This is a genomic window from Xanthomonas sp. 3793 (assembly GCF_024806835.1).
In the GTDB taxonomy this organism is placed as follows: domain Bacteria; phylum Pseudomonadota; class Gammaproteobacteria; order Xanthomonadales; family Xanthomonadaceae; genus Xanthomonas; species Xanthomonas arboricola_F.
Genome location: NZ_JANTYU010000004.1, coordinates 517,216 through 573,434, shown reverse-complemented (window position 1 = coordinate 573,434; position 56,219 = coordinate 517,216). Strand labels below are relative to the sequence as shown.

The 56,219-nt window shown below is 65.9% G+C and carries 51 protein-coding genes and 1 pseudogene (2 of these 52 only partly in view); 25 read left to right on the top strand and 27 right to left on the bottom strand.

Features of this window, described 5'->3' with window-relative positions; all coding sequences use genetic code 11:
• The 5 genes from FHY18_RS15990 to FHY18_RS15970 all read right to left on the bottom strand — a co-directional run.
• Positions 1 to 305, bottom strand: the start of a protein-coding gene (locus FHY18_RS15990; RefSeq protein ID WP_259156798.1) for a DNA/RNA non-specific endonuclease. Its footprint begins 433 nt before the window's first position; only the first 305 of its 738 coding nucleotides appear in the window; the start codon lies at positions 303 to 305; the stop codon falls past the left edge of the window.
• A gap of 569 nt (positions 306 to 874) precedes the next feature.
• Positions 875 to 3,007 carry a methyl-accepting chemotaxis protein gene (locus tag FHY18_RS15985; protein ID WP_259156797.1) on the bottom strand — a complete coding sequence of 711 codons (2,133 nt, stop codon included), beginning with the start codon at positions 3,005 to 3,007 and terminating at the stop codon, positions 875 to 877.
• Complete coding sequence (locus tag FHY18_RS15980) at positions 3,004 to 3,432, bottom strand: phosphate ABC transporter substrate-binding protein (protein ID WP_259156795.1); 429 nt, start codon at positions 3,430 to 3,432, stop codon at positions 3,004 to 3,006. The genes FHY18_RS15985 and FHY18_RS15980 overlap by 4 nt, the downstream gene beginning before the upstream one ends.
• 10 nt (positions 3,433 to 3,442) lie before the next feature.
• The gene (locus tag FHY18_RS15975) at positions 3,443 to 4,612 is read right to left on the bottom strand and encodes a hypothetical protein (RefSeq protein ID WP_259156794.1); all 1,170 of its coding nucleotides are present in this window, start codon (positions 4,610 to 4,612) and stop codon (positions 3,443 to 3,445) included.
• Between the two features lie 512 nt (positions 4,613 to 5,124).
• Positions 5,125 to 5,526 (bottom strand): Rid family hydrolase, encoded by a 402-nt coding sequence (locus FHY18_RS15970; RefSeq protein WP_259156793.1) that lies wholly within the window; start codon positions 5,524 to 5,526, stop codon positions 5,125 to 5,127.
• 124 nt (positions 5,527 to 5,650) lie between these two features.
• Between FHY18_RS15970 and FHY18_RS15965 the strand changes: the two genes are divergently transcribed.
• Positions 5,651 to 6,577, top strand: a complete 927-nt coding sequence (locus FHY18_RS15965) for a LysR family transcriptional regulator (protein ID WP_259156792.1) — start codon at positions 5,651 to 5,653, stop codon at positions 6,575 to 6,577.
• 64 nt (positions 6,578 to 6,641) lie between these two features.
• Here FHY18_RS15965 and FHY18_RS15960 read toward each other — a convergent pair whose 3' ends face one another.
• Positions 6,642 to 8,498: a M14 family metallopeptidase gene (locus tag FHY18_RS15960; RefSeq protein WP_259156791.1), complete on the bottom strand. Its 1,857-nt coding sequence runs from the start codon at positions 8,496 to 8,498 to the stop codon at positions 6,642 to 6,644.
• A 306-nt stretch (positions 8,499 to 8,804) separates the two neighbouring features.
• Here FHY18_RS15960 and FHY18_RS15955 point away from each other — a divergent pair, with 306 nt between their 5' ends.
• From FHY18_RS15955 to FHY18_RS15940, 4 genes are all read left to right on the top strand, one after another.
• A complete protein-coding gene (locus tag FHY18_RS15955) occupies positions 8,805 to 9,281 on the top strand; it encodes a hotdog fold domain-containing protein (RefSeq protein ID WP_259156996.1) in 477 nt (158 codons plus the stop codon).
• A 113-nt stretch (positions 9,282 to 9,394) separates the two neighbouring features.
• Positions 9,395 to 10,135 carry an ATP-binding cassette domain-containing protein gene (locus FHY18_RS15950; protein WP_259156790.1) on the top strand — a complete coding sequence of 247 codons (741 nt, stop codon included), beginning with the start codon at positions 9,395 to 9,397 and terminating at the stop codon, positions 10,133 to 10,135.
• A gap of 10 nt (positions 10,136 to 10,145) precedes the next feature.
• On the top strand, positions 10,146 to 11,582 hold the full coding sequence (locus FHY18_RS15945) for a DUF3526 domain-containing protein (protein ID WP_259156787.1): 1,437 nt from the start codon (positions 10,146 to 10,148) through the stop codon (positions 11,580 to 11,582).
• Complete coding sequence (locus FHY18_RS15940) at positions 11,582 to 12,859, top strand: DUF3526 domain-containing protein (protein WP_259156785.1); 1,278 nt, start codon at positions 11,582 to 11,584, stop codon at positions 12,857 to 12,859. The genes FHY18_RS15945 and FHY18_RS15940 overlap by 1 nt, the downstream gene beginning before the upstream one ends.
• A gap of 345 nt (positions 12,860 to 13,204) precedes the next feature.
• On the opposite strand, the gene FHY18_RS15935 is transcribed toward FHY18_RS15940, so the two are convergent.
• Genes FHY18_RS15935 through FHY18_RS15920 form a run of 4 tightly spaced genes read right to left on the bottom strand, consistent with a single transcriptional unit; the run spans position 13,205 to position 17,925 of the window.
• Positions 13,205 to 13,861 carry a DUF2894 domain-containing protein gene (locus FHY18_RS15935; RefSeq protein WP_259156784.1) on the bottom strand — a complete coding sequence of 219 codons (657 nt, stop codon included), beginning with the start codon at positions 13,859 to 13,861 and terminating at the stop codon, positions 13,205 to 13,207.
• Positions 13,858 to 14,523 (bottom strand): OmpA family protein, encoded by a 666-nt coding sequence (locus tag FHY18_RS15930; RefSeq protein ID WP_259156783.1) that lies wholly within the window; start codon positions 14,521 to 14,523, stop codon positions 13,858 to 13,860. Before FHY18_RS15930 ends, FHY18_RS15935 begins: the two co-directional genes overlap by 4 nt.
• Positions 14,520 to 17,177 (bottom strand): DUF802 domain-containing protein, encoded by a 2,658-nt coding sequence (locus FHY18_RS15925; protein WP_259156782.1) that lies wholly within the window; start codon positions 17,175 to 17,177, stop codon positions 14,520 to 14,522. The genes FHY18_RS15930 and FHY18_RS15925 overlap by 4 nt, the downstream gene beginning before the upstream one ends.
• A gap of 10 nt (positions 17,178 to 17,187) precedes the next feature.
• A complete protein-coding gene (locus tag FHY18_RS15920) occupies positions 17,188 to 17,925 on the bottom strand; it encodes a DUF3348 domain-containing protein (RefSeq protein WP_259156781.1) in 738 nt (245 codons plus the stop codon).
• 419 nt (positions 17,926 to 18,344) lie between these two features.
• On the opposite strand from FHY18_RS15920, the gene paoC reads away from it, so the two are divergent.
• From paoC to FHY18_RS15905, 3 genes are all read left to right on the top strand, one after another.
• Entirely contained in the window at positions 18,345 to 20,558 is a 2,214-nt protein-coding gene (gene paoC / locus FHY18_RS15915; RefSeq protein ID WP_259156780.1) for an aldehyde oxidoreductase molybdenum-binding subunit PaoC, read from the top strand.
• A gap of 478 nt (positions 20,559 to 21,036) precedes the next feature.
• Positions 21,037 to 21,249: a hypothetical protein gene (locus FHY18_RS15910; RefSeq protein WP_259156779.1), complete on the top strand. Its 213-nt coding sequence runs from the start codon at positions 21,037 to 21,039 to the stop codon at positions 21,247 to 21,249.
• 314 nt (positions 21,250 to 21,563) lie between these two features.
• The gene (locus tag FHY18_RS15905) at positions 21,564 to 21,881 is read left to right on the top strand and encodes a hypothetical protein (RefSeq protein WP_259156778.1); all 318 of its coding nucleotides are present in this window, start codon (positions 21,564 to 21,566) and stop codon (positions 21,879 to 21,881) included.
• Between the two features lie 242 nt (positions 21,882 to 22,123).
• On the opposite strand, the gene FHY18_RS15900 is transcribed toward FHY18_RS15905, so the two are convergent.
• Positions 22,124 to 22,339, bottom strand: coding sequence for a hypothetical protein (locus FHY18_RS15900; protein ID WP_259156777.1), 216 nt, complete (start codon positions 22,337 to 22,339; stop codon positions 22,124 to 22,126).
• Positions 22,340 to 22,348: 9 nt separating this feature from the next.
• Positions 22,349 to 22,600: a YkgJ family cysteine cluster protein gene (locus FHY18_RS15895; RefSeq protein WP_046965021.1), complete on the bottom strand. Its 252-nt coding sequence runs from the start codon at positions 22,598 to 22,600 to the stop codon at positions 22,349 to 22,351.
• A gap of 472 nt (positions 22,601 to 23,072) precedes the next feature.
• Between FHY18_RS15895 and FHY18_RS15890 the strand changes: the two genes are divergently transcribed.
• Entirely contained in the window at positions 23,073 to 23,231 is a 159-nt protein-coding gene (locus tag FHY18_RS15890; RefSeq protein ID WP_259156776.1) for a hypothetical protein, read from the top strand.
• A gap of 87 nt (positions 23,232 to 23,318) precedes the next feature.
• Here FHY18_RS15890 and FHY18_RS15885 read toward each other — a convergent pair whose 3' ends face one another.
• Positions 23,319 to 24,482 (bottom strand): zinc-dependent alcohol dehydrogenase, encoded by a 1,164-nt coding sequence (locus FHY18_RS15885; RefSeq protein ID WP_259156775.1) that lies wholly within the window; start codon positions 24,480 to 24,482, stop codon positions 23,319 to 23,321.
• 262 nt (positions 24,483 to 24,744) lie between these two features.
• Here FHY18_RS15885 and FHY18_RS15880 point away from each other — a divergent pair, with 262 nt between their 5' ends.
• Entirely contained in the window at positions 24,745 to 25,377 is a 633-nt protein-coding gene (locus FHY18_RS15880) for a DUF4142 domain-containing protein (protein ID WP_259156774.1), read from the top strand.
• Between the two features lie 524 nt (positions 25,378 to 25,901).
• On the opposite strand, the gene FHY18_RS15875 is transcribed toward FHY18_RS15880, so the two are convergent.
• Positions 25,902 to 26,768, bottom strand: a complete 867-nt coding sequence (locus FHY18_RS15875; RefSeq protein ID WP_259156773.1) for an SDR family oxidoreductase — start codon at positions 26,766 to 26,768, stop codon at positions 25,902 to 25,904.
• Positions 26,769 to 27,306: 538 nt separating this feature from the next.
• Between FHY18_RS15875 and FHY18_RS15870 the strand changes: the two genes are divergently transcribed.
• Positions 27,307 to 27,492, top strand: a complete 186-nt coding sequence (locus FHY18_RS15870; RefSeq protein WP_259156772.1) for a hypothetical protein — start codon at positions 27,307 to 27,309, stop codon at positions 27,490 to 27,492.
• A 112-nt stretch (positions 27,493 to 27,604) separates the two neighbouring features.
• Here FHY18_RS15870 and cydB read toward each other — a convergent pair whose 3' ends face one another.
• From cydB to FHY18_RS15855, 3 genes are all read right to left on the bottom strand, one after another.
• Complete coding sequence (gene cydB, locus FHY18_RS15865; protein ID WP_259156771.1) at positions 27,605 to 28,627, bottom strand: cytochrome d ubiquinol oxidase subunit II; 1,023 nt, start codon at positions 28,625 to 28,627, stop codon at positions 27,605 to 27,607.
• A complete protein-coding gene (locus tag FHY18_RS15860) occupies positions 28,618 to 30,027 on the bottom strand; it encodes a cytochrome ubiquinol oxidase subunit I (protein ID WP_259156770.1) in 1,410 nt (469 codons plus the stop codon). Before FHY18_RS15860 ends, cydB begins: the two co-directional genes overlap by 10 nt.
• Positions 30,028 to 30,313: 286 nt before the next feature.
• A complete protein-coding gene (locus tag FHY18_RS15855) occupies positions 30,314 to 30,595 on the bottom strand; it encodes a hypothetical protein (RefSeq protein ID WP_259156769.1) in 282 nt (93 codons plus the stop codon).
• 535 nt (positions 30,596 to 31,130) lie between these two features.
• On the opposite strand from FHY18_RS15855, the gene FHY18_RS15850 reads away from it, so the two are divergent.
• Together FHY18_RS15850 and FHY18_RS15845 are read left to right on the top strand one after the other, a co-directional pair.
• Positions 31,131 to 32,411: a sigma-54 dependent transcriptional regulator gene (locus tag FHY18_RS15850; RefSeq protein ID WP_259156768.1), complete on the top strand. Its 1,281-nt coding sequence runs from the start codon at positions 31,131 to 31,133 to the stop codon at positions 32,409 to 32,411.
• Positions 32,411 to 32,656 carry a hypothetical protein gene (locus tag FHY18_RS15845; RefSeq protein WP_259156766.1) on the top strand — a complete coding sequence of 82 codons (246 nt, stop codon included), beginning with the start codon at positions 32,411 to 32,413 and terminating at the stop codon, positions 32,654 to 32,656. The genes FHY18_RS15850 and FHY18_RS15845 overlap by 1 nt, the downstream gene beginning before the upstream one ends.
• 100 nt (positions 32,657 to 32,756) lie before the next feature.
• Here FHY18_RS15845 and FHY18_RS15840 read toward each other — a convergent pair whose 3' ends face one another.
• Entirely contained in the window at positions 32,757 to 33,656 is a 900-nt protein-coding gene (locus tag FHY18_RS15840; protein ID WP_259156763.1) for a manganese catalase family protein, read from the bottom strand.
• Between the two features lie 129 nt (positions 33,657 to 33,785).
• Positions 33,786 to 34,292, bottom strand: coding sequence for a ferritin-like domain-containing protein (locus FHY18_RS15835; RefSeq protein WP_259156760.1), 507 nt, complete (start codon positions 34,290 to 34,292; stop codon positions 33,786 to 33,788).
• Positions 34,293 to 34,796: 504 nt separating this feature from the next.
• On the opposite strand from FHY18_RS15835, the pseudogene FHY18_RS15830 reads away from it, so the two are divergent.
• A pseudogene (locus tag FHY18_RS15830) lies at positions 34,797 to 34,992 on the top strand (hypothetical protein).
• 45 nt (positions 34,993 to 35,037) lie between these two features.
• Here the strand turns inward: FHY18_RS15830 and FHY18_RS15825 are convergent.
• Entirely contained in the window at positions 35,038 to 36,246 is a 1,209-nt protein-coding gene (locus FHY18_RS15825) for an FAD-dependent oxidoreductase (protein ID WP_259156758.1), read from the bottom strand.
• Positions 36,247 to 36,585: 339 nt separating this feature from the next.
• Here FHY18_RS15825 and FHY18_RS15820 point away from each other — a divergent pair, with 339 nt between their 5' ends.
• The 5 genes from FHY18_RS15820 (at position 36,586) to FHY18_RS15800 (ending at position 41,166) form a co-directional block, all read left to right on the top strand.
• A complete protein-coding gene (locus FHY18_RS15820; protein WP_259156757.1) occupies positions 36,586 to 37,878 on the top strand; it encodes a histidine kinase in 1,293 nt (430 codons plus the stop codon).
• Positions 37,875 to 38,651: a LytTR family DNA-binding domain-containing protein gene (locus FHY18_RS15815; protein WP_259156754.1), complete on the top strand. Its 777-nt coding sequence runs from the start codon at positions 37,875 to 37,877 to the stop codon at positions 38,649 to 38,651. The genes FHY18_RS15820 and FHY18_RS15815 overlap by 4 nt, the downstream gene beginning before the upstream one ends.
• Positions 38,652 to 38,698: 47 nt before the next feature.
• On the top strand, positions 38,699 to 39,070 hold the full coding sequence (locus FHY18_RS15810; RefSeq protein ID WP_259156753.1) for a hypothetical protein: 372 nt from the start codon (positions 38,699 to 38,701) through the stop codon (positions 39,068 to 39,070).
• 180 nt (positions 39,071 to 39,250) lie between these two features.
• Entirely contained in the window at positions 39,251 to 40,846 is a 1,596-nt protein-coding gene (locus FHY18_RS15805; protein WP_259156752.1) for an APC family permease, read from the top strand.
• Between the two features lie 29 nt (positions 40,847 to 40,875).
• Positions 40,876 to 41,166 (top strand): hypothetical protein, encoded by a 291-nt coding sequence (locus FHY18_RS15800; RefSeq protein ID WP_259156751.1) that lies wholly within the window; start codon positions 40,876 to 40,878, stop codon positions 41,164 to 41,166.
• A 204-nt stretch (positions 41,167 to 41,370) separates the two neighbouring features.
• On the opposite strand, the gene FHY18_RS15795 is transcribed toward FHY18_RS15800, so the two are convergent.
• A complete protein-coding gene (locus tag FHY18_RS15795) occupies positions 41,371 to 41,970 on the bottom strand; it encodes a hypothetical protein (protein WP_259156750.1) in 600 nt (199 codons plus the stop codon).
• Between the two features lie 582 nt (positions 41,971 to 42,552).
• On the opposite strand from FHY18_RS15795, the gene FHY18_RS15790 reads away from it, so the two are divergent.
• Positions 42,553 to 43,479 (top strand): oxygenase MpaB family protein, encoded by a 927-nt coding sequence (locus FHY18_RS15790; protein WP_259156748.1) that lies wholly within the window; start codon positions 42,553 to 42,555, stop codon positions 43,477 to 43,479.
• A gap of 256 nt (positions 43,480 to 43,735) precedes the next feature.
• Here FHY18_RS15790 and FHY18_RS15785 read toward each other — a convergent pair whose 3' ends face one another.
• The 5 genes from FHY18_RS15785 to FHY18_RS15765 form a co-directional block, all read right to left on the bottom strand.
• Positions 43,736 to 45,805 carry a M13 family metallopeptidase gene (locus FHY18_RS15785; protein ID WP_259156995.1) on the bottom strand — a complete coding sequence of 690 codons (2,070 nt, stop codon included), beginning with the start codon at positions 45,803 to 45,805 and terminating at the stop codon, positions 43,736 to 43,738.
• 150 nt (positions 45,806 to 45,955) lie between these two features.
• Entirely contained in the window at positions 45,956 to 46,651 is a 696-nt protein-coding gene (locus tag FHY18_RS15780) for a glycosyltransferase (RefSeq protein ID WP_259156746.1), read from the bottom strand.
• A 234-nt stretch (positions 46,652 to 46,885) separates the two neighbouring features.
• Positions 46,886 to 47,881: an aldo/keto reductase gene (locus tag FHY18_RS15775; protein WP_259156744.1), complete on the bottom strand. Its 996-nt coding sequence runs from the start codon at positions 47,879 to 47,881 to the stop codon at positions 46,886 to 46,888.
• A 140-nt stretch (positions 47,882 to 48,021) separates the two neighbouring features.
• Entirely contained in the window at positions 48,022 to 48,591 is a 570-nt protein-coding gene (locus tag FHY18_RS15770; protein WP_259156742.1) for a flavodoxin family protein, read from the bottom strand.
• 233 nt (positions 48,592 to 48,824) lie between these two features.
• Positions 48,825 to 49,721, bottom strand: a complete 897-nt coding sequence (locus FHY18_RS15765) for a LysR family transcriptional regulator (RefSeq protein WP_259156740.1) — start codon at positions 49,719 to 49,721, stop codon at positions 48,825 to 48,827.
• A gap of 105 nt (positions 49,722 to 49,826) precedes the next feature.
• Between FHY18_RS15765 and FHY18_RS15760 the strand changes: the two genes are divergently transcribed.
• The 4 genes from FHY18_RS15760 to FHY18_RS15745 all read left to right on the top strand — a co-directional run bounded on the left by FHY18_RS15760 (position 49,827) and on the right by FHY18_RS15745 (position 54,349).
• A complete protein-coding gene (locus FHY18_RS15760; protein WP_259156739.1) occupies positions 49,827 to 50,237 on the top strand; it encodes a DoxX family protein in 411 nt (136 codons plus the stop codon).
• A 25-nt stretch (positions 50,238 to 50,262) separates the two neighbouring features.
• Entirely contained in the window at positions 50,263 to 51,069 is an 807-nt protein-coding gene (locus tag FHY18_RS15755) for a class III extradiol ring-cleavage dioxygenase (protein WP_259156738.1), read from the top strand.
• A 167-nt stretch (positions 51,070 to 51,236) separates the two neighbouring features.
• On the top strand, positions 51,237 to 52,481 hold the full coding sequence (locus FHY18_RS15750) for a putative DNA modification/repair radical SAM protein (RefSeq protein ID WP_259156736.1): 1,245 nt from the start codon (positions 51,237 to 51,239) through the stop codon (positions 52,479 to 52,481).
• 428 nt (positions 52,482 to 52,909) lie between these two features.
• Entirely contained in the window at positions 52,910 to 54,349 is a 1,440-nt protein-coding gene (locus tag FHY18_RS15745; protein ID WP_259156994.1) for a UdgX family uracil-DNA binding protein, read from the top strand.
• A gap of 299 nt (positions 54,350 to 54,648) precedes the next feature.
• On the opposite strand, the gene FHY18_RS15740 is transcribed toward FHY18_RS15745, so the two are convergent.
• Positions 54,649 to 55,206 (bottom strand): fasciclin domain-containing protein, encoded by a 558-nt coding sequence (locus tag FHY18_RS15740; protein ID WP_259156734.1) that lies wholly within the window; start codon positions 55,204 to 55,206, stop codon positions 54,649 to 54,651.
• A gap of 383 nt (positions 55,207 to 55,589) precedes the next feature.
• Here FHY18_RS15740 and FHY18_RS15735 point away from each other — a divergent pair, with 383 nt between their 5' ends.
• Positions 55,590 to 56,219, top strand: partial view of a hypothetical protein gene (locus tag FHY18_RS15735; protein ID WP_259156731.1) — the 5' portion only. Its footprint extends 12 nt past the window's final position; 630 of the gene's 642 nt are visible here — the first part of the coding sequence; it begins with the start codon at positions 55,590 to 55,592; its stop codon lies beyond the right edge, outside the window.

The window sequence follows — 56,219 nt, the reverse complement described above, 5'->3', positions numbered from 1 at the left end:
TTGTAATCCATGTGGTTGGAGGTCACCAGGTGGCCGCGGTCGTAGCCGCTGCGCACGCTGGCATACGAGGCGGTGGAGGTCTGGCCGCCGCAGCCGCTGGGCAGCTCGGTGTCCAGGTTGAAGCTGGAGGGGCGCGCAGCCGATCCGGTGTCGGCCTGCAGTACGTACTCGTAGCGCAGCGCGGTGTGGTTGGTGCAGTCGTAGCGCAGCGTGTAGCCGCCCTTGTTGAGGGTGACGACCTGGGCATTGGCAGTGGCACTGACAGCGGCAAGAAGCAGAACGACGAACAAGGTCCGGAAGCGCATGGGAGTGAATCTCCTGGAAATCAATCGGACGCACGACGCCACCGCCGGCTGCGGATAAGCAGACCGACGCTCAGCGGAACGCGCGCTGGAAGGGGGACAGTTGGCTCGGTGTGTAGCGAGCGCAACAGCTATCGCACGCAAATGTTGCGTGTTGGTGACGTATGCGTGAGTAATGTGAGGTCGCACCATTTTTTTCGATAAAAATGTGCTGCGTTCCGCAGATTCACTGTGTGCGGCCACTGCGCGATAAGCGCGAGGTTATGCCTGGCGCGCGCGAATGCGGCTGCAGCTCACGCCTGTTGCGAGCGTGCGCGGCGGTATCGGCAGCGTGGGAGTCGCTGCTGCCGGAAATCACCATCGTTGGTGGCCGGGGACGCCAGCATCCGCCTGCAGGGTGGGCCTGCGACCGGGAGCGGCTTGGGAATGTCCGTCGATGCCAGTCTCGCGCGTCACGCCCGCACATCGCTGCTCGATGTCCGCTGCGCTCGCCGACAGCGGATACAAAAAACCCCCCATCCGCAGTCCGTGCGGAAGGGGGGCAAGTGGTTGGCGATGAGCCGATCGCTCGACTATGCGACGTCTCTGTCCAGCTGCGGCACGCTTGCAGGCTCCAGCTGGAACAGCGACACCAGCTGGGTCAGGGTGCTGGACTGCTTTTCCATCGCACGCGCTGCGGCCATGGCTTCTTCCACCAACGCGGCGTTTTGCTGGGTGGTTTCGTCCATCTGGATGACCGTCTGGTTGACCTGCTCGATGCCGGCCGACTGCTCGGTGGAGGCGGCGGTGATCTGGCCCATGATGTCGGTGACCCGGTTCACGCTGGCCACGATCTCGGTCATGGTGGTGCCGGCCTTGTGCACCAGCACCGAGCCTTCGGCAACCTTGCCTACCGAGGCATCGATCAATTCCTTGATCTCCTTGGCCGCACCGGACGAGCGCTGCGCCAGCGTGCGCACCTCCGAGGCCACCACGGCGAAGCCGCGGCCCTGCTCGCCGGCACGCGCTGCTTCCACCGCCGCATTCAATGCAAGGATATTGGTCTGGAACGCAATGCCGTCGATGACGCTGATGATCTCGGCGATCTTCCTGGAGGAGGCTTCGATGCCGCTCATGGTGCCGACCACCTGGCTGACCACCTCGCCGCCCTTGGACGCCACATCGGCGGCGCTGCGCGCCAGGGCGTTGGCCTGCAGGGCGTGTTCGGCATTCTGCTTGACGGTGGAGGTGAGTTCTTCCATCGATGCAGCGGTTTCTTCCAGATTGGCTGCCTGCTGCTCGGTACGCCGCGACAGATCCTGATTGCCGGCGGCGATTTCGCCGGCAGCGGTATCGATCTCCGCCGACGAGTACTGGATGCGCCCGACGATGTCGGTCAGACGGTCCACCGTGGTGTTGGCATCCTCGCGCATGCGGGCGAACACGCCTGCCGCGTGTCCGTGCATGCGTGTGGTCAGGTCGCCGCCGGCAATGGCGCGCAGCAACTGCGACAACTCGCCCAGGTTCTTGTCGGCGGTGCTCATCAGCTGATTGAGGTCGACCACGATCTGGCGGAAGTCGTGCTCGTACCCGGTTTCGTCGCCACGCGCGCTGAAGTCGCCCGCCGCTGCGGCTGCGGCCAGGCGCTTGATCTCGCCATTGACCGACAACAGGCTGGCGCGCACATCGTTGATCGACTGGCTGATCACCACTTTTTCGCCCGGCAAGGGCGCCAGCTGCTGCGACAGATCGCCGGCGGCGTAGCGCTCGGTCAAGGCCACGATCTGCATGGTCACCGCGATATGGCTGGACACCAGCGTGTTGCTGGCACGCACCATGGTGCCGAACTCGCCCGGGAACTCCTGCTCGGCGATGCGGTGGCTGACGATGCCGGCCTCGTGCTTGTCGCCCATCTCGGTCTGCGCCTGGATCACCCGACGCAGCTGACGCTGCATGCTGTCCATTGCCTGCAGCAACTGGCCGACCTCGTCGTTGCGGTCGATCGAGATGGCATTGTCCAGTTTGCCCGACGACACCGCATGTGCGATGCCCACGGCGCGATTGAGCGGCTGGGTGATGGCGCGTGCCACGATCCAGCCGAACCCGATGCACACCACCGCACCGACCAGGCCCAACACCAGGCCACCGATGCTGGCGGCGACCGAGCTGTCCACCGCTTCCTGCACGGTGCCGCGGAAACGCGCGTCGGCGCGCTTCTGCATCGCGGTCAGCGTGGTGCGATAGGTCTCCAGCGCCGGTGCCATGGCGCTCATCTGTTGCGCATCGGGTTCGCGCTGCTCCACGAAGGCTGCCGCCACGCCATGGGCCAGGCGGTAGTAATCGTCGAACTGCTTGCCCAGCTGCGCCAGCTCCTTCGCATTGGCCGGGTCGGCCTTCTGCAATTTCACGTAGGAGGTGTGGATGTCGTCGGCCACCGGTTTGGTGGCCGCCAACATGTCGGCATCGCCTGCGGCGGCCGCGCCGTTGAGCCCATTGATGAGCTTGTCCAGCGCGGCCACATTACGGGTCATCGCGTCGAGCATCGGAAAATGCACGTCGCGCACCGCTTCCAGGCGATCGTTGTTGCGATGAAACACCAGCGTGCTGAAAGCCACATAGCCCGATAGGCAAATGATTGCCACCGCTGCCGGCATCAGGATTTTCCAGAACAACGGTAACGACAGAATGCGGCGCATGATGTGGCTCTCGAGCAGGGGGCGGATCACGGCTTCAGGACGACCTTGACGCTGGCATCCACGGCGGCGGCACTGATGTAACCGATCGCGCCCGGCGTGGCGGTCACGGCTTTCTTGACTGCATCGTCGCCGCTCACACGCTTCGGACGCTGCGCCTTGCCGGTGAACATCAACTGCGACCAGTACGACTTCAGCTGCGCCGAGTCGCGCGAGGCGACCTTCTTGTAGAACTCATCGCGCACTGCAACGCCTTCTTCCTGATCGATCGGCACGGCTGCACCGCCGCCGGGCAGGCTGTTGGACTTGGCCAGAAAGATCTGCGACACCTGCGCCGCGCTCAGGCTGTCGGGGCCGCCCTTGGCAGACATCACCACCACCACATCGGCATTGGCCGAGAACGCAAGCGACGACAGCAGCGCAAGCAGGCAAGCTGCGGAACATTTGGAAAGTTTCATGGGGGCTCTCTTAGAACACGAAGTCGACGGACGCCGACAGCAGGTTGTAGCTGCCGCCCGGACGGAAGCCCGGCTGGATGTTGTTCAACGACCCGAACGAACCGGCGTTGTTGTCGATATGGCTGGCCTGCAACTTGACCGCCACGCTCTCGCGCGCGTCCCAACGCAGCGATGCGGTGAAGCTGTGACGGCCGCTTTCGGCCTGCGCCAGCGCACGCGTCATGATGCCGACCGGGTCCTGGCCGCGCGCAATGGTCGGGCCCTTGCGATCGACGCTGCCGTAGGTGACCGACGGGGTCAGGGTGCCGAACCGGCCGCCGACGCTGAGGTAACCGGAGGTGGTCTTGCCGTTGAGCGAGGGCGAGTAATCGGCCTGGATCACTTCGGTGCGCAGGAACCAGTTGCCCGGATCGTAGGCGTAGCCGACGCTGGCGAAGCTGCCGTCCACGTCATAGGTGGTCAGGCGATTGGCCAGTGCCGGATTGATGCGCTGGTAGGCGGTGAACAGGCGGTCCAGCGACGGGGTATCGAAGGTGCTGGTGCCGACGATGTAGGCCGCGCGGAATGTCGATGCGCCCGATTCCAGACCCAATGCCAGGCCGCGCATCGCATTGACGTCGGCTTTCTTGGAGTCGATGCGGCCGTAGAAACCCTGCACGCTGACCACGCTTTCGCCGGCATTGATGGTGTACACGCCTTCGATGCCGTCCATCGGCAACAGGTAGTTGTAGACCTCGTACGGCGGGCGCACCCACGGGGTGGCATAACCCACGCGCTGGTACTCGGAGAGCATGTACAGCGGTGCGGTGATGCGGCCCAGGCGGGCAGAGAACTGCGGGCCGAACTGGTACTTCACATGCGCCAGGGTCACCTTGGGCGCGTAGTCGGCGCGCTCGGCGTATTCGCTGGTCACCTGCAACACGCCGGTAAAGGCGTCGGTGAACTTGGCATTGACCTGGCCGGCGATGCGCGAATCCGGACGCGCCGAGGTGGAGTGGCTTGCGCCTGCACCTTCCACGGTCTGGATGTCGGGGGTGAAATCGGCTTGGTCTTCGGTCGAGTGGACCACGCCCAGCGTGCCGAAGCCGCTGAAGGTGAACATCGAATCCTCCTGCGCGTAGGCGCAGGTCGACGAGGCCAGGGCGATGGCGCCGCTGAGCAGTTTGACGGTCAATTTCATTGCGGTCTCGACTAAAAAGAGGATGGACGCAGCGCCAAGGGCGCAGCGGGCAGAACGGTGATGCGCGTCTCGTTGCGCTGATCCCCGGTAGCGGCCGCCTGTGTCCCCGCTTTAGCGAGATTTTTACAAACCGGTGAAACGGTTAAGTTGCCAGGAAAATATGTAAATGAACGATAGATGGGCGCTATCGTGCCGGTTCACGGACTCGTGCCGGCATCACTTCCGGATTGCATCGGACAGTCGTGTCCGATGGTTTGGCCGATGGCCGTACGCTGCAATAAGCGCATGCAAAACAACCAGATTGCGCTTGCGATGCAGTACAAGAGCGCTGCCTCCGCGTCACGGGGCTGGAGGCAGCCAGCAACATCGCCACGTCCAGGCAAGCCGGACGTGGCGATTCGGTCCGGCGAAGCGACCAACGGTACTAAGACGTTTTCGCTAGCGTTACCGGGGCCGGCGATCGAGCGCGATGGCTGCGGACCCTGCGCGCACGGGGCCCCCCGATGGCGAGCTCACCGATCGGCGCAGGGCAGTTTGACCACCACCTTGATCTCGAAGCGGAAGCCGGCCAGCCAGGTCACGCCGACGGCGGTGACGGCGGGGTAGGGCGCCGGGCCCCAGTAGCCGGCCCACCGCTCCCACGCAGCCTCGAACACGACTTCGGGGTTGACCATGAACAAGGTGACATCGACCACGTCCTGCGAGGTGCAGCCAGCGGCGCTGAGGACGGCATCGAGGTTGGCGAAGGCACGGGCGATCTCCGCGTCCAGTTCCGGCTCGGGCGAGCCGTCGTCGCGGCTGCCGACCTGGCCGGCGACAAACATCAAGCCATCGGCACGCACGGCCGGTGAATAACGATGGCGTTCGTACAGCGCATGGCGGGCCGGCGGGAAAACGACATCACGTGTGGCCATGGGACTCTCCTTCGAAGTGCGACAGAACGGACGTCCACCCTAAGCGCCCGGCCGTGCGCGATAAATCCGCAGGCGCGACCAACACTATTTGTAGAATCCAAACAATCTTGGTGCAGGAGGGGCGATGGACCGGTTCGATGCGATGCAGGCATTTGCGCGTGTGGTTGAGACCGGCAGCTTCACCAGGGCGGCCGACACGCTGCAGATGAGCCGCGCCAGCGTGACGCAACTGGTGCAGCAACTCGAAGCCCGGCTACGGGTGAGGCTGCTCAACCGCACCACCCGCCGGGTGCACGTGACCGCCGACGGCGCTGCCTATTACGAACGCGTGGTGCGCCTGCTGGCGGACATGGACGATGCCGAAACCAGCCTGTCGGCTGCAGCGTCGTTGCCGCGCGGACGCTTGCGTGTGGATGTGCCCAGCCCGTTTGCGCGCTTGATCCTGATGCCGGCGGTGCCGGCGTTTCATGCGCGGTATCCGGATATCCAGCTGGATATGGGCGTCAGCGACCGGCGCGTGGATCTGATCGGCGAAAACGTGGATTGCGTGGTGCGCGGCGGCACCATCGCCGACCAAGCGTTGATCGCGCGCCGGGTGGGCGACCTGAAGACCGGTGTGTATGCGGCGCCGAGCTACCTGCAACGGCTCGGCACGCCTTCGCACCCGTCGGAGCTGGAAAATACCCGGCACCGCTGCGTCGGTTTCATGCGTTGGGGCACCACCACCACGGTGCCCTACGCGATGCGGCGTGGCGCCGACGCGGTGACCGTGCACGGCCGACATGTGGTCGCCGCCGACGACGGCAATGCCTATCTTGCCGCGGGGCTGGCCGGCATGGGCGTGTTGTGGCTGCCGGTGTACATGGCTGCCGCGCACGTGGCCAGCGGCGAGCTGGTACCGGTGTTCGAAGACTGGCAGCTGGAGCCGATACCCTTGTCGATCGTGTTTGCGCCCAATCGCCATGTCAGCGCCAAACTGCGCGTCTTCATCGATTGGGTGATCGAGCTGATGGCCGCGCATGTGCATGTGGTGCGCCCGACGCCGCGTTGACCGGCGCGCGCTGGGTTCGACGCGCGCGCCGCGACGCGTTCAGTGCACGGCCGATCCCATCGCCTCACTCTGCCGGTTCGCGCCGGACCGGATAGCGCCAGCCGCTGATCGCCGCGAACGGCGAGCGCGCGTAGATCCATTGCAGGCGGGCGTCGCCGTCGGCGCGGAAGGCGTCATCGCTGGCGAGCTTGCGTCCGAACTCGGCACGCAGTGCGGCATCGTGTTGCAGCAGGCCTTCGGTGAAGGTCACCAGCTCGGTGCCGTATAAGCCGCTGTCGGGACTGCCGGCAGTGCGGAAGCGTCCGCTGGCGAGCAGCGAGTCGCTGCTGCGCGGTTCGAGCAATGCGGCCGCCAGCATGCGCATCGGTTGATCTGCCGGCACGCGGATGCTCCCGGCCGGGAAGGTTTCTTCCACGCGGTAGGCATGCGGCTGCTGCGTGCCGGCGTCGGTGACGATGCGGATCTGCTGCACCAGACGCGTGCGCGGCTGCGACAGACGTTCGTAAGCGATGCCATGCGCCTTGAGCAGGTCCACCACGTCGTCGTTGCCCGGTGGAATCCACCATGCCAGCGGATACTGCACCGCCTGCGTTTGCCGGTATCCGATCACCGGCATCGTCCAGGTTTCGTCGCGGCCTTCCCAGCGCAGCTCCTGGCGACCGGACACCGGCGACAGCGCACGGGTGTAGGTCACGCCCTTGAACGGCACCTGCGCGATCGGCTGCGGCAGGCGTTCCCACGCCACCATCAGCGAATGCGGCCGTGCCGCGCGATCTGCCCGCTTGGCTGCGTCGATGGTGTGCGCATCGCGGCCGACCAACTGCAGCGCTGCTTCCAGCAGCACGTAATCGCCGAGCACACGCTGCCGGTACGACTTCAGATGGTGATTTTCCACCAGCACGGTGGGGATACCGGCAAAGTCGCCGTAGCCGGTGGAGTAGCGCGGGCCTTCCGGCGCGTAGCGTAGCCCGGAGCGCGGGTCGTCCTTGTCGATCAGGCTGGGATAGATCGCAGGGGAGTGGCCCTGCTTGCGCAGTGCGTCGCTGACGACCGGCGTAAAACGCTGCTGCAACCAGTCGGCGGTGGCGCGCGAGCGCGCATAGGTGCCCCAACCGGCGTAGGTAAAGGTGATGTCGTATTGATGATCCAGCCCGTCGCTGACATGCAGATCCAGATACAGCGCCGGATCGAGCGCGTGCAGCAGCGCCACCATCGCGCGGGTTTCCGGCGCTTCCAGAGCGAGGTAATCGCGATTGAGGTTGATGCCGCGCGTCGTGCTGTTCCAGCCCATCTGCTGCGGGCCGCGCAATGCCGCGCCGATCAGTGGGCCGCGTTGTTCGTGCCCGTCGATGTTGAGGATCGGCACGAAGACAAAATCCACCTCGTCGAGCAGATGGTCCTTGCCATGCTGTGCGATATCCCGCAACAGCATCAGCCCGGCATCCTTGCCGTCGATCTCGCCGCCGTGGATGCCTGCCTGCGCCAACACCACCGGCTTGCCGGGCCTGCCCTTGTGCGCACGGACCAGCAGCAATTCGCGTCCTTCGCCGGTCGTGCCGAACACTTCCAGCGACAACACCGGCGAGGCGGCGACCAGGCGCTCCAGCCATGCGCGTGTCTGCGCATAGCTGGGCGTGCTGGCAAAATCGCTGCGTTCCACCGGCGTGCGCCACGGGTCGCCCGGCGCGGCGATCGCTGCCTCGCTCGCGCCGTGCCATGCGCGTACCGGCGGCAGCAGCGCGGCGGTGTCGATGGGCTGCGCGCCGAGCGGTGTGGCGCTCAACAGCGTTGCGGCCAGCAAGGTGGTGGCAGCGCGTCGGGCGCTGCGCGATGTGCTGCAGGCGTTGGCGTTGTCGGGAGCGTATCGGTGGAACGCATGCAGCGTGTCGTGCGGGAGAACGTGGCGCGTAACGGAAGTCATGTGGGGCGTGAGGATCTCGAATGGGGGCAGTGGTCTGGGCCGATACCGGAGTACAGCGCCAGCGCACCGGGCGCGGATGGGTCACGGATGCGACGGAGGCGCTGAGCACCGGTGCGCAGGGGCGGCGTGAGCGGAACATCGGCCCGCAGGGTCGCCACAAGTGCGGAAGTGGATGCGTAATAGAATAACATTTGCACGAGGGTGCTTCGGTCGGCACGGCGTAGCACCTTGCCGGGAGACAGTCGTTGGGTGCCGTCCATACCTGGTGGTATGGTCATGCTTCCAGAACTCAGCGGACAACAGCGCATGGCCGGCAAGCGGCGGACGATCGACATCTGGGACCGTCTCCAGGACAAGCCCGGTGGCAAGTGGCTGTTTTCGCGGCTGCTGTGCCTGAAGGCACCGTACTTCGGAACGATCGCGCCGCAGTTCGTTGCCCTGCGGCCGGGATTTTGCGAAGTCGCCTTGCGCAAGCGCAGGCGCGTTCTGAACCACATCGGCACCGTGCATGCGATCGCCATGTGCAACCTGGCCGAGCTGGCCGGCGGCACGATGACGGAAGTGACGGTTCCGGCCACCCATCGCTGGATTCCGCGCGGCATGCAGGTCGAGTATCTGAAAAAGGCCGAGCGCTCGGTGGTCGCGGTTGCGCAGCCACTGGTGGCAAACCCCAGCTTCGACCAGGCCGGTGAGTACCAGGTGGACGTGCTGGTCAGCGACGTCGCGGGCACGCTGGTGCTACGCGCACGCATCTCGATGTGGGTGTCGCCGAAAAAGGCCTGACGCAAGCCAGTACGCGCATTGCCACTGCGCCTTGTGCGCCGCTGTCTGGCTCACCGGATCCAGGCTGTTTGAGCAATGTGATAACGTATCAATTGGTCATCATCTGCGCCTTCATGTCCAGCAGCGTTCCCACGCCTTGCGCGATCGCAATTTCCGACCTGCATGTGGCCTACCACGGCCGCGCCGTGTTGAAGGGGTTGAGCCTGCACATCGCGCCCGGCAGCGTGTACGCGCTGCTCGGTGGCAACGGCGCGGGCAAATCCTCCACGCTGTCGGCGCTGCTGGGCTTCGTCAAACCCACTTCAGGCAGCGTGCGGGTCGACGGCATCGACCCGGTCGCCGCGCCCGGCAGGGCACGCGCACGATTGGCATATTTGCCGGAAAACGTCGCGCTCTACGAGCATCTGAGCGCGCTGGAAAATGCCGACTACCTGCTTACGCTGGCCGGGCAGCGCTGCAGCCAGGCCGATATCGGCCACGCCTTCGCAGCCGCAGGGTTGCAGCGCGAGGCATGGAGCCAGCGCCTTGCCGGCTTTTCCAAGGGGATGCGCCAGAAGGTGGCCATTGCCGTGGCGACGCTGCGCCAGGTGCCGGTGCTGCTGCTGGATGAGCCCACCTCCGGACTCGACCCGCGCGCCATTGCCGACTTCAACCAGTTGGTCAACGGCGTGCGCGAGCGCGGCGGCGCGGTGCTGATGGTCACCCACGATCTGCTGGGCGCCGTGGACGTGGCCGACCGGATCGGATTTCTCGAAGACGGGCGCATCGTCGAAGACATCGGCGCCGGCGACGGCGGCTTCGATGTGCGCAGCCTGCACGCGCGCTTTGCCCGACCGCCCGAGCGCGCTGCATGAGCGTGCATGCATGAGTGCTGTGTGGCTGGTCGCGCGCGAGGAACTGCGCTTCATGGCACGCAATCGCTCCGCCGCCATCGGCGTGGTGTTGCTGATGCTGCTGACCCTGGCGGCGGCGTTGACCGCCGCGCATCACCAGCGTGAGGTCACCGCGTTCCGTGCGCGCCAGCAACAGGCTGCGCAGCAGGCGTTCGATGCGCAGCCGGACCGTCATCCGCATCGGGTGGTGCATTACGGGCATTTCATCTATCGCCCGTTGCCGGCCCTGGCTGCATTCGATTCGGGTGTGGATGCCTTCACCGGCAACAGCATGTTTCTGGAAGGCCATCGTCAGAACACCGCCAATTTTGGCGATGTCCGTCAGAGCTCGCTGCTGGTGCGTTTCGGTCAACTGACACCGGCCTTCGTGCTGCAGGTGCTGGCACCGCTGATGCTGGTGTTTCTGGGCTATGGCGCCGTTGCCCGCGAACAGGAGACCGGCACGCTGCGCGTATTGCTGCTGCAGGGCGCCACGCGCCGGCAACTGCTCGGCGGCAAATATCTCGCGCTGGCCGCCGTGGCCGGCGCGTGTCTGTTACCGGCCTTGGTCGGCCTGATACCGATCGCGCTGTTGCCGGGCCAGGCAGTGCGGGTGGCGTCGCTGGTGCTGGCGTATGGCATCTATCTGCTGGTGTGGTGTGGCCTGGTGCTGGTGGTGTCGATGCTGTGCCGGCGCGGCCGCGATGCGTTGCTGGTGTCGCTGGCGTTATGGGTGTGGCTGGCCCTGCTGGTGCCGCGCGTGGCGCCGGATGTGGCCAGTGCGGCGTACCGGCTGCCCACGCGGCTGGAGACCGACGTGGCCATCCAGCGCGATCTGCGCACGCTAGGCGACAGCCACAATCCGGACGACCCGCACTTTGCGCAGTTCAAGCAACAGGTGCTGGCGCGTTACCGCGTGCAACGCGTGGAAGACCTGCCGGTCAATTACAAGGGGCTGCTGGCGCTGGAAGGCGAGCGGCTCACTGCCAGCCTGTTCGAGCGCTATGCGGCGCGCGATGCACGCATCCAGCAGCGCCAGAATCTGCTGGTGCGCATGTTTGCCGCGCTGAGCCCGACCGTGGCATTGCGCGAGGTGTCGATGAGCTTGGCAGAAACCGACCTGCGCGCGCACGAACGCTTCCTGGCGCAGGCAGAGCGGTACCGGTACATGCTGGTGCAACGGCTCAACCAGTTGCAGGCCGATGCGGTAAGCATGGCCGACGACACCGCGCAGGATGCCGGTGCCGACCAGCGCAAGCGCATCTCTGCGGCGCATTGGCAGCGCATCCCGGCGTTTACCTTTACTCCGGCGTCCAATGCCGAGGTCGTACGCGCGGCAGCTGTGCCGCTGGGTCTGATTGCGGCGTGGATGTTGGCCGCCTGGTGCATGTTGCTGGCCGCCGGGCGGCGCGTGGGAGTGGCACGCTGATGGTGCTGTGGAAATACGAACTGCTGTTGTTGCTACGCGCACGCGCGGCCGTGGCGGGGTTGCTGCTGCTCACCCTGTTGACGGTGTGCAGCCTGGTCTCGGGGCAGCACGTCATCGACGCGCAACGCGCCAACATCGCGCGCATCGCCCCGCTGCAGCAGGAAGACAGTGCGGCCGTGCAAGCCTATGTCGCGCGCTCCAACGATGCCGGCAGCGCGGCGTACTACAGTTTCCACCCGACCTGGGATGCGCCGTCGTCACTGGCCTTTGCCGCAGTGGGGATGCGCGATGTGGCGCCCTACATCCTGCGGATACGCGCGCTGGGCCTGGAGGCGCAAATCTACGATGGCGACAGCTATAACCCCGAGCTGGCGCTGGCCGGACGCTTCGACTACGCCTTCGTGCTGGTGTTCCTGCTGCCGCTGTTCGTGATCGCGTTGCTGTTCGACCTGCGCTCCGGCGAGCGCGAGGCCGGACGTGCGCGCATGCTGGCCGCGCTACCAGGTGCCGGCACCGCATTGCTGGTGCGGCGCGTGGTGGTGCGCGCGGTTGCGGTGCTGGCCTGTCTGAGCGTGCCGTTCGCGCTGGCCGCAACGTTCAACGCGGTACCGTTGCTGCAGCAACTGGCGGTGCTGGCGCTGACGGGCCTGTATCTGCTGTTCTGGGTGCTGCTGGCAGTGGCGGTGGGCCGCCTCCATTGGCGACCTGCCGCGCATGCCACCGCGTTGGCCACCTGTTGGGTGGTGCTGGCACTGGTGGCGCCGGCCCTGGCACATGTGGCGATCAATCAGGCCGTGCCGGTCAATCAGGGCGCCGAGATCGCCCGGCTGCAACGCGAGGCGGTGAACCACGCCTGGGATATTCCGCGCCAGGCCACCATGCAGCGGTTCTACGCGAGCAATCCGCACTGGGCAGATTCGCCTGCGCTGACCGATGCGTTTCACTACAAGTGGTATTTCGCCTTCCATGAAAACGGTGATCAGCAGGTCGCCCCGCAGGTGGCGGCCTATCGCCAGGGTTTGCTGCGCCGGGAAAGGTTCGCCTGGCGCGTGGCCAGTGTGTTGCCGCCGGTGGCAGTGCAGGCCGCGCTCACGCGCCTGGCACGCACCGACCTGCAGGCGCAGCTGGCCTATCAGGATCGCATTCGCGCCTATCACCAGGCATTGCGTGCGTTCTACTATGGGTACCTGTTCCGCGACCGGCCGTTTACAGGCGACGACTTCCAGCGTGCGCCACGTTTCGATGCTGCCGCAACGCCGGTGCCGCAGCGCAGCTAAGCGCGGCTGACGAAACGACTGCACTCACCATCGGGCGGGTGCAGCCGCTGCTCGGCGCGGCGTGCCTCACTGGTACGCTCTGGTTCCGAACGCACCGCCCACACCGAGCCGAGGACGGCGCACCATGTTCAGCCGCTCTGTGAGGTCGCTGCGATGTGTGCGTGCGTTGTGCGTTGCGTAACGATGCGGTTGGTTCCGGTCTTTCGATCGGCCGGCGTCTCCATCAGCCATACACGTCGAAGGGTCAGCGCATCGAGCAACAGCTTCTGGCGCTGAGTCATATGCATCGCATGACGCGCTGCGGTCGCAAGTATCGCCTGCACCGACTGCTACGCGCGCCCGCAATCACCCAGTGCCACGCCGCTTCGATGTGCCGCTACGGCTGCGCTTCTTGCCAGCGGCCAGCGGTGCGGCCGTTTCGTCGGCCAGTACGCCGCCGTGCTGCATCTGCTCCAGCCACGACAACGCATCGACATAGCCGAGGAAGTGCTGCAGATAGCCGGGCGAGCGCTCGCGCATCAAGGAGATGCAGCGATGCACCAGCACGCTGGAATTGAGTGGCCCGGCATCCTTGGGCGCGTCCTGCAGCGACTGACGCACCTGGCTGGCGGTGCGTACGGTGGTCCAGGTACGACGAAAATCGTCAAGCGCCGGCAGCTCCGGAAACAGCTGCGTATCGGCGGCCGCGGTCTTTCTGCTGTCCACTTCCATCAGCGCGGCGTGGCCTGCCAGCTGATCGGTCAGGGCGCCGAGCGGGCTGCGCTGCACTGCGGGCGATGCGACGCCGGCACGCGTACCACGCGCAGTTTCCTTGATGGTGGCCGCATACGCATCGACCAGGCCGGCAAGCTTTTCTTCCAGCACCGCACGTACCGCGTCGGCCTGCGTTTCGGCACGCGTCGCCAGCGTCTGCATCAGATGGAAGCGCACCGGGTCCAGCCGGTCGGCGCCCTGGCTGCGCCAACGTTCCAGGCGCGCGCGTGCGGAAGCCGGGGTGCTCATCGTGTGGCGGCGGCCTGCGCGGGGGCCGTGCGCTGCGCGCCGGACGGGCGTGCGATCGGTGCGATTTCCACCCGGCGATTCTTGGCGCGGCGCGCCTCGTCAGCGTTGGAATCCACCGGTTGCTGCGAGCCGAACGCCGCAGCGAACACCGATGCGGCCGGCACGCCCTCGGCGATCAGCGCGCGGGTCACGGTGAGCGCGCGCTGCGCGGACAGCTCCCAGTTGTCGGCATAACGGCGGTTGCCGCCCAGCACCGGGCGGTCGTCGGTAAACCCGCTGACCATCAGCAGTTCCTCGCGTGCGCTCAGGTACTGCGCCAAAGGCGCAGCGAGCGACTTCAACACCTCGCGTCCTTCCGGCTGCAGCTCATCGGAATTGAATGCAAACAGCACGTTGCCGCGAATGCCGATGCGGCCATCGACCAACGTCACGCGGCCGGCGGCCAGCGGTGCGGCCAGCGCCTGTTCCAGCGTCTTGCGGCGCTGCGCCTCTGCTTGGCGTTGTTTGACCTCCTGATCCAGACGGCTGGACAGCTGCAGCTGCACGCCGATCACCCCGACCAGGATCAGCACGAATGCGCCCAGCAGCACTGACATCAGGTCGCCGAATGCGGCCCAGATCGGCGTGCCCGATTCGCCGTCGCTTTCGATCTCGTCGCTCATGCCGGCTCCGCTGCGCCAGCATCGCGACGCTGGCCATCGAGCTGACGCAGTTCTTCGATGATCTGCTTCTGCGACAGCATGCTGAGGTCGACCACCTCACGCGCCTGCGCCACGTAATACGCCAGCTGGTCGTCGCTGCGTGCCAGCGACGCATCCAGCGCGGTGGCCACGTGTTGCAGGCGTTCGTTGAGCTCGCCGGTGGAGGTGCTGAACATCTGCACCGCCATGCCGAAGGCTTCGCCCAGGCTGGCCACTTCCACCGCGCTGCCGCTGACGTGCGCGGCCACCGCGCCGAGCTTGCCGGTTTCGCTGCCGATCTGTTCGGTGAGCTGGCTGCCCACACGTTGCAGCAGGTCCGCCGAGGTGGTGACCAGTGCGTCGACGGCTTGGCGTTGTTCGGTGGAGGCGTGATTGACCGCGTTGAGCAAGGTATCCAGCGTGGCCAGCAGGCGGCTGCGTTCTTCCAGCATGGCGGTGTCGCGCACCATGCTTTCGGAAAGGTTCTGGCGCAGCTCGGCCACCACATCGGCCGCGGCCTTGGGAGCTTCGGAGGCGATCTGCATCAGGCGCGAGATCTCGGCAATCGTGGCGCTGGTCTGCGCCTGCGCCTGGGTGGACAGTTCGCCGGCCGTCGTGGCCAGGGTGTCGCAGATGGCCTGTTGTTGCCGGGTGACGCGTTCGCCGGTCTGTTCCCATTGCGCGGCCAAGGTGGCGCTCATCGCGGCAAAGCGCTCGCTCCACAGGGCAAGACGCTGTGCATCGCGCGCTTCCAGTGCGGCCTGCAGCTCGGCATGCGATTGCTGCAGGGTGTCGACCAGGCCTGCGGCATGCGTGTCGAAGCTGGCGGTTGCCGCGGCCAGCGCATCCTGGTGCTGGGTGGCCAACGCGGCGCTGGCGTGTTGCTGCTGTGCGAGCGCGTCGCTCCAGGCAGTGGCGGTTTCGCTGCTGGATTGCTCCATGCGCCTGGACACCGCATCCACCAGCGCGTTGGAGCGCGCATCGAAGGTGCTGGCGAACTGTGTCAGTGCGTTCTGCAGGTCGTGGGTGAGGGTGTGGTTGGCGCGTTGCTGTTCGGCCACCGCAGCGGTCCAGCTGGCGGCGGTGGCGGCGGTGCTGGCCTCCAATCCGCTGGTCACCCCGTCCAGCTGCTGTTGCACCGCCTCTTGCACGCCGTGCTGCAAGGCGGTGGTCTGCTGGGCCAGCTGTTCCAGCGTGGCCTGCAACTGCGTGCCGAGCGAGTGGGTGGCGCGTTGTTGTTCGGCAAGCACCGATGCCCAGGTCTCGGCGTTGGCGGCGGTGCTGCGCGCAAAGCCCTCATCCAGTGCATGCAATTGCTGCTGCACGGCGGTGCCGACGCTGTCCTGCAGGGCGCTGCTGCGTTGCTCGACCTGCGCCAGCATGGCCTGTATCTGCTCGCTGAGCGCCTGCTGCGCGCGCTCCTGTGCGGCCAGCGCCGCCTGCCAGTGCTCGGCCGCAAGGCGTGCGCTGTCCTTGAAGCCGGCGTCGAGCCCATGCAGTTGCTGCTGCACCGCGGTGCTCACGCGCTCCTGCAATCCAGCGGTGTGCTGGGCGATCTGCTCCAGCGTGGTTTGCAGCTGCGTGCTGAGCGCCTGCTGTGCGTGTTCCTGCGCGGTGAGCGCGGTGGTCCATTGTTGCGCGGCGCTGCTGGCACTGCGATCGAACCCGCTGCTGATGCCGTCCAGCTGCTGCTGCAGGGCCTGGGTGAGCTGTGCGTGCAGCGCGGCGGTGTCGCGCGCGATGCTGGCCATGGTGGCCTCCATCGCCGGCTGCAACGCCGCGCCAACCGCGCGCGCACTCTCTGCGACGCCGGCCTGCAGCGATTGCTCCATCGAGGTGGCCAGCCGCGCATACGCCGCTTCGGTCCTGGCGTGGAACTCGGCCTGCTGCGTGGCCAGACGTGCGTCGGCGGCGATGCTCTGCTGCTCGATGCTGCCCATCAAGGCCTGCAGGCGATCGATCAGCGCCGGCATCAATGTGCTTTGTTGCTGCTGCAGCTTGAACGCCTCGCTGCGTTGGTGCGCATCCGAGTGCGTGTGCAACTCGGATGCGATCTTCAGATCCAGCCGCTGCGTGGCCTGCAGCCGCTCGCGGCGGCACAGCGCCGACAACAGGCCCAGCATGGCCGAGGTGGCGACGCCGGCGATGGAGGTGCCGAAGGCGAATGCCAACCCTTCCACCGGTGCGGCCAGCGAACCGCGAATGGCCTGCAGGTCGGTGGCGCTTTGCAGCGCAAACCCGGTGCCCTTGAGCGTGGCCATCATGCCGAGCAGGGTGCCGAGCATGCCCAGCAGCACCAGCAGACCGACCAGATACGGCGTCAGCACAGGGGCCGGCAACGCCACACGCGCACCCTGGATGCGCAGACGCACCGCATTGCGCAGGCTCGGGTGCAACTGCTCCAGCCACGCGTCCAGCGCCGATGGCGCAGCGGTGAGCCCGGTCACTGCGCTGTCCAGGGTGGCGCTGGCCTGGCGGTAGCGATACAGCTCCAGCGCACCGGCGAGGTAACACGCGCCGATCACCGCTGCGACGCACGCGCCCAGCGGGTTGTTGCCCAGATAGCCGAACCCGACCCAGCAAACCGCCAACAGGCCGACGAGAAACACACACACGTGTACAAGAGTTTTGAACATGACGTCCCAGTTAGCGGGTACGAAGCGCTGCAAGCAGGCCTTCGATCGGGTGAAAACGAACATCCAGTTCGGCGAGCAACACGCTCTGCATGTCTTTGCGAAATACATCCAGCCAACCATCGGACACCGCGCGCGGCGCGATCTCCTGCTCGGTTGGCGCGCCGTGCGCGTACGCGGCCTCGCGCAGGCGTTCGAAATGCGTGCCCAGCAGGCCTGGCACGGTGTTCAACAAGCTTTGCTCGCGTGGGCTCAGGGTCAGCTCCATCACTGCATCCACTTCGGCCAGCCGTGCCATGTCGCCGGACGCCAGCGTCAGCAGGTCGCGCAGCCGCCCGCGCAGATCGCCGGTGGCAGTGCGCATGGCACGCTGCATCGCCAGGTAATGCTGCCGGAACGGTGCGTAGTCGGGCGCCGGCGGCGCTGCATCCGTGTCGGTGGCGTCACCTGCCTGGCTGCGCAGCCGCGCGACCAGCGCATCCAGATCGGCCACGCTGCTGGTCGCCAGGCCGGCGCGCACGCGGGCGCAGGCTTCGGCATCGAGCGGACGCGGTTCTGGAAGGTCGTCGATGTCGGGCAACTTGCCATCCAGCGCCTTGGACACGGCCACCGCGCGTGTCCAGTCGATCCACTGGCTCAGCCGGTCGGCCAGCGCATGGTTGGACTGGGCGACGCGGACATCGCTGAGGCGTGCGAGCAGGCGAATGAACGCCGGGCCCGAGAGGGGCGCCCGTGGAGCAGACTTCGCCATTGTTCCGGTCAAAGACCGCGCATTTTACACGGGAATGACAGCGGGTCTGCCGGTGTGGCGGGGCGGGCGCTGCGGTGGCTGGTGACGTTCATGGTGGGGCGGGACTGGTGGAGCCTGGGGCAGTAGGGGGCGGGACGGTTGGCGAGCCGGAGCGTCGGCAGCGAGGCGGCCCGCGCCAAGGTCGCGCAGGTGCGGCAAGCAGGTGCGGCAAGGTGAATCGCCCGCGGTGCCTGCGCTTGCGCCGATTCGTGAGCAGGTTTCATGAGCGCATGCCGCCTGCGTGGCATCGCACGGCGCCGGGGTTTGCTACAACCGATACGCACCGCCGGCATGGGCGATCGCCGGGGCCGGGGTCTGGCGTCACGGCCGAGATGCCCCGACACGCGCCGTCCGCCCGCATTCTTCGAGGAGGCATCCGCATGAAGTTCGACACCCCCGCAGGCAGCAACCCCAGCGACCGACTCAAGGTGCTTGGCCAGCCGGTCGACCGCGTGGACGGGCCGCTCAAGGTGACCGGGCAGGCGCGCTACGCATACGAATGGCACGACCAGCCCGGGCAGATGGCGTATGGCTATCTGGTCGGCGCGGCGATCGGCAAGGGCCGCATCACTGCGCTGGATACCGCCGCCGCACTGGCGGCAGCCGGGGTGATCGCCGTGCTCACCTACCAGAACGTGCCCACGCTGGGCACCGGCGAGTTCTATGTGCAGCGGTTTCTGGCCGCGCCGCAGGTGGACCACTACCACCAGGCGGTGGCAGTGGTGGTGGCGGAGACCTTCGAGCAGGCCCGTGCCGGCGCGGCGCTGGTGCGGGTGCGCTATGCGCGCGAGCGTGGGCAGTACGACCTGGCCGCCCAGCAGGCCAGCGCTCCGGTGGCGCCGCAGGCCCCGTTCGGTGGACCGCCACAGACTGCGCAAGGCGATTTCGCCGCCGCCTATGCCGCCGCACCGTTCACCGTGGATGCCACTTACCGCACCCCCGACCAGGCGCACGCGATGCTGGAGCCGCACGCCACCATCGCGCGCTGGGAAGGCGATCAGCTGATCTGCCACACCGCCATCCAGCAGATGAACTGGGGCACACGCGACCTGGGCAAGGCGCTCGGCGTGCCGAAGGAGCGTATCCGGCTGCTGTCGCCGTTCATTGGCGGCGGCTTCGGCGGCAAGGGCACCGCGCAGGCGGACCTGGTGCTGGCCGCGCTGGCCGCACGCATCACCGCGCGACCGGTCAAGCTGGCCCTGCAGCGCCCGTTGATGTTCAACAGCACCATCCATCGGCCCGCCACCATCCAGCGCCTGCGCCTGGGTGCCACGGCCGACGGGCGGCTGACCGCGATCGCCCATGAGAGCTGGTCGGGCAATCTGCGTGGCGGTCGCAGCGAGCCGACCACCTTGTCCACCCGCGCGCTGTATGCCGGTGCCAACCGGATGACCTGCGTGCGGTTGGCAGTGCTGGATCTGGCCGAAGGCAACGCCATGCGCGCGCCCGGCGAAGCGCCGGGGATGATGGCGCTGGAAGTGGCCATGGACGAACTGGCCGAACGCCTGGGCATGGACCCGGTGCAGCTGCGCATCGTCAACGACACCCAGGTGGACCCGGAGCAACCGCAGCGCCGGTTCTCCACGCGGCCGTTCGTGGCCTGCCTGCGCAGCGGCGCGCAACGCTTCGGTTGGTCGCAACGCAATCCCACCCCGGCCAGCGTGCGCGACGGGCGTTGGCTGATCGGCATGGGCATGGCCAGCGCCATTCGCGGCGCGCCGATTGCCAAGGCCGGTGCGCGTGCGCGGCTGGACCGCAGCGGCACGCTGACGATCGAAACCGACATGACCGATATCGGTACCGGCAGCTACACCATCGTGGCGCAGACCGCGGCCGAACTGCTCGGTGTGCCGCTGCAGCAGGTGGTGGTGCGGCTGGGCGATTCCAGCTTTCCGCAGACGCCCGGCTCGGGCGGGCAGCAGGGCGCCGCCTCGGTGACCGCCGGCGTGTATGCCGCCTGCATGCAGCTGCGCGAGACGGTTGCGCAGCGCCTGGGTATTGCCGCCGACCAGGCCCGCTTTGCCGATGGGATGGTGCAGGTGGGCGCGCGCGCCATTCCGCTGGCGCAGGCGGCCGAGCACGGCGAGCTGGTGGCCGAGGACGCCATGGAGTACGGCACGCTCAAGCAGCGCTACGCGCAGCAGACCTTCGGCGCGCACTTTGCGCAGGTGGCGATAGACGCCGATACCGGAGAAATTCGCGTGCGCCGGTTGCTGGCGGTCTGCGCGGCCGGGCGCATCCTCAACCCCAAGACCGCGCGCAGTCAGGTGATCGGCGGCATGGTGATGGGCGTGGGTGCGGCGTTGATGGAAGAGATGGCGGTGGACACGCGGCTGGGCCTGTTCGTCAATCACGACCTGGCCGGGTACGAGGTGCCGGTGCATGCGGATATCCCGCACCTGGAAGCGCATTTCATCGACGAGGTGGACCCCACCATGTCGCCGCTGAAGGCCAAGGGCGTGGGCGAGCTGGGGTTGACCGGCGTGGCGCCGGCGCTGGCCAATGCGGTCTACAACGCCACCGGCATCCGCGTGCGCGACTATCCGATCACCCTGGACAAGCTGCTGGCGCGGCTGCCACGCAGGGCGGTGTAGGCGCCGGAAACGCCGGCGGTGCGGCCCGGGCCATTGCGTCCAGCGGGGCCAGCGACGTCGGCAAGCGGGTCGCATGCCGGGCTGACGATGCTGGCGATGGATCAGGCTGCAGCCAATGCGTCCATGCGGCAGAGGGTGTGCGTGCGCCGTGGGCGCAGCTGACATCGATCGGCAGTTTCCGTATCGACACCCATGCAGTCCGGCCAACGCCAGATCGGATGGCATACGCGCCTCTGACAGCACGCCGATGGTCGCGCGCTGCCGAGCGCGACCAGAAGAGGGCGCGGTGCAGCGATATCTGCAGCACAAGACAGCGGTAGTCGAATGGCCCGGATGCGTTGGGCGCACCGATCCAACTGCTTGTGCGGGCAGCTCTCTAACCAGTTCAGGTGACCGGCCGCTGTCGCCGAATCGCCGCTGTTCTGTAAGGTGAACGGGTATAAGCTGCCCGCCGGGAAAATCCCCAACGAGGAACGCGATGGACCACTCCGACATGCAAGTGTCCGATCTGCTGGTCTTGGAGCTGCAAGGGTTCCACGATGCCTACGGCAGTGGACCGGACTTCTGGGACGCCTACCAGCGCATCATGGGCGTGGCGGCTCACGCCGGCGGCAACCTGATCAATCTGGCCAACGAAATGGCCTCGCTGGCACAGGGATTGGGCGCAATCGATCGCGCGCAGCTGCTGTAACCGCCTTGCGCAGTCTGTGCTGGCATGCGGCTGCTGCTACCGCGCGCTGCGTTCCACGTCTCCGTCGCATGCGCGAGGACTGCGCGCTCACCCAATCTTTCTGGTGTTTTCACGCACATCTGCTGCGCGCACTTTACGGTTGGCGCATCGATGGCACGGCGTGATCTTCGCCGATCAGGCAGTGTCGGTCGGGGCGCTATCGCAATGCGCTGGGCATTGGAGATGCGACGCACCTGCGTTGCCCGCCATTGCAGCGGCGCCCCCAACCCCGTGCCGGATGCGTTGATCCGGCACCTCGTTGAGGAGCTAGGTCTGTGAGCGAAACAGTCGAAGGCGTGCGTGTGCATCTGATCGGTGGCCCGCACGATGGGCAGATGCTGTGTGGCACGTCATTGCCTGGCGTGATGCTGCCGGCGGGGTATCGCATGACGCCCTGGCCGGGCGGCCAATCCGGCATTCACTGGCACCGTGAGCTCAACCTGGCGTGCGTGTATGGGTCGCTGGCGGCCGATGCGCTGTGTGCCGCGCTGGGTGCGCAATGGCGTGCCTATCTGGCGACACGTCGGCAGCAAGCGGCAACCGGCGAGGGCGGTGATGTGCACGACGGCTGCGCGCAAGCGGCGCTTGCCTGACGCGGTACATGCGGTCGAATCGCGATGTCCTGCGTCAGTGGACCCATGCGACCAACTGCTGGCGCGTGGCACGGCACAGCGGATGGCCATCGATCGATTGCGCGCAGCGGGCAAAGCGAACTACGCAGGAGGCGGTCGATGCATGAGGTCAGAAGTGGCCTGATGCCGCTCGCAACGCGGCTGCCGCATTCAGGGCAAACGCGAGCGCAGGCTGAAAGCCCGGCGCGCGTGCCGGCAGCGGTTTACTCCCCGACGTCGGGCGCCTTGGCGGGCGTCACCACGGCAGTGTCGGGCGCACCGCGTTTCTTGTCGCGACGCAGCGGTGTATCGCCCAGGCGTTCGATCGCGCCACCGGATTGCTGAAACGCTTCCAGGTCGGCGGCCAGGCGCTGTTCGGACAAGCGCGGCTTGCCTGGTTGATTGCTGACGGTCATCGACTGGCGGCGGGAGTTATTCATCGCGAATCCTCATGCGTTGTAGAGCGTCAAGGGGATGCCCCGCCGGCGTTGATCGTCGTAGGTGGCACGCACGTCGCGGCAATACGGCCCGGACATGACGAAACGCCGACAAATCGCCGGACGCGTTTCATAGATCGAGCAGCACATGCGTGCCGAATCGAGGGCCACGCACCAGCCTTCCTCATCGCGCGCCATCACGTGCCAGCCTTGCGGCGTCACGCTGGTCAGGTGCTGGGGGATGCGGTCGGATGGATCGACCATGACGGTGAGCCGGCAACAGACGGCGTCGCAGCGTTCGCAGAGAGTCTTGATGGAAAAGGCCAGATGGGAGTGAAGGCGACACCGGTCTCCGGCCGCAACTCCACCATACACCCTGCGCGCGCGCGGATGTGAACCGGCGCCCGCAGGCCCTGTCCCGATCACGTGCGGTGGCAATTGCAGGCGGCGTCATGGCATGGCCGGCCTGTCTGCCGACAGCAATGCCCCTGCCCAGCTCGCAGCAACGCGCGGATGCGCCGGGAGCGCGGGAGGCCTGCGTCCCGGGCGAGGCAGCTTGATCGATACAGGAGCCTCACCGTGGCGGCCTGTGTCGCAAGGCTCGCGGAGCGCCTGCCTGCAGACACGGCCATGCGGCGTTGCCTTTGTCGCGCTGGCGCGAAGACGGGTTTCACCTCCGCCATCGATGGCGCGCCGTAGCGTGGCGATGTCCGTCGCACGCATCAGGAGCACCGCCATGAATACATCCAAGCCCATGCACGAGCAGGTTGCAGATCACGACCAGGAGCACCGCGACAAGCAGAAGCAGGACGCGCTACAGGACGAAGCGGTGGAAGAAACCTTCCCCGCCAGCGACCCGGTGTCGCCATTCGTGCCGGCCAAACCGCTCGACTGAGTGTGGCGATGAACGCTTGGCCGCGATAAAGCAACAAGGCCCGGTCGACAGCCGGGCCTTGTCGATCACCCTCGTGGGATGCGACGGTTACGGCGTCAATACGACCTTGCGGCAGTCGTCCTGCTTCTTGTCGAACAATGCGTAGCCCTGGGCTGCATCGGCCAGCGGCATTCGGTGCGAAATGATGGCATTGGGCTTGAGTTCGCCGTTGCCGATGCGCTCCAGCAGATACGGCATGTGTTTTTGCACATGCGTCTGACCCATCTTGAAGCTCAGCCCCTTGTCGAAGGCATCGCCCAGCATAAACGCATGAATAAAGCCGGCATACACGCCCGGCACGCTGACCACACCGCAGCGCCGCGTGGCGGCGATGCACTGGCGAATGGCCACACCGCTGCTGCCTTCCAGCTTGAGGTTGGTGAGTGCGGTTTCAATCGCGCTGCCTTCGGCTTCGAAGCCCACCGCCTCGATGCTGGCATCCACGCCGCGGCCGTCGGTCTGCGAGACGATTACATCGGCCGGGTCGTCGATCTCATCGAAATTGATCGGAATCACGCCATAGGTCCTGGATGCGAAGTCGAGACGGTACGCATGCCGATCGACCATGAAGATGCGTTCTGCGCCCAGCATGCGGCAGCATGCCGCGGCCATCAGACCCACCGGGCCGGCGCCGAAGATCGCCACGGTGGAGCCCTGCTTGACGCCGGCATCGATCACCGCCTGGTACCCGGTAGGCAGGATGTCGGACAGGAACAGCACCTGTTCGTCATGCAGCGCGTCCGGCACCACCAGCGGCCCGACGTTGGCCTTGGGCACGCGAACAAATTCGGCCTGTCCGCCGGACAGGCCGCCATAGAGATGGCTGAAACCAAACAGGGCCGCCGGAGGACGCATGTCCTTGTGGTTCAGCGCAGCGCCCTTGCCGGTATTGGTGGTCTCGCATGCAGAAAATTCCTGGAGCATGCAATGGAAGCAACGCCCGCATGCCACCACGAACGGAATCACCACGCGGTCGCCCGGCTTGACCGCCGTCACGTCCGGGCCAACCTCTTCGACGATGCCCATGAACTCATGGCCGAGAATATCGCCCTGACGCAGATCCGGAATCTTGCCGCGATACAGATGTAGATCCGAACCACAGATGGCGGTGGCGGTAACGCGCAGGATCAGGTCGTCGCGTTCGACCAGAAGCGGGTCCGGCACAGTTTCGACCCGCACATCGCGTGAGCCGTGGTAGTTGAGGGCAAGCATGTCGATCTCCTGAAAGCCGGCGGTCTGCGGCAACGCAGCGCAGTGTTTGCATCGGCGCGTTAAGCCAGTCAGCACGGTGCGTGCGTGCGGCGTGCACGCGCTCGGCCCACGACACCGCGTTGATGCGCATGTCACGTGTGGATAACCCCTGCGCTCGCAGGCTCACTCCACGCGCAGCGCCTTGCATGCGGTCAGATGCGGTGATGCAACCTCGACAATCGACAATCGACGATCGCCATGTGCGATCACGCAGGAGACAGGCATGGGACTTTTCAAGATGGTGACCGCAGGCGCGGTGGGTTATGTGGCGTACAAGGCCTGGCAGCGCAGTCAAGGCTCGGCAGGCGAGACGCAGCCCGTTCGGGGCGCGCTGCAGGACCGCCAGAGCGCGGAGGCCGCCATCGGTAGCACACCACCGCATGGCGACCCACTACGCGATAGCAGTGGTGGTACGCGCGATCGCAAGCAGTCGCTTGGAGCCCTGGCCATTTTCAACGAGCAGGAACGCACGCTGGCGCAACTGGCCGTGGTCAAAGGCGTCGACGGCGAGCTGATGGCTTTTGCCCGCAAGATGGACGAGGCGCATAGCGCGGCATTGACCGACCTCAGCCGGTTCGCGCCGGACCGCAGCGGACCGCTGGGGCAGGCCGCATTTGCGCGTTCGAAGAGCGCGCGCGACCAGCTGGAAGCATTGCATGGGCAGGCATTCGAAAAGCAGTACCTGCAAACCGCCGTGCGTAGCCATGAGCAGGCCCTGGCGCTGTTGGACACGCAATTGCGTAGCGAGCCGGGATCCAGCGACCTGGGCAAGGAGCTGCAGCGCACGCGCGACACGATTGCCGAGCATCTGGACCACGCCAAGGCGCTCAGCGCGAAGCAGACCCAGCCGCACTAAGGTCGGCGCACAAAAGGACGTGCGGTTGCCAGGATGGGTGTGATTATTGCTCAAGGCTGTATCTGCCATGTCGTGCACGCTGATTCCGGCGTGCCGATCCCGGACGTGCCTTCCACGCTTGTCTGACAGATGCTGGCGACGATGCCTCGGCCGCTCCCGAGCCGGCATTGTCGTGATAGCAGGCGACGCTTGAGGATGGCGGTTGGAGCGACGGGAAACAGGTTTGCTGGGTACGACAACTGCGGTCGAACCATTATCGTGCAGCACAGACAGGACAGGTAGCGAAAGCTACCTGTCTTTTTGCTTGAGATATGGCATTGGTTGCAGCGGGGCGCGCAACTGTGCACTGCAGCGATCTGCCCGACCGCCACAGTGCAGTCGTATGGGGGATTGCACTGCGAAGCGAAACCGCTAGCCTCGTCTACCACCTGCATGTGCCGGGATGGTTCGAAGCAAGCGGCAGCCATCACCGGCCAGGGAGAAGTCCGCGTCATCGTGCGGATGGCGCGGACATCACACACGTGCTACAGCGTGACAGCGCCGCCGGAGATCGTCAGCAGCGTGCCCGAGGTGTAGCTGGCGGTGTCGGCCGCCAGCATGACGTAGGCAGAGGCCAATTCCACCGGTTGGCCAGGGCGCCCCATCGGTGTTTGCGCTCCGAAGTTCTCCACCGATTCTTCGTCCATGCCCGAGGGAATGAAGGGCGTCCAGATCGGGCCGGGGAGCACCGCGTTGACGCGAATGTTCTTCTCGGCCAGTACGCCGGCCAACCCGATGGTGAGATTGGCCAGGGCACCCTTGGTGGCTGCATAAGGCAGGATATTGGGCGTCGGCTTCTTCGATTGCACCGATGCGGTGTTGATGATGGAGCCACCGTCGGTCATCAGCGGTGCAGACAGTCGCACCAGATTGAAGACGGCATGTACGTTGGTGTCGAACGTCTTGCGCCACTCGTCCAGCGTGATGTCTTCGAAGCGTTCGAAATACTTCTGATAGCCGGCGTTGTTGACCAGGATATCCAGGCCGCCGAACGTACTGTTGACCGTTTCGATCAACGCTGCGGCCTGGCTTGGGTCGCTGATGTCGCATCCGACCAGCAGCGCCTTGACCCCGGCTTTTTCGATCAGCGCACCGATCTTGGCCGCGTCTTCCTGCTCATCCGGCAGGAAGGCGATCGCCACATCGGCACCTTCGCGTGCATAGGCGATCGCAACGGCCGCGCCGATGCCGCTGTCGCCACCAGTGATCAGTGCACGCTTGCCTTTCAATTGCCCGTGGCCGACATAGCTGTCTTCGCCGTGGTCCGGGCGCGGGTCCATCTTTTCGGTGCGACCAGGGAAGCCCTGCTGCTGCGGCTTGAAGGGCGGGCGCGGGTAATTGGGTACGGGCATGGTCGTCTCCTGACGTTGGATTGGCGGACGTACAAAGCGCGAGTGCCGCGCTGAAACCCAGTGTGGGCGCGCGTGCGTAAACATCCAGGCTAGGCGATGTCGGCAGCGCGTGTTCCGGCAGCCGACCCATCGCTGGCTCAGCCGCCTGCTCGGTGAGCGTGTTGCATTGATCGGCACGCGCGTCATTGCGAACTTCATGTACTTCTACGCGATCGATTCGACACCGAGCGTAGCGTCGCGATGCCTTGCATGTTCCTGCATCGTCACCGGCGGTCGTTGTGACTACTTGCGCTGACCTTGTTCTGTATCGGCCGTCAGATCCATGCCGGGCTCCACGCGCACAACGCGCAGCTGCGCGAGCAGGGACCGCCGACGCTGCAGCTGGCTAGCTAGCTGCACAGCCGGCGACCGGTGGATGAGGGCTGGTGGCAGGCGTGGCGCGCGATGCTGACACTTCACGCAATCACGCGGCTTCCTTCACCCCGCTGCAATACGCACTTGCCTAGCGTGACCTCATCCTTCGACGCAGGAGATGCACATGGGTAGCGAAGCGAAAAAACCGTGGGGACCCGATTCCGATCAGAGCAAGCCGTTTACACCGCAGGAAAGACGCAACGAGGATGCGCACGGGAAGGCGCACGACATGCCCGACGAGGACCGCGACGTCAACCAGGCCGACCCGGAACGCGATTACGAACGTCCGGATGGGTCGGAAAAGCGCTGAGATCCACAAGTTATCGATATGGCAACGCCCGTAGCTGCGCGCGTCATGCGTTGTGCTCTGCCGCGTTGCGAGCCCGTGCCGGCACACGATGCGGCGCAGTGTTGGGTTAGGCTCAATGGTGATGGTGGTAGCCCACATCCGCGGCGATCTTGCCGCGGAACACGCGATACGACCACACCGTATACCCCAGCACCAGCGGCAACAGCACGACCAGGCCGACCAGCGGGAAGATCTGCGACGAAGGCGGCGCGGCCGCTTGCCAGATGGTGTAGCTCGGCGGTACCAGGTAGGGCCACATGCCCAGCACCAATCCGGCAAAACCCAACACGAAGATCGCCAGCGTCAACAGAAATGGCGAGGCATCGCTGCGTGAACTGTCGCTGCTGCGCCACAACGCCAGTGCCACTGCCGCGGTCACTACCGGAATGGGCGACAACCACCAGAAGTTGCCATCGGCGAACCAGCGCGCCATCACGTGCGAACTCAGGAACGGCAGCCACGCGCTGACCAGCACCAGGAAGGTCACCACCACACCCACCAGCGGCCTGGTCAGCTGACGCGCCAGGGTGTGCGTGCGCCCCTCGGTCTTGAGGATCAACCAGGTGCTGCCGAGCAGTGCATAGCCGAACACCAGGGCTGCACCGGTGAGCATGGTAAACGGGCTGAACCAGCCGAACACCCCGCCCACGTAGCGCCCATTCTCCAGTGCCATGCCTTCCACCAGCGCGCCCAGGATGGTGCCCTGCGCGAATGCGGTGAGGATCGAGCCTGCGATGAACGACAGCGTCCACAGCCGCCGCGAGCGTTGCGCCTTGAAGCGGAACTCGAAGGCCACGCCGCGGAAGACCAAGGCCATCACCATCAGCAGTACCGGCAGATACAGCCCCGACAGGATCACCGCGTACGCAGTCGGAAACGCCGCAAACAGCCCTGCGCCACCGAGTACCAGCCAGGTTTCGTTGCCGTCCCAGATCGGCGCAGCGGTGTTCATCATCAGGTCCACTTCCTGTTCGTCGCGTGCGAACGGCGCGAGCATGCCCAGTCCCAGGACAAAGCCATCCAGCACCACGTACATCAGCACGCCAAAGCCGATGACGCCAAACCACACCACCGGCAGCCAGTGGCTCAGTTCCATGGTGTGTTCTCCTGTTCCAGTGCGGTGTCTGCGGCCGACAACGGGCGTGCAGGGGTGTGTTCGCCGCCGGCCACATCCGGGCCGTCGCGGCTGGTGTGCGGGCCGGCGCGGACCAGTTTGGTGAGGTAGAAAATGCCGAAGCCAAATACGAACGCGTAGCCCAGCACGTACACCAGCAACGACACTGCCACGGTCACGGCCGACTGCGGGCCCATCGCATCGGCGGTGCGCAGCAGCCCATACACCACCCACGGCTGTCGCCCGATCTCGGTGACGAACCACCCGGCGACCAAGGCGATGAACCCGGCCGGCAGCATCAGGTTCCAGGCCAGGATCAGCGCTTTCGAATGCAGCCGGCCACGCCACCATGCAATGGCGGATATCCACGACAGCGCCAGCATCGCCATGCCCAGGCCGACCATGATGCGGAACGCAAAGAACACCGGGGCCACCGGCGGACGCTGATCGCGCGGCACCGAGGTCAGCGGAGTGATCTCGCCGTCGGTGCTGTGGGTCAGGATCAGGCTGCCCAGCCGCGGGATCGCCACTTCATAGTCATTGCGCTCGGCCTCGGCGTTGGGCAGCGCAAACACCACCAGCGGCACGCCGGTACCGGCGTGCTCGCTGCGCCAGTGCGCTTCCATCGCCGCCACCTTGAGCGGCTGATGTTCAAGCGTGTTGAGGCCATGCTGATCGCCAACCAGGACCTGGATGGGCAGCACGATGGCCGCAAAGGCCACCGACAGCCGCAACATGCGCGCAGCGTCGGGAAGATGCACGCCCTTGCGCAGGTAGTACGCCGCCACGCCGCCCACCACGAAGCAGGTGGTGATGAACGAGCCCAGCGCCATGTGTGCCAGACGATAGGGGAACGACGGATTGAGGATGATCTGCGTCCAGCTCACCGGATGCACGATGCCGTTGACCATCGCATAGCCCTGCGGCGTATGCAGCCAACTGTTGGACGACAGGATCCAGAACGTGGACACCAGCGTACCGATGGCCACCATGCAGGTCGCAAAGAAGTGCAGCCTCTCCGATACGCGGCCCCAGCCGAACAGCATCACGCCAAGGAAGCTCGCCTCCAGAAAGAATGCGGTGAGCACTTCGTAACTCAGCAGCGGCCCGATCACCCCGCCGGCGATGCGGCTGAGCTCCGGCCAGTTGGCGCCGAACTGGAAGGCCATCACGATGCCGCTGACCACCCCCATGCCGAAGGACACGGCAAAGATGCGCAACCAGAAAAAATACAGCTGCTTCCATCCCTCATCGTGCGTACGCAGCCAACGCCATTCCAGAAAGCCCAGCAGATTCGCCAGGCCAATGGTGAAGGCGGGGAACAGCACATGAAACGAAATGACGAAGGCGAACTGGATGCGGGACAGCAGCAGCGCTTCCACAGCAATCTCCCTGGTGCCGAACGCGCGAGGATGCGTCTACGGCGACACTGGCCTGGCGATGGGAATGACGATCGTGCGGTGATCTTAGGATCGAGGCGAATGTGCGAGTACGGGGAGGCGAGACACCTCAGGTTTTCGCTTAACGCTTCACGATGATGTCAGCCGCAAGCGTGGGCGCATGCGGCAGCAGGACTCAACTCGACGGGTCGCTGCGCCGCCGCGGAAGCGTTGCGTTGTTGCGTCCGGCATCCGTGCCTGCGCCAGGACACCCGTCTTGGCGCGCTGGCTACGCGCTACGCAGGTGTCGCAGGCAACGTGGCGCCAGCCAGTCGGCAAGGGCCGCATTGGTCGAACCCGGCGTCAGGCACAGCGCCTCGCGCACTGCCTTGATCGCTTGTGGTTCGGTCAGATCCGGTTGCGCGTTGTAGGCCTCGCAGACCGCGCGCACCGTGCCTTCGGGGATACCATCGAAGGGGTGATAGCCGAGCTGGCCACGCCGGTGCTGGTCCCGCCAATACGTCAACTCACCTTGCACATCGGCGCTGCGATGTACCGAAACTGCATGCATGAGACACCTCGCGCGGCTAAGTCGGGAGAGCAATGTTTGCGCGTCGAAAGTAGGTTGCTGTGAGGATGACCTGCACGCCTTCTCCACACGGCAGGCCTCGGGTCATGGATAATGCCTCAGGCCGCTCCAGTCACTTGTCGAGTGGTCTGATGCATCACTCGGCATCGGCTCGCGCCGGTGCAGGACACTCCGGCTGCGACGCAACAGCACAAGCGAACTGATCCATTGCGTGGGGCCCGACGACGCGCATCAAGAATGCGCGGCAACAGTGTCTACAAACCTTGCACTGTTTGGCGTTTCGGCATGCCCGGCACGGCGACCGACCCCGACCATGACGCTTGGCACTGGCAAATTCCGGGCCAGCCGTGCGTACTGCACGCATGACACGGCGAGCTCGACTTGGGGGAAGGGCGCCGTTGGCTCACGATGGTCGTGACTGCAGCGTGCAATCTCGTGGTGATGCGCAGGCGCGTTTTCGCGCCGTCGTCACAATTATCAACTGAACATGTACTAGTCATTGCGGACAGAAGCGCTCATGGACCGTCTTTCCTGCGCCATCATCGACGACGACGTGGAGTTCTGCGATCAGGTGGTTGAACTGGCCACCGATAGCGGCTTCCGTGCCAAGGGCATCCACACCCTTGGCGAAGCCAGCCGTTGGCTGGACAGCAACTTCCCGGACCTGCTGGTCGTGGATGTCGGGCTGCCCGACGGCAGCGGTTTCGATCTGATCGAACGCTTGGACCCGGATCACACCCCGCAGATCGTGGTGGTGTCGGGCGACTATGCCCATGAAACCCAGGGCCGTGCGCAGCAGTTCGGCGTCAGCGAGTTCCTGACCAAGCCATTTGCGCCGGAGCGGCTGGAGCGTGTGCTCGGCGGCCTGCGCGAAGCGCAGCAGGGCAACCTGGGCATCATCGGCAACAGCGACAGCATCGTGATGCTGCGCAAGGACATCGTGCGCGTGGCGCCGACCGATCTGAATGTCCTGGTGACCGGCGAAACCGGCACCGGCAAGGATCTGGTCGCACGCGCCATCCACCGGGTATCCGGCCGTCGCGGTCGCTTCGTGTCGGTCAACTGCGGCGCAATCCCGGAAGAGTTGCTGGCCAGCCAGCTGTTCGGCCACGAACGCGGCAGCTTCACCGGCGCCGATCGTCGGCACGCCGGGTTTCTGGAACAGGCCGCCGACGGCACGCTGTTTCTGGATGAGATCGGCGAGATGCCCAAGCGGCTGCAGGTCTATCTGCTGCGGGCGATCGAGTCGCGCAGTTTCATGCGCGTCGGCGGCAACGAAGAGATTCCGCTGGATGCGCGCGTCGTCGCCGCCACGCATCAGCACGTGCAGCGCGAGCATGCCGTGCTGCGCGAGGATTTGTTCTACCGCCTCAACGAGTATCCGATCCAGGTACCGGCGCTGCGCGAACGCCGCGGCGATGCGCGGGTGCTGGGGCTGCGCGTGATCGACGAGCTCAACGTCAAGTACGGAAAGCGCAAGCTGCCGACCAAGTCGCTGCTGCGCTATCTGGCGTATCACACCTGGCCCGGGAATGTGCGCGAGCTGCGCTCGTTCATCCACTACCTGTATCTGCGCTCGGACGGCGACTTGCTGACCGCGCCGGATGTGGAGCAGACCGTGCCGCAGGCCGCTGAAGACGGCTTGCTGATCCCGGCCGGCTGGACCATGCGGCAGGCCGAGGACGCCATGATCGAATCGGCCCTGGCCCGGACGCGCTTCAACAAGAAGGCGGCGGCACGCGAGTTGGGGATCAGCGTGCGCACACTGCACAACCGACTGAGCGACAAGGACGCGTAGTGAACGATGCTGCATCGCAGGGGCGGCAGCGCGAGCTGCTGCATCAGCTGCGCAACCGTCTCAACGTGATGGGCTTTGCGCTGTATGCCTTGCGTGGCGATACCTCCAAGCCGATGGAGACGCTGCGCACGGCGCATCAGTCGGCGACCGCCCTGCTCAATCAGTTGGGCGAGCAGGAGCGTGCGCAGGAGCAGGCACGTCAGGCCCCGGACGATGCGCCGCCGCAGGACGCCATGGATCGATAACGCCGGATGCCGGAACCGGATCCCGTTGTCGGTGCAGCGGACAGCCTCCGTTGTCGCGCCGGTGGCCAACCGAAGATGGGCGCCGTGGCGCCCACCCGATTCAGCGCTGGATGTCGCCGGTCGTCGAACCGGCACCCGGGCCCGCGCCCAGATCCGCACCGGTGACGCGGTCCAACTCTGGATTGGACATCAGCCGTTGCGACATGGCCGCCACCGCCCTGGCCTGGGTTGCATCCAGCTCCACCGAGGCGGTGCCGTCGCCGCCATCCACGCAAGCCTGTTCGTCGCGGTCGGCCACCATCTCCCACTGCTCGCCGGAATTCCATGGGCCGACCATGTCGCCTTCGCCTTGGGACATGTTGTAGTAGATATCGGTGAAACGCGGATCGCCCGGCAGCTTGCCCGGCGGGAAGTTCGGCTCGATCGCATACAGCGCCTTTTCAAACGACTTCTGATGCGCCACTTCGCGTGTCATCAGAAAGCGCAAGGCATCGACAATGCCGGGGTCGCTGGTGACGGTGATCAAGCGCTCGTAGACCAGCTTGGCACGCGCCTCGGCGGCGATGTTGGAGCGCATGTCGGCGGTCGGACAGCCGATCGAATCCACATACGCAGCCGTCCACGGCGTGCCGGCCGAGTTCACCAGCGCCGGCCCGCCGCCATACAGGATCTGCTGGGTATGGCTGGTACTGTTCTGGGTCATGCTGCGCATGTCCATGGCCTCTTCCATGCCCTCGGACAGCACCGCTTTCGGTCCCTGATTGAGCATGGCGATGATCGAACCGATGATCTCCAGATGGCTGAGTTCTTCGGTGGCGATATCGAACAACAAGTCCTTGCGGCCAGGATCGCTTTCGCCCAATGCCTGGGTGAAGTAGCGCATCGCGGCGGCAAGCTCGCCTTGCGGGCCGCCGAACTGCTCGAGCATCAGCGTGGCCAGCTCCGGATTGGGCGCGGCGACGCGGACGGTGTACATCAAACGCTTGTTATGCATGAACATGAAGTATTCCTTGGCTGGCACCCTGCGACTACGCCGCCTTTGCGGGCGTGCAGACACGTAAGGCGTTGGCTTTAAAAAAGGCCCGCATGGCTGCGGGCCTGGGCTGGGCGGTACATCCTGCGCAGTGGATCAGGCGGCCTTGCTGGCCTTGGCTGCCTTCTGGTTGCCGCCTTGCTCTGCCAGCAGGGTCAGTTTTTCATCGGTGGCTTTTTCTTCTTCAAGCGTTGCCAGCAGCAGCGGCAGTGCATCGGCATATCCGAGTTGCCTGGCCATCGCCGCGATGGTGCCGTAGGAGGCGATTTCGTAATGCTCCACCTTCTGCGCCCCGCCGATCAGCGCGGCATCGCGGACCGGGCCTGCTTCGATTTCTTCGATGACCTCGCGGCTTTCCTCGACCAGGCCTTCCATTGCCGCGCACTTGATGCGCTTGAGCTTGATGCCCAGCACATCGACCACTTGGTCGATGCGTTCGATCTGGCCCAGGGTTTCTTCCAGATGGGTTTCGAAGGCGCTTTTCAATTTCGGTTCGGTCGCCGCACGTGCCAGGCGCGGCAGCGACTTGGTCAGCTGCTTTTCGGCGCTGTAGATATCCGACAGCTCGTGGATGAAGAGTTCTTCGACAGTCTTGATCGGCATGGGTGGTTCCTGGTGTTGGTCAGAGGTTTGAAACGTGGCGATCACCGCTGGGCGGCGACGCGTTCTGGTTGTTCGCGTTCGATACAACGCGAGCACGATTGCTTCCTGGCGCGCGAGCTCCGGGTGGGATGGCGAGCTGGCGTCAGGCCGTTACCGCGTGATCGCCAAGCTAGTCCTGCGAGTGTTAGCGCTATCGGTGGGTAGGGTGATCCCGGTGCGAGAACGACCTGTGCCATAAGGCCCTGCGTACACGCATCGCTCACGCGAGCGCCAGTCCGCGCGCACCGCGCCGGCTGGCAGTGGTTGCTGCGTGGGAGGGCGCCGCGTTCGCCTGCGCCGGGTCGCGCGGATACGCAGGGGCGTCACCAGGGATCCGGTCTTGCCGAGATGCCGATGGCCGCGCGCGGGCAGCACACCGCGGTGGCAGGCATGTGGGCACGGCGTGTGCATGCGGTGCAGACCGATGCGCTACAACGCAGTTCGTACGCCCGCATGAGAGGTCATATGACGCCGCTGGATAAACCGTTACGTCGCGAACTGCAGATCGGCGATCAGGCCTATACGTTGATCATCGACCCCGACGGCCCTGAAGCTGGTGGAGAAAGGCAAGCGCAAGGGCGTGAGCCTGCGGTGGGACGCGCTGGTCAATGGCGATGCCGCATTGGCCGTTGCCTTGAACGCCTCACTCGGCGATGGGTGAGCGTTTGGGGGGCGCAACGCATGGCGCTGCGACAACCCGCCTTGCTCAGGTGGTCGGAAACAACTGCGCCAGCGTGCGCACTGCCGCTTCCGATGCCGCACGATCGGGCGCGGCATCGGCGTTGTTGAAGTCGTTGCTGCCCTGCGCCTGCACCAGCAAGCCATCGCGACGCGGCACCACATTGAGATTGTGGCCGCGCCAGACCAGCCCGTAGGTCACCTCCGGCTGCGGGATCAGACGTGCGGTCTGGCCGCGCACCGGAATCACGCTGTCGTCGCCCAGGAGCGCACGCGCACCGTAGCCGGTGGCATTGACCACGATTTTCTCGCGCAGGTCGGCGAACTGACGTGGGTGGTCGAAGCTGCGTGTGTGGAGTTCGCCGCCGGCCTGCAGAAAATCCTGCAGCAAGAGCCGCGAATACGCGCTGATGTTGAAAGTCAGTTGGCCGTAGCGACGCACGAACGGCACCGGGAATGGATGGCTGCCGGCGGCCAGTGCTTGCGAGCGCGGGCCAAGGTCACGCAGCAGCGTGCGCTCCAGTGGCGGGTAGTCCGGCTCGTGCGCTTCTGCCGAGGCGACCGCTTGATCGAACGGCACATCCGACAGCGCGTAGCCATCGCGCCACTCGATCGGCTCGCCGGGCAAGCCAAGCAGGGTCTGATACCGGCGAAAGGAGATCCGCGCCATTTCTTCCCAGCGCGTCTTGAAGTCGGCGCTGGCGTGATCGCTGGTGCAGACGCGCGAGTCCGGCGACCACACGCCGGTGGCATAGAACGAGCGCACGTCCGGCAGCCGCTCGCGCGCATAGATGCGTACGCGCAGGCCGGCACGCTGGGCAGCCACCGCCGTGGTCAGCCCGATTGCGCCACAGCCGATCACCGCCAGCTCGCGCACGGTGGCATCGGCCGCGCGCACCAGTCGCAATGCGTGTTCGGCTGCGCCCCACGACAACGACCAGCCGCTGCCGCCGTGCCCGTAGTTGTGCACCACCGTCTTGCGCCCGATGCGTTCTGCCTCGATGCGCGGGCCTTGCGCACGGAACGGCCGGGTGCAGCCATCGATGGCGATGATGCGATCGACCGCTGCGCGGATCGGCGCCAGTGCAGGCGCGGTAGCGAACGGCAGCGGCAGCGCGTCGGATGCCGGCAACGCTGTGGACGGCGCGATGGCAGCCTTGCCGGTGGCAGCCCAACTGCCGGTCGAAGCAGCCGCAAGCGCAAGGCCTGCGCTGTGCAGAAAATGACGGCGGTGCATGCGACTCCTGCGAGGTGATGTGGAGGTGGGGCGACCCGTTGCGATGGGAGCGGCGCCGGCGTCCCGCGGCAACACGGCGGTGCCGGCCGAGGCTAACGCATCGCCGCTGGCAGCACAGCGTGCTCGGCCGCATGGCGCACGGCCACCAGGCAGGCGTCCGGTTGCCTGGCTCTGGCGAGCATACCGCGCAGGTCCCGCCCTGCCGACCGTCCAGGTCGGGTTTCGTCCTGCGATCCCGGCATTTGAGGTGGCGCTGGGGGCCATTCGTCGCCAGGGGCTTTCGCAGTGGCGTGCGGCGGCTATGCTCGCTCCCGTCCCATCTCCGACGAGTTGCCGCCTGTGTCTGCCAGCGTCTTTCTGATCGTGCGTATCGTGTTCGCCTGGGCCGCCGCGTTGGTGGTGGCCAGCATCATGTGGGCGCAGCTGTTCGACTCGGTCGGTGCGTTCTTCAGCCTGATCAGCATCGTGCTGCTGGCGCTGGCCTTGATGAGTGCAATCACGCATGTACGGCGGGTTCGGTTGATCGCCGGGCGGCTGGATCACGCCACCTTGTCCACCCGCCAGCGTCGGCAGATCGAGGTGCCGCTGGAGGTGCAGGCCAGCTTTGCGGTGGTGGAAGAGGCGGTGCGCGCATTGCCGCGCGTACAGGACATCGAAAGTGCGCCCGGCAGCCTGCTGATCCGCGCCAAGATCCGCCGCATCGATCCGTATGCAGGCCGCAAGCCCTCGCGCTGGAATCTGTTTGCGCGCTTTGCCATCACCCACAACCAGGTGCTGGTGACGATTGCGCCGGGGCAGGGCACCAGCAGCGTCACCGTGTTGTGCGAGCCCGATGCCGGCGCCTGGGTGGACCTGTTTGCGGTGGACGAAGGCAGCAACTTCGAAAACGCCGAGGCGATCAATCGCGCGGTGGTGCGCCGGGTCGGCGAGCAACGTCGCGACGAGCAGGCCGCCGCCGAGCAATCGGTGATGGAGAAGGAGCTGGCCGTGGCGCGCTTGAACCTGCTGCATGCGCAGGTCGAACCGCACTTTCTCTACAACACGCTGGCCAGCGCCCAGGTACTGGCGCGCACCGACCCGCCGCGCGCCGACATCATGATCGGGCACTTGATCCAGTACCTGCGCCGCTCGCTGCCCAGTGCGGACGATGCCACCTCCACCTTGGGCGAAGAACTCGAACGTACCCAGGCCTATCTGGAAATCCTGCGCATCCGCATGGGCGCGCGGTTGGCATTGCAGGTCGAAGTGCCCTACGAACTGCGCAGCCTGCAGCTGCCGTCGATGATGTTGCAGACGCTGGTGGAAAACGCCATCAAACATGGGCTCGAACCCAAGCCCGGTGGTGGCACGGTGTGGATCCTGGCGCGCCGCCTGGACGAGCGCCAGGCCACGCTGACCGTGGCCGACGACGGCCAGGGCTTCAACACCCACAGCCATGGCACCGGCATCGGCCTGAAGAACCTGCGCGAGCGGCTGCAGTTGATCTACGCCGGCGCCGCCAGCTTTGCCATCGTGTCCAATTTCCCCAGCGGCGTGGCTGCCACGATCACGCTGCCCTTGCCGGCGCAACCGGACGGGCCGCGCCCGCCGCCGCTGCCCGCCGCCGCCACGGCCGTGCAGGTGCAGGCATGAGCGCGCTGCGTGCGGTGATTGCCGAGGACGAAGCGTTGCTGCGGCAGTCCTTGCTCGCGCTGCTGGCCGAGGTGTGTCCGCAGCTGCAAGTGGTGGGCGAATGCGAAGACGGGGCCAGCGCGCTGGACACCATCGCCACCCAGCAACCGGATGTGGTGTTTCTGGATATCCGCATGCCTGGCCTCACCGGTATCGAGGTGGCACGTGCGATGCGCGAGGTCAGCCCGCGCACGCAGGTGGTCTTCGTCACCGCCTACGATCAGTACGCCATCGATGCGTTCGAACACGGTGCGGTGGATTACCTGCTCAAGCCCATCAACCGCGACCGCCTGCAGGCCACCTGGCAACGCGTGCAGCAACGCGCCGCCGCCGGTCAGCCGGACAGCGGCCTGCTGGAAACGCTCCTGCAGCGCCTGTCCGCACGCCCGGCAGCGCCCGGTGCCGCGCCGCCACTGGCCTGGCTCACCGCCAGCAGCGGCCGCGAGACGCGCCTGATCGCAGTGGATGAGGTGGCGTATTTCCAGGCCGATCAGAAATACACCACGGTGATGACGGCCGCCGGCGAGGCGATCCTGCGCACGCCGCTGCGCGAGTTGCTCGACGTGCTGGACCCGCAGGTGTTCAAGCAGATCCATCGCTCCACCATCGTCAACATGAAGGCGGTCGCCTCGGTGGTGCGCGAGGACACCGGCAAGGGCCGGCTGGCACTGCGCGGGCGCAGCGAAACGCTCACCGTCAGCCAGCCGTTCATGACCTTGTTCCGCGGCATGTAATCCCCCTGATCTCCCCCATCCCGCATCGACACGAAAGGACTGCCTCCATGCGCCTGATCGCCTCCCTGGTCTACTGCCTGCTCGCCCTGGCCGGCTGCCACGAACGCAACGGCACCACCTCGATCACCCGCGCCACCAGCGATGGCCGCGACCTGCTCTTCAGCAAGACCCAGGTCACCGATGCCGAGACCAATGTGCATTGCCTGGCCAGCAGCAGCGGCCAGTGCCATTACCTGATCTATGAAGAACGCTGCCCGGCTGCCAGCGCCAGCGGCGGCACGCCGGCGCCGGTGTGTGCGCGCAAGACCTTGGACAGCTTCGCGCTGCTGCCCGGCCAGGTCCGTGCGCTGCACGGCCTTCCGGCGGCGGCGCACACCTGCGTGGGCCGCGATGCGCCCACTGCCCGGTGCCAGGGTTAGTCCATGGCCGCTGTCGTCGCGGATCGCGGCGGCCGGAAGATCTGCGGCAGCCGCACCGAGAGGCGCGTCGCCGCCCGGTAGCGTCGCGCTGAGACTGAATACGCACTGACGGCAAGCGGTCGCTTCTGCGATCATTGCCGGCTTGTTGCCGGTTCACGGCGCCCTCACTGCCAGGCTCTCATGTCCGAACATTCGTTGCGCCGCGACGTCGGCCCCTTTGCGCTCATGCTCACCGGGCTGGGCTCGATCATTGGCTCCGGCTGGCTGTTCGGCGCCTGGCGCGCGGCCGGCCTGGCAGGTCCGGGTGCGATCTGGGCCTGGATCCTGGGCGCGGCGATCATCACCACCATCGCGCTGTCCTATGCCGAGCTGGGCGCCATGTTTCCCGAATCCGGCGGCATGGTGCGCTACAGCCATTACTCGCACGGCTCGCTGGTGGGCTTCATCGCCGGCTGGGCGAACTGGATCGCGATCGTCTCGGTCATTCCCGTCGAAGCCGAGGCCTCGGTGCAGTACATGGCGTCCTGGCCATGGGCCTGGGCGCAGGGCCTGTATGTGCAGGCACCCGGGGGGGCGGGGGAACTGTCGGTGCCCGGCCTGCTGATCTCGGCGGTGCTGGTGCTGGTGTATTTCTTCCTCAACTTCTGGAGCGTCAAGCTGTTCGCGCGCTCCAATACGCTGATCACCGTGTTCAAGCTGGTGGTGCCGGCGGCGACCGGCGTGGCCTTGATCGCCAGCGGCTTCCACAGCGAGAACTTCAGCGTCGGCATCCATGGCGATGCGCACGTGATCGACCTGGCCGCGGTGCTCACCGCGGTGGCCACTGCCGGCATCGTCTTCAGCTTCAACGGCTTCCAGAGCCCGGTGAACCTGGCCGGCGAGGCGCGCAACCCGGGCCGCAGCATTCCGTTCGCGGTGTTGGGTTCGATCGCGCTGGCCACGGTGGTCTACGTGATCCTGCAGGTGGCCTACATCGGCGCGGTGCCGCCGGATCTGCTGGCCAAGGCCGGCTGGCACGGCATCGATTTCCGTTCGCCGTTCGCCGAGCTGGCCATCATCGTCAACCTGCACTGGCTGGCGATGCTGCTGTACATCGATGCCTTCGTCAGCCCCAGCGGCACCGGCATCACCTATACCGCGACCACCGCGCGCATGGTCTACGGCATGGAAAAGAACGGCACCATGCCGGCCGTGCTGGGCAAGCTGCACCCGGTCTGGGGCGTGCCGCGCATGGCGATGTTCTTCAACCTGGCGGTGTCGTTCGTGTTCCTGTTCTTCTTCCGCGGCTGGGGCACGCTGGCGGCGGTGATCTCGGTGGCGACCATCATTTCCTACCTCACCGGCCCGATCAGCGCGATGGCGCTGCGTCGCCACGCACCGGAGCTGCATCGCCCGCTGCGCATCGCCGCGCTGCCGGTGCTGGCCGGGGTGGCCTTCGTGATGGCCACCGAGCTGCTGTACTGGGCGCGCTGGCCGCTGACCGGCGAGATCATCCTGCTGATGGTCGTGGCGCTGCCGGTGTACTGCTACTACCAGGCTAAGCAGGGCTGGCCGGACCTGCGCCGCAACTTGAAGGGCGCGGCCTGGATGATCTGCTACCTGCCGGTGATCGCGCTGCTGTCCTGGGCCGGCAGCAGCGATTTCGGCGGCCATGGCTACCTGAGCTATGGCACCGACCTGGCGGTGGTCGCTGCAGTCGGCGCGGTGTTCTACATCTGGGGCGTGCGCAGCGGCTGGCGTACCCCGTCGGTGGAACAGGCGGTTGCGCGGGCCTGAGTGGGGCTGCGCAGCTGGCTTAAACCGCAATGCCGAATCCGCGCAAGATCGTCCTGCATTCACTGCACGGCGAACGGCCGGGGCTGGCCGCCCTGGTCGCCGACTGGATCGCTGAAGGGGTCACCTACGTCGGTGTGGTCGGCGTCGATGCCGAGCGCATCGAGGACCTGATCGATGACCTGTGCGTAGGAGATGGCTCGGCACCGTACTTCATGCTTACAGCGGCGCATGGTCCCGACGAGTCTCTGGAGGATGCGGTGTTCCTGGCGGAGCAACTGTCCGATGACTTTGCCGGCCCCGTTCGTGTGATTGCGTTCTAGTCGTTCGAACACGCTGGCGCCGCCGCGTCATTCGATTCCTGCCTAAACGGCTCACGCAAGGCGATGACACAGCGACGCGACGGACCCAGCGTGCGTCCGGATCAGGGTGAGGTGTCGGTGTTGAAATGCAGAACGGCCGATGGAACTCCATCGGCCGTTTGCATTCGAAGCGGGCATCCGGGTGGGTGATCCGTGTCCACGGCTTCAGGAATTGGCCACCAGCCGTGGCGCGCCATCGAAGCGGTCCAGATCGCGCAGCAGTTCGGTGTAGCGGCGCAAGCGGCCCATCTCACGCATGTTGACGATGTCCTCGTGGCGCAGCTCGCGCCTGGAGGTCACTTCCTGCTTGTAGCGCAGTACTTCCGGGTAGCGGCGCGTCATGTCCAGCGCGTCGGCAACGCACTCGACCGAGTCGGCATCCGGGGTCACCCGCGCGCGGCTGTTGAAGGCGCGCAACCACCGCTCGAAACCGGCGCTGTGGTCGAACAGGTCGGCGATGTACCACATGACGAACAGGATCGACGCCCAGGAGGTGAAGATGATCACCACCCGGCTGAAAGTCAGGTGATAGTCGTTTTGCCACAGCTGGTGGGTGATCACGCCCAGCAGTACCAGGGAAATGGCCTGCCAGCCGATGATCGAGGCGATCACCCACTGTTTCTTGGCCACCTTGAGCAGGTCGAGTTCTTCGTCGAGCTGGGTGTCGGTCTTGTCGCGCCAGTAGACGACCTGTTCGTCGAAGGAGCGCCGATGGAGTGCGTTGTCCTGCAATAGCAGGCCTAAACCCTGGAACAAAGCGATCATGACAAGCTCCTGACGGATGGCTGGTACGAACGACTTGCTGCACCGGCGGTGGCCGGGGCCCTTGGAGCGACCGACGTGCCGTGCAATGCATGGCCGATATCGGACGGCTCTAGTTCTAGCACTTTCGCCGTGCATGGCAATGCCTGATGCGAACCTGTCGCCGCGCAAAGTTGCGCAACCGTGCACAAAACGCTGAATTCAGCTGGTTTGGGCGCGATGGCGCCAGATTGCGCGTGCGTCGGGTGGCCAGTCTTGCTGCACTGCACACCTGGGAGTGCGGTGGTCACGTGCACGACCGACTTGGGTGGCGATGGGTTGGACCCTGGCGTCCGTGCGGATGAGATCGGCCAGCGAAGCGCCGGCGCCACCGCCGTGCCATTCGTGTGTCGGCATCCTTTCGCTTCAGCTCCTCCGCGCTGGCGATTGTTCAGCGCCCTGCTGGCGCTTCGATCGCATAGACGCGCCGGCCGGCCCGACTGCGAGAAACGCGGTGGCCTGCCTGCGCGGATCGGCGGATGAAGCGCCTGCGCCAACCGTAGCTGCGCTGACATGGTCGTACAGGCGCACCCGTATCATCGCCGCATGTCTGCCGTCCTGCGTACCCTCACTGCCCCCGCCGCCGAACAGATCCGCCGCTGGGTGCTGGGCGCGTTTCCGCGTGGCCAGAGCACCATCGAATACGATCGGCCGCTGGGCGACCCCGGGATCTTCGGGCCCGACAGCGTCACCTGGCGCGTGCACTCCGAATTTCCCGGCATGCTGTCCGGCGGTTTGTGCGCCTTGATGCTGCAACTGCTGCACCCGCGCGCGCTGGCCGGGGTCTACGACCATTCCAACTTCCGCGCCGACCTGGTCGGCCGGCTGCGGCGCACCACCAACTTCGTGGCGGGCACGACCTACGCGCCGCAGGCCGAAGCCGAGCAGCTGATCGCGCGCGTGCGGCGCATTCACGCGCATATCCGTGGTCACACCGCCGACGGCGTGCCTTACGAAGCCAACGATCCGGCGCTGCTGACCTGGGTACATGTGACCGAAGCCTACGGTTTTCTGCAGGGCTGCCGGCGCTATTGCCGCGATGTGCCTGGCGCGATCGCCGACCGCTATTACGACGAAGCGCGACGCGTGGCCGAAGCGCTGGGCGCCGCCGACGTGCCCGCCAGCGAAGCCGCGGTGGACGCGTATTTTGCGTCGCTGCGTGGCGAGTTGCGCATGGACGCACGCTCGCGCGAAGTGCTCGATGTTCTCACCGGCATCGAGCTGCCTGTGCCTGCGGCAGGGCTGTCGCGCGGCGTCTTCCTCGGCGCCGGCACTGCGTTGCTGCCGGGCTGGGCCAGCGACATGCTGGGTCGCAGCACCACCCAGCGCGTGCAGGCACGGGCATCGGCCCGGCTGCTGCGCAGCTTGTCGCCGTTGTTCCGCACCGCATTGCGCGATGGGCTATCGGCCCGTGCCTGCAGGCGCATGCAGTTGCCACCGGCGATGTTGCTGCAGTGGCCTGGGGAGCGATGAGTGCGGGTGCCTGCCTGGTGTGCAGGGCGGTGATGTAGCGCGGGGGATAGTGCGCCATGTGGCCGTACCCTCACCCCAAGCCCTCTCACGGCTGGAGAGGGGCCCGCCCGCTGCGTGCGTCGAGACCCTCGCCAAATCCTGCTCTCAAGCCCCTCTCCCGGCGCGAGAGGTCGGGGTGAGGGTACGGTAGAGAAGTACTCCAGCCCATGGATCCCGCTGTGCGTCACACGCGCCAGCCATCACTGCCAGGCACCAGCTACCAGATCCGCACCCGCTGCTCCGGCGGCAGATACAACTGCTCGCCCTGCTGCACATTGAACGCCGGATACCAGGCATCGAGATTGCGCACGGTCTGTGCGCGGAAGCGTCCGGGTGCGTGCACGTCGGTGAGCACGGCGTTGCGTAGCGCGACGTCGCGGTACTTGCCGCGCCAGGCCTGCGCAAACCCCAGGAAGAAGCGCTGGTCCGGGCTGAAACCATCGATGGTCTGCGGTTGCTTGCCCTGCAGCGACAGCTGGTAGGCGTCGTACGCGGTGGCCAGGCCGGCAACGTCGGCGATGTTCTCGCCCAGCGTCAGCTTGCCGTTGACGCTCAGATCGTCGAACGGCTTGTACGCACTGAACTGCGCTGCGAGCGCATTGCCGGCGGCCTCGAATTTCTTCAGGTCCTGTGGCGTCCACCAATTGTGCAGCTCGCCGTGTTCGTCGAACAGCGCGCCCATGTTGTCGAAGCTGTGGCTGATTTCGTGCCCCATCACCGCGCCGATCGCGCCGTAGTTCACCGCATCGTCGGCAGCCGGGTCGAAGAACGGCGGTTGCAGGATCGCGGCGGGAAAGATCAGGCGATTTTCCAACGGCACATTCAGCGCATTGACCTCCTGCGGCAACATGTACCACTCGCGATGATCGACCGGCTTGCCCAGCTTGGCGATGTTGCGGCGATACTCGAACAGGCCGGCGCGTTCCACGTTGCCCAGCGGATCGTCGCGACGCACGTCGAGCGCGCTGTAGTCGCGCCAGCTGTCCGGGTAGCCCACCGCCACCGTCAATCCGGCGATCTTGGCCTTGGCATGCCGTTTGGTCTCCGGAGTCATCCACTCCAGCGCGTCGATGCGCTTGCCGAATGCGGTGATCAGATTCTTGACCATCTCTTCGGCGCGGGCCTTGGTCTGTGCGCTGACATATTTCTGCACATAGCGCTTGCCCACCGCTTCGCCCAAGGCGGCGTTGGTCGCGTCGATTCCGCGCTTCCAGCGCTGGCGTTGCTGCGGTGTGCCTTCCAGCGTAGTGCCGTAGAACGCAAACCGCTCATCGGCAAACGCCTTGGACAGATACGGCGATGCACGATCCAGCGCGCGGAAGCGCAGATAGTCCTTCCAGGTCTGAAGCGGTTCGGATTTCACCAGCGCCGACAGCCCGCGTACGGCCTGCGGCTGCCAGACGATGAAGTCCTGCTGCGCCCTCAGGCCGGCGGCGTCGAAGAACAGCGCCCACTCCAGGCCCGGCGCATGACGTGCGAAATCGGCCTGTTTCCAGGCATTTGCGCCCGCCTGCACATTGTTGGTCTGCTCGGGCGTGGCGTGTACGCGCGCGATGGCCACTTCCAGGGCAAGGATGCGCTCGGCCTTGGCCTGGGCATCGTCGATGCCGGCCAGGTCCAGCACCTTGACGATGTGGGCGCGGTAGGCCTCGCGCAGCTGCGCCATGCGCCCGCCGTCCAGGTAGAAGCTGCGCTCGGGCATGCCCAGGCCGCCTTGCACCAGGTACGGCGCGTAGCGGTCGGGGTTGTGCAGATCCTGCGACACCCACAGGCCGAACAGACGGTCGGTGTAGAAATTCGTCGAGTTGAGCAAGTCCACATCGGCGCGTAGCTGCCCGCCCAGGGTGCGTGCCAGCGCCTGCTTGTCTTCCAGCTGCGCAATGGCGTCGAGCTCCGGCTGCACCGGCCGCACGCCCTTGGTCTCGATACTGGCTTCGTCCATGTAGGCGGCGTAATAGTCGCCGATCTGCTTGTCTTCGCCGGTGACGCGGTCGTTGGCCGCAGCGCCTTCGATGATGTCGCGGCTGTGGCGCTCGGTGTCGATGGCGATGCTGACGAAGCTGTTGAAGCTGGAGCGGTCGTCGGGAATCTGCGTGGTCTTGACCCAGTTGCCGCTGGCATAACTGAAGAAGTCCTCGCCCGGCGCCACGCTGCGATCCATGCCCGCCATATCGAAGCCGAAATCACCCAGCTTGGGCGTGCTGGGGGCGGGGGGGGTGCGGGTGTCGGCCGCCGGCGCCACGCCATCGCGGTGACAGGCTGCGGTGGTCAATGCCGCGGCAGCCATGGCAGCGATCAGGACAGGGCGGTGCAAGGAAGCCATGCGGCGCAACTCGGAAACCAGGAACAAGGACCGCAGTGTAAGTGGCATGTGCAGCCACGTCCCGGTTTGAGGGCAGGTGTCGCCGCATCCTGGCGCGCTGCGGACACGCTCGGTTCAGCGCCGTCGCTGATACCAGAAGCCCAGCGCATCGCGGGTCTGCAGCATGCGGCGCCCGCGCCACACAAATCGCAACAGCAGGCCCAGGTGCTCGCGCTTGGAAAAACTGCGCAGCTTGCGGTCGGAGGTGTGGACGGTCTGGCGCAGGATCACGAAGCGCCCGCAGCGTGCCAGCGCGCGGCTCAAGGCGACGTCTTCGCCAGCGTAGTACTGCGTATCGAAGCCGCCTGCACTGACGAAGGCCACGCGCGTGCAGAACAGAAAGCACCCTGGCGCGATGCCGGCGACGCGGAAAAACCAGCCGAATGCGGCCTGCGCTGCACGTTCGAACCACACCCGGTCGCCCTGCAGATGTACTTGCGCACCACCTCCCACCGCGCCCGCATCCAGCGCGGCCAGTGCGGCGCCGACGACCTGCGGGTTGATCAGGGTGTCGGCATCCAGAAACAGCAGGCGCTCGCCGCGTGCGGCTTGCGCGCCGGCGTTGCGGGTGGCGGCGATATGCCGCAGCTGTACTTCCAGTACCTGTGCGCCGTTGTCGCGCGCAATGAGTGCGGTGGCGTCCTCGCAGGCATCGGCCACCACAATCGCTTCGTAGTCCAGCTGCAGTGCCTGCGCACAGGCGTGCAGGCACTGCAGCGTTTGGCCGATCAGCGCAGCCTCGTCATGGGCGGGAATCACGAAAGACAGCATGGGAGCGTGGTGTGGGCACGGGATGAGCGATGGTGCGCCGAGTGTGCAAGCAGCCGCGATGCGGGGGCGTGAGTGCATGCAGCCGGCACGCTCACGCCGTGCTCGGCCGGAGGCGCCTGTCGGGGCGATGCACGCATGTCTGCCGCTCCAAATCTTCGGGGGCATCACTATGCAAGCATGCTTGTGCTAGCCAGCGCGTAGCCGCAGCGTTCGCTGCGGCTACGCGGTCACCGCTCAGCGGTTGAGCGCGCCCATCATGGCTTCGGGGTAACGCGTGCCGGCCACGGCCTGCGCCGGGAAGATCGCATCGATGCGCGCCAGTTCGTCGGGCATCAACGCCACATCCAGTGCGGCGATGTTCTCGTCCAGGTAGGCCTGACGCTTGGTGCCGGGAATCGGGATCAGGTCCTGGCCCTGCGCCAGCACCCACGCCAGCGCCAGCTGCCCGGGCGTGATGCCCTTGTCGGAGGCGATTGCCTTGACCTGCGCCACCAGCTGCAGATTGCGGGTGAAGTTGTCGCCCTGAAAACGCGGCGAATGCCTGCGGTAGTCGTCGGCCTCGAAGTCGTCGGGCGATGAGAACGCGCCGGTGAGGAAGCCGCGGCCCAGCGGCGAATAAGGCACGAAGCCGATGCCGAGCTCGCGCACGGTGGCGAACACGCCGTTGTCTTCCGGCTCGCGCGACCACAGCGAGTATTCGGTCTGCACCGCGGTGATCGGGTGCACGGCATGCGCACGGCGGATGGTGGTTGCGGCCGCTTCCGACAACCCGAGAAAGCGCACCTTGCCCTGTTCGACCAGACGTGCCATCGCACCGACGGTGTCTTCGATCGGCACGTTGGGATCCACGCGATGCTGGTAGTACAGATCGATGTGCTCCACGCCAAGACGGCGCAGGCTGGCGTCACAGGCGGACTGCACGTAGGCCGGGCTGCCGTCGATGCCGCGCACCGACGGGTCGTTGGGGTCGAGCTTGATGCCGAACTTGGTAGCCAGAAACACTTCGTGCCGGCGCGATGCGATCGCCTTGCCCACCAGTATTTCATTGGTATGCGGGCCATACATGTCGGCGGTGTCGAGCAGGCTGATGCCGCGGTCGAGCGCGCGATGGATCACCGCAATCGAGGTCGCCTCATCGCGACGATCGCCATAGAACGCGCTCATGCCCATGCAGCCAAGGCCGAGGGCGGAAACGGTGGGGCCGGAACGGCCAAGCGTGCGGGTTTGCATGGTGGGGGCTCCGTGCAGCGAAGTAGGCGGGGAGAATGGCGTGGCGCGCGTTAGCGCGATGTGGCCCATGCCATCACGCACCACCCGCGCAGATCGGCAGGCCAAGGCTGCCGATCTGCGCGGGTTGGGGTGCGCTTCGATCAGGCCTTGAGCTTGCTGGCGAACTCGGCCACGCGCTTGCCGAGCAGCCTGGCGGTTTCAAGATCGCCACTGCGCGGGGCTTCCTCCGGCGATGCGTCCGACGGCGAGATCGCCAGCGCGCCGCCCCAGCCGGCGGTCCAGTTGACGTCCTGCGGCCCGTGCGCCTTGGTGTTGGACGGCGGCAGACCGGTGCCGATCCAGACCTGCCCGTGCTGCTGCGACAAGGTCCAGAAATACTGGATGGTGGCGTACTTGTCGCCATTCACCGACGCGGAATTGGTAAAGCCGGCGGCGACCTTGTCCTTCCATGCCTGCGCAAACCACGGCTTGGAGCTGGCATCGGCAAACTTCTTGAACTGCCAGGCCGGCCCGCCCATGTAGGTGGGGCTGCCGTAGATGATCGCGTCGGCGGCGCCGATCGCCTCCCAGGCGTCGTCGGGCAGGTTGCCGTCCTGGTCGATGCGGTACAGCGTGGCCTCGCCGACACTGGCGGCCCCTGCATGCACGGCTTCGGCCTGCTTGACGGTGTGGCCGTAGCCGCTGAAATACACGATGGCGATCTTGCTCATGGACGCTCCTGCTGAAGGGGGAGCCCGATTGTGCGCACACCGGCCGCGACAGATGAATGACCACGTGCGAGACGAACTGTTGCCGGGGCCGCTTGGGGTGGCCAATGCACCGACCGCATAGCCACCAGACGGGCGCGGCTGTGCAGTTGGTGCACCAGGGATCGCCCGCACATTCCGCTGCCGAGCGCGCCCTGCCCCCCAACTGACGGCTGCTGCCGCATATTGCCAAGCGTTTAGCCGGCCGCCGGCCCGGCCAGACATTCGAGCAGGTAGTCGATGAAGCTGCGCACCTTCGGCGCCAGATGGCTGCGGCTGGCGTATACCGCAAAGATGCCGATCTCGCCGAGTTCGTACTCGGGCAGGATGCGCAGCAGGCGGCCGCCGGCGATATGCGCATCGGCCAGGAAGTCCGGTTGTATCACGATGCCCTGGCCGGCCAACGCCGCCGCATTGAGCACATGCCCGTTGTTGGCGCGCAGCCCGCCGTGGATGCGTACCTCGACCTCGCCGTCCGGCCCGTGGAAGCGCACCTCGTCGCCGCTGGGCGAATAGTGGTAGAGCAGGCATTCGTGACCGGCCAGATCGGACGGGTGCTTCGGCGTGCCGGCGCGCGCCAGATAGGCGGGCGATGCGCAGGTCAGCAGCCGTACCTTGCCCAGTTGCCGCGCGATCAGCATCGGCGCCGGCTGGCGGGTGATGCGGATGGCGACATCGAAGCCCTCTTCGACCATGTCGACCAGGCGATCGGATAACGACAGGTCCAGGTCCACCTGCGGGTAGCGTGCGCGAAAGCCGGGCAGCAGCGCCCCAAGCCGCTCGATCCCGTAGCTCACCGGTGCATTGACCCGCAGCAGCCCGGACGGCTCCAGCGCCTGCGCCCCGATGGTGGCTTCCAGGTCGTCCAGATCGGCCAGCAGCTGCAGGCACCTCTGGTAATACGCGGTGCCGGCGCTGGTCAGGCTGACCCGCCGCGTGGTGCGGTTGAGCAGGCGCGTGCCCAGGCGTTGTTCGAGCGCGGCCACCTGGCGGGTGACGTTGGCGGTGGAGCGGCCCAGCGCATCGGCTGCGGCACTGAAGCCGCTGCGTTCGGCCACCGCCGTGAACACGCGCATCGCATCGAGGGTATCCATCGGCGCTCCGATTGTTTCTTTCAGCGCAATAAATTATCCGATTCCGACGTATTTATCAGATTTCTGTAGGGAATAGGCTGTGCTAGTCGTCTATGGAGTCCCGTCATGTCCGATTACCCCGCAATCCCGCGCACGGCCGCCTATGGCGCGGCGCTGTTGCGCATCAGCCTGGGCGTGCTGTTCCTGGTGCATGGCCTGACCAAGCTGCTGGTGTTCACCCCGGCCGGCACCGTGACTTACTTCCAGTCGCTGGGTCTGCCCGGGGCGTTGGCCTACCTCAGCATGGTGCTGGAACTGGGCCTGGGCCTTTCGCTGCTGCTGGGCGTCTACGCGCGCTGGACGGCGCTGCTGGGCGTACCGCTGCTGCTGGGCACCATCGTCAGCGTGCATGGCGCCAACGGATTCGGTTTTTCCAACCCCGGTGGCGGCTGGGAGTACCCGGCGCTGTGGGCGGTGTTGCTGGTCGTGCAGTCGCTATTGGGCGATGGCGCATTCGCGCTGAAGCCGGCGCGCTGATGTCGGTCATTTCAAGGAGCCACGCATGAGCCGCCTGCCATCGCTGTACATCTCGCACGGATCGCCGATGACGGCGTTGCAGCCCGGCCAGGTCGGATTGCGTCTGGAACAACTGCGTCAGCTCTTGCCGCGGCCGCGCGCGATCGTCGTCGCCACGGCACACTGGCTGGGCCGTCGCCCGCTGGTCAGCGGTGCGGCGCTGCCTCCCACCATCCACGACTTCGGCGGTTTTCCTGCGCCGTTGTACGAGCTGGAGTATCCCGCCCCCGGCGAGCCTGCGCTGGCGCAGCAGATCACCCGGCGGCTGGAACAGGCCGGCCTGCATCCGCAGCTGGACCCGCAACGCGGCTTCGACCACGGGGTGTGGGTGCCGCTGCGCTTGCTGTACCCGGCGGCCGACATCCCGGTGGTGTCGGTGTCGATCCAGCCCGAGCTTGGCCCTGCGCACCAGTTTGCAGTTGGGCGCGCATTGGCGCCGCTGCGCGACGAGGGCGTGCTGGTGATCGGCTCGGGCAGCATTACCCACAACCTGCACGATGCCCGCCATGGGTATGGTGCCGAGCGCGAGGCGCCGTATGTACGGCCCTTCATCGAATGGACCGAACGCAAACTGCTGGAAAACGACATCGGCGCGTTGCTCGACTATCGCCGCAAGGCGCCGTATGCCGAGCGCGCGCATCCCAGCGACGAGCACCTGTTGCCGCTGTATGTCGCGATGGGCGCGGCAGGCAGCGTCCACCTCGGAGCGCAGCGGATCGACGCCGGCATCGACGGAGGCTTCCTGGCGATGGATCTGTATCGCTTCGACGGCGATGCGGCGATTGCGGCCTGATCCGGTCGTCAGGGCGGTGCCGTCATCGTGGCGGCCCTGCGGCGATGAAGGCACCGCTTTGGCACCACGCTAACGGCGTCATCGCTACACCGCAGCGCTCTGAAGCATTCACGATAGGCTGCGGTGCAGTCTCATAGGCTGAGACGCCTTGGCTGCATGCTGCTCGCGTGAAAATCCTCGACAAGCTCGCCGTCCTTGCCGACGCCGCCAAATACGATGCCTCCTGCGCCTCCAGCGGTGCCAACAAGCGCAATTCGCTGGGGACGGGCGGGATCGGCAGTACCGAAGGCATGGGCATCTGCCACTCGTACACGCCCGATGGCCGCTGCGTGTCGCTGCTGAAGATCCTGTTGACCAACTTCTGCATCTTCGACTGCGCCTACTGCGTCAATCGCGTGTCCAGCAATGTGCGCCGCGCGCGCTTCACGCCGGAAGAAGTGGTCACGCTGACGCTGGATTTCTACAAGCGCAATTACATCGAAGGCCTGTTCCTGTCCAGCGGCATCATCCGCAACTCCGACTACACCATGGAGCAGCTGGTGGAAGTGGCGCGGCAGCTGCGCGAGGTGCACCGCTTTGCCGGCTACATCCATCTCAAGACCATTCCCGACGCTGCGCCCGAGCTGCTGGCTGCGGCCGGCCGCTATGCCGACCGGCTGAGCATCAATGTGGAGTTGCCGACCGAGCAGGGTCTGACCTTGCTGGCGCCGGAAAAAAGCGTCGGCGGTATTCGATCGGCGATGGGCGAGCTGCGTTGGCGCATCGAAGAAAACCAGCTGGAGCGCAAGGCAGAAAAGGTGCGCCGGGCCAAGCCGCCCCGCTTTGCGCCGGCCGGGCAAAGTACGCAGATGATCGTTGGCGCCGACGATGCCAACGACCGCAGCATCCTGGACACCAGCCACAACCTGTATGGCAACTACCGCATGCGCCGGGTGTATTACTCGGCCTTCAGCCCGATCCCGGATGCCTCGTCCAAGTTGCCGTTGCAGGCGCCGCCGCTGCAACGCGAGCACCGCTTGTATCAGGCCGATTGGTTGCTGCGGTTCTACGAGTTTTCGGTCGAAGAAATCGCGCCTGCCCAGTCCAGCGGCATGCTGGATCTGGATGTGGACCCCAAGCTGGCCTGGGCGCTACGCAATCCGCAGCGGTTTCCGGTGGATCTGAATGTGGCGCCGCGCGAAATGCTGTTACGGGTGCCTGGTCTGGGCACCCGTAATGTGGAGCGGCTGCTGTTGTCGCGCCGGCATGCGCGGTTGCGGGTGGGCGACCTGGCGCGGCTGCGGGTACCGATGAAGAAGCTGCTGCCGTTTGTGAGTGTGCTGGACCACCATCCACGTCAGCGCTTGGACGATCCGGTTCGACTGAGGGCGCAGTTGGCGCCTGCGCCGCGGCAGGCAAGCTTGTTCGATTGATGTCTATGCCTTCTCCCATCGGGAGAAGGTGCCCGAAGCGCGGATGAGGGGACGGCCGCGCGCCTGACCCGGACGTGCCTGGCTGCTTCCATCACTCCACGATCCAGGCCGCCGAACCCCTGCGCCAGGACCGCCGTCGCCTGACGCGATCCGGTGCAATGACGCCGCACCGGTGCCCCATGTTTCTCGCCATACGCGGCAAGGCACCCAGGTTCGCTGCATCCAGACAGGGCATCTGTGCGGTCACGCACCGTTGCGGTGGTCGGTTCGCTCCAAGGCGAGGTGTTGGAGCAAAATCAATGGCTGGAAAGCGGCAACGCGATAACAGCAGTGCCAACTGCAAAGACAGCAACAACGAAGCAAAACGCAAGCGAAGGGCCGGCGGCGAAGCGACGGCTGGATCGGAACTCTTCAGGTCAGGTGTGATGATGTTCAGCGCTGAGGTCGAACCACCGTGGAGTTTCGAAGCATGGCGCACGCTGGCGCGGGCGGGATGGTGCGCGCAGGTAGAGCCGGACGATGTGGCATGGAACGGTGGTGCGCAGGGCGGGCTATTGATGGGGCAGGGGCTGCTGGATTTGCCGGTGAGCGTGCCACCACCACGGGTGTCGGCGGACTTCATGCAGCTGGCTGCGTCGGTGCTGTGCCATCGCGATCCGCAGCGGCATGCGGTGCTGTACCGGTTGTTGTGGCGAATCGCTTCGGGTGAGAAGGCGCTGCTGGAGCGCGCCACCGATGCGGATGTGCACCGGCTTGCACAGTGGCAAAAGGCCGTGCAGCGCGACACGCACAAGATGAAGGCGTTTGTGCGCTTCCGCCGCCTGCCCGGGGAAGAAGAGGCGTTCGTCGCCTGGTTCGAGCCCGAGTACTGCATCGTGGATCGGGTGGCGCCGTTCTTCGCGCGACGCTTTGCCGGCATGCAGTGGGCGATCCTCACGCCTTACCGCAGCGTGCGTTGGGATGGTGAAGCGTTGTCGTTCGGCGATGGTGCGGTGCGTTCGCAGGTGCCTGCCGACGACGCGCAGGAAACCTTATGGCGCACGTACTACGCGCATATCTTCAATCCCGCGCGGCTCAACCCCACCATGATGCGGCAGGAAATGCCGCAAAAATACTGGAAAAACCTGCCCGAAGCGGCGCTGCTTCCGGAGTTGATCCGCGAGGCCGGTGTGCGGGTGCGCGAGATGGCCGAGCGTGCGCCCGAGCCGGTACGGCGGCGCCTGCCGGTGGCGCCCGCGCCTGTGCTGGACGTTGCAACGCAAAGCCTGGCGCAGTTGCGCACGGCGGCGCGCGACTGTCGTCGCTGCGAGCTGTGGCAGCCGGCCACGCAGACGGTGTTCGGCGAAGGGCCGGACGACGCGTCGGTGATGGTCATCGGCGAACAACCCGGCGACGAAGAGGATCTGAGCGGGCGTCCGTTCGTGGGCCCGGCCGGGCGTCTGTTTACCATGGCGCTCGGCGAGCTGGGCGTGGACCGCAAGGCGCTCTACGTGACCAATGCGGTCAAGCATTTTCGCTTCGAACAGCGCGGCAAGCGCCGCCTGCATCGCAATCCCGAGCGTGCGCATGTGCAGGCCTGCAATGGTTGGCTGCATGCCGAGCGTGCGCAGCTGCGCCCCGCGCAGATCGTCTGTCTTGGAGCGACCGCAGCGCAGGCGGTGCTGGGGGCGGGTTTTCGCTTGATGCAGCAGCGTGGGCAATGGCAACGGCTGGACGACGGCACGCCGGTACTGGCGACCGTGCATCCGTCCTGGGTGCTGCGGCAAGGCACCGACGTGGCGCGCGAGGAAGGCTATCGCGGCTTTGTTGAGGACCTGCGGCAGTTGTTGGCGCCGCCGGGGAAGGCGGGCAGTCCGGCCGACGCATAAAAAAAGCGCGTGCAAATGCACGCGCATGGTGTCGGAGAAACAAGACACCAAGTGAGGTCGCCGGCATGCCGGCGACCTCGTTACCGCCGCTTTGCGGTTGGTTGGCGCATCCTGCAAATGGACGCGCATGAATCGGTGCGTTGATGCGCCAGTGGACACGACCAGATTGCGGTCGCAACGATTGCCCACCAATGCGCCATGCGATCAGGCGCCAGCGCATGTGTCGTGCGCTACCTGCCGACGCAGATTCGACCGGCTTGCATCGGTGGGACGATCAGGCGCCAGCGATGTATCTGCAGTTACGGCATCAGCACCTTGTCGATCACATGGATCACGCCGTTGCTCTGATTGACGTCGGCGATGGTGACGGTGGCGGTGTTGCCCTTGACGTCGGTGAGGGTGACCTTCTTGCCATTGAGCTTGGCGGTCAGCGGCTCGCCCTGCACGGTGGTCAGCGTGGCGCTACCGCCACCGGCCTTGATCTTGGCGATCAACGAGGCGGCGTCCACCTTGCCCGGCACCACGTGGTAGGTCAGGACCTTGGTCAGCGTCGGCTTGGATTCGGGCTTCAACAGCGTGTCCACCGTGCCGGCCGGCAACGCGGCAAACGCAGCGTTGGTCGGGGCGAAGACGGTGAACGGGCCCGGGCCCTTCAGGGTGTCCACCAGGCCAGCGGCTTTGACGGCTGCCACCAGCGTGGTGTGATCCTTGGAGTTGACCGCGTTGTCGACGATGTCCTTGGTGGCCAGCATCGGCGCGCCACCCACCATCGGATTGGACGCAGCGTAAGCGGGAGCCACTGCGCTGGTCAGGGCAATGGCGGTGGCGAGGGCAAGCGACTGGAATGAGGTCTTCATGAGGCATCGATCCTTTGGGTGAGCGATTACCTGGATGGCAATCGTGGATCTGGATACGCGGCCCACTGCGGCGCGGATGCATCACGCAGTCTTTACAAGAAGATGCTGCGTTGCAGCGGCTCCGCAGCTCCGTCGTCGCTAGCCGTGATCGCCTCGCCCATGGTTGAGTCTGTTCGATCGGCGATAGCGGTGCAGGCCGAGCGATCGTGTGGAAGACGCGACGAGGCAACTGCACTGCAGGCGATGCGCGATCAGACCGTGTCGCCGCCATTGTCACAACCGCCCAAAGCGGCACGAATGTTCGCCATCGGCAGAAGCGACGTTGGCCAGTGCCGTTATTGTCTATGGCCTTGCGTGATAACCAGTTCTCAAGGCTGTAAAACATGAAGTCCAAAAAGAGTGAGTTCAATCGAGTGCTACTGTCGACAGTGCTGGTGGCAGGCGCGCTGGCGTCGTTCGCTACTGCACAGGCATCGGCCGTCACGCCAACACATGCGTCATCGGCGGCCGCTGCTGTCCCTGCGCGTGACATCTATCGACCAGGGCAGAAGTGGATTGTCCCGGGGGAGTGGGAATTCACCGTTGATTCCGCGCGCGTGGCCAGGGTGAAAATTCCCAACCATGGCGGCGGCTCCTGGGTTCCCACGCAAGTGATCCTGCTGAGCTACAGCTACAAGAACATCGGGTTCGACGACAGCGCCAATGACAAGGGCGGCGGCCCGTCGACACTGGCGTTTTCCAAAGCGCATATCGACGTGTTCGACGCCAACGATGCGGACAACGGCGGCGCAGGCAATTACCCGGTGCGCATCAAGCTCGTCGAAGACGCCGACGGTCAGAAGCTCGGGCAGGAGATGGTGGGCGCGCAGTGGCCGTACGCCTTCAAGAAGAAGGTCAAGGCGGTCAAGGTGAGGGTCAGTCACTACGATTCCAGGCTGAAACTGCATGAAGCGAGCTTCCTGGTGCCGGTCGAGGGCGCCCGGCAATCGAAGCCGCATCCGAACAAGCACGTC

What these genes read in the sequence shown, in the direction of transcription:
- FHY18_RS15875 (WP_259156773.1), bottom strand. Translation starts at nt 26,768, where the DNA reads ATGCCCGTACCCAATTACCCGCGCCCGCCCTTCAAGCCGCAGCAGCAG.
- FHY18_RS15835 (WP_259156760.1), bottom strand. Translation starts at nt 34,292, where the DNA reads ATGCCGATCAAGACTGTCGAAGAACTCTTCATCCACGAGCTGTCGGAT.
- FHY18_RS15925 (WP_259156782.1), bottom strand. Translation starts at nt 17,177, where the DNA reads ATGTTCAAAACTCTTGTACACGTGTGTGTGTTTCTCGTCGGCCTGTTG.
- FHY18_RS15740 (WP_259156734.1), bottom strand. Translation starts at nt 55,206, where the DNA reads ATGAAGACCTCATTCCAGTCGCTTGCCCTCGCCACCGCCATTGCCCTG.
- FHY18_RS15815 (WP_259156754.1), top strand. Translation starts at nt 37,875, where the DNA reads ATGAGCGCGCTGCGTGCGGTGATTGCCGAGGACGAAGCGTTGCTGCGG.
- FHY18_RS15880 (WP_259156774.1), top strand. Translation starts at nt 24,745, where the DNA reads ATGGGACTTTTCAAGATGGTGACCGCAGGCGCGGTGGGTTATGTGGCG.
- FHY18_RS15755 (WP_259156738.1), top strand. Translation starts at nt 50,263, where the DNA reads ATGAGCCGCCTGCCATCGCTGTACATCTCGCACGGATCGCCGATGACG.
- FHY18_RS15810 (WP_259156753.1), top strand. Translation starts at nt 38,699, where the DNA reads ATGCGCCTGATCGCCTCCCTGGTCTACTGCCTGCTCGCCCTGGCCGGC.
- FHY18_RS15745 (WP_259156994.1), top strand. Translation starts at nt 52,910, where the DNA reads ATGTTCAGCGCTGAGGTCGAACCACCGTGGAGTTTCGAAGCATGGCGC.
- FHY18_RS15935 (WP_259156784.1), bottom strand. Translation starts at nt 13,861, where the DNA reads ATGAGCACCCCGGCTTCCGCACGCGCGCGCCTGGAACGTTGGCGCAGC.
- FHY18_RS15940 (WP_259156785.1), top strand. Translation starts at nt 11,582, where the DNA reads ATGGTGCTGTGGAAATACGAACTGCTGTTGTTGCTACGCGCACGCGCG.
- FHY18_RS15825 (WP_259156758.1), bottom strand. Translation starts at nt 36,246, where the DNA reads ATGCACCGCCGTCATTTTCTGCACAGCGCAGGCCTTGCGCTTGCGGCT.
- FHY18_RS15980 (WP_259156795.1), bottom strand. Translation starts at nt 3,432, where the DNA reads ATGAAACTTTCCAAATGTTCCGCAGCTTGCCTGCTTGCGCTGCTGTCG.
- FHY18_RS15800 (WP_259156751.1), top strand. Translation starts at nt 40,876, where the DNA reads ATGCCGAATCCGCGCAAGATCGTCCTGCATTCACTGCACGGCGAACGG.
- FHY18_RS15870 (WP_259156772.1), top strand. Translation starts at nt 27,307, where the DNA reads ATGGGTAGCGAAGCGAAAAAACCGTGGGGACCCGATTCCGATCAGAGC.
- FHY18_RS15920 (WP_259156781.1), bottom strand. Translation starts at nt 17,925, where the DNA reads ATGGCGAAGTCTGCTCCACGGGCGCCCCTCTCGGGCCCGGCGTTCATT.
- FHY18_RS15840 (WP_259156763.1), bottom strand. Translation starts at nt 33,656, where the DNA reads ATGTTCATGCATAACAAGCGTTTGATGTACACCGTCCGCGTCGCCGCG.
- FHY18_RS15890 (WP_259156776.1), top strand. Translation starts at nt 23,073, where the DNA reads ATGAATACATCCAAGCCCATGCACGAGCAGGTTGCAGATCACGACCAG.
- FHY18_RS15850 (WP_259156768.1), top strand. Translation starts at nt 31,131, where the DNA reads ATGGACCGTCTTTCCTGCGCCATCATCGACGACGACGTGGAGTTCTGC.
- FHY18_RS15885 (WP_259156775.1), bottom strand. Translation starts at nt 24,482, where the DNA reads ATGCTTGCCCTCAACTACCACGGCTCACGCGATGTGCGGGTCGAAACT.
- FHY18_RS15955 (WP_259156996.1), top strand. Translation starts at nt 8,805, where the DNA reads ATGGCCGGCAAGCGGCGGACGATCGACATCTGGGACCGTCTCCAGGAC.
- FHY18_RS15970 (WP_259156793.1), bottom strand. Translation starts at nt 5,526, where the DNA reads ATGGCCACACGTGATGTCGTTTTCCCGCCGGCCCGCCATGCGCTGTAC.
- FHY18_RS15960 (WP_259156791.1), bottom strand. Translation starts at nt 8,498, where the DNA reads ATGACTTCCGTTACGCGCCACGTTCTCCCGCACGACACGCTGCATGCG.
- FHY18_RS15770 (WP_259156742.1), bottom strand. Translation starts at nt 48,591, where the DNA reads ATGAGCAAGATCGCCATCGTGTATTTCAGCGGCTACGGCCACACCGTC.
- FHY18_RS15855 (WP_259156769.1), bottom strand. Translation starts at nt 30,595, where the DNA reads ATGCATGCAGTTTCGGTACATCGCAGCGCCGATGTGCAAGGTGAGTTG.
- FHY18_RS15895 (WP_046965021.1), bottom strand. Translation starts at nt 22,600, where the DNA reads ATGGTCGATCCATCCGACCGCATCCCCCAGCACCTGACCAGCGTGACG.
- FHY18_RS15945 (WP_259156787.1), top strand. Translation starts at nt 10,146, where the DNA reads ATGAGTGCTGTGTGGCTGGTCGCGCGCGAGGAACTGCGCTTCATGGCA.
- FHY18_RS15975 (WP_259156794.1), bottom strand. Translation starts at nt 4,612, where the DNA reads ATGAAATTGACCGTCAAACTGCTCAGCGGCGCCATCGCCCTGGCCTCG.
- cydB (WP_259156771.1), bottom strand. Translation starts at nt 28,627, where the DNA reads ATGGAACTGAGCCACTGGCTGCCGGTGGTGTGGTTTGGCGTCATCGGC.
- FHY18_RS15900 (WP_259156777.1), bottom strand. Translation starts at nt 22,339, where the DNA reads ATGAATAACTCCCGCCGCCAGTCGATGACCGTCAGCAATCAACCAGGC.
- FHY18_RS15965 (WP_259156792.1), top strand. Translation starts at nt 5,651, where the DNA reads ATGGACCGGTTCGATGCGATGCAGGCATTTGCGCGTGTGGTTGAGACC.
- FHY18_RS15795 (WP_259156750.1), bottom strand. Translation starts at nt 41,970, where the DNA reads ATGATCGCTTTGTTCCAGGGTTTAGGCCTGCTATTGCAGGACAACGCA.
- FHY18_RS15760 (WP_259156739.1), top strand. Translation starts at nt 49,827, where the DNA reads ATGTCCGATTACCCCGCAATCCCGCGCACGGCCGCCTATGGCGCGGCG.
- FHY18_RS15910 (WP_259156779.1), top strand. Translation starts at nt 21,037, where the DNA reads ATGGACCACTCCGACATGCAAGTGTCCGATCTGCTGGTCTTGGAGCTG.
- FHY18_RS15790 (WP_259156748.1), top strand. Translation starts at nt 42,553, where the DNA reads ATGTCTGCCGTCCTGCGTACCCTCACTGCCCCCGCCGCCGAACAGATC.
- FHY18_RS15765 (WP_259156740.1), bottom strand. Translation starts at nt 49,721, where the DNA reads ATGGATACCCTCGATGCGATGCGCGTGTTCACGGCGGTGGCCGAACGC.
- FHY18_RS15785 (WP_259156995.1), bottom strand. Translation starts at nt 45,805, where the DNA reads ATGGCTGCCGCGGCATTGACCACCGCAGCCTGTCACCGCGATGGCGTG.
- FHY18_RS15930 (WP_259156783.1), bottom strand. Translation starts at nt 14,523, where the DNA reads ATGAGCGACGAGATCGAAAGCGACGGCGAATCGGGCACGCCGATCTGG.
- FHY18_RS15775 (WP_259156744.1), bottom strand. Translation starts at nt 47,881, where the DNA reads ATGCAAACCCGCACGCTTGGCCGTTCCGGCCCCACCGTTTCCGCCCTC.
- FHY18_RS15805 (WP_259156752.1), top strand. Translation starts at nt 39,251, where the DNA reads ATGTCCGAACATTCGTTGCGCCGCGACGTCGGCCCCTTTGCGCTCATG.
- FHY18_RS15780 (WP_259156746.1), bottom strand. Translation starts at nt 46,651, where the DNA reads ATGCTGTCTTTCGTGATTCCCGCCCATGACGAGGCTGCGCTGATCGGC.
- FHY18_RS15950 (WP_259156790.1), top strand. Translation starts at nt 9,395, where the DNA reads ATGTCCAGCAGCGTTCCCACGCCTTGCGCGATCGCAATTTCCGACCTG.
- paoC (WP_259156780.1), top strand. Translation starts at nt 18,345, where the DNA reads ATGAAGTTCGACACCCCCGCAGGCAGCAACCCCAGCGACCGACTCAAG.